General features: G+C 41.0%; 41 protein-coding genes and 1 pseudogene. 19 read left to right on the top strand and 23 right to left on the bottom strand.

Features of this window, described 5'->3' with window-relative positions; genetic code table 11:
- Nucleotides 1-129: 129 nt before the first annotated feature.
- Together H5200_RS16720 and H5200_RS16715 are read right to left on the bottom strand one after the other, a co-directional pair.
- Nucleotides 130-249 (bottom strand): annotated as a pseudogene (locus tag H5200_RS16720) (DNA-binding response regulator); the annotation flags it as partial.
- Complete coding sequence (locus H5200_RS16715; protein ID WP_182739697.1) at nt 249-1,349, bottom strand: sensor histidine kinase; 1,101 nt, start codon at nt 1,347-1,349, stop codon at nt 249-251. The pseudogene H5200_RS16720 and the gene H5200_RS16715, both read right to left, overlap by 1 nt.
- A 310-nt stretch (nt 1,350-1,659) precedes the next feature.
- On the opposite strand from H5200_RS16715, the gene H5200_RS16710 reads away from it, so the two are divergent.
- The 4 genes from H5200_RS16710 to queG all read left to right on the top strand — a co-directional run bounded on the left by H5200_RS16710 (nt 1,660) and on the right by queG (nt 5,738).
- The gene (locus tag H5200_RS16710) at nt 1,660-2,526 is read left to right on the top strand and encodes a DMT family transporter (protein WP_149980630.1); all 867 of its coding nucleotides are present in this window, start codon (nt 1,660-1,662) and stop codon (nt 2,524-2,526) included.
- On the top strand, nt 2,523-3,221 hold the full coding sequence (locus H5200_RS16705) for a glycerophosphodiester phosphodiesterase family protein (RefSeq protein WP_145236954.1): 699 nt from the start codon (nt 2,523-2,525) through the stop codon (nt 3,219-3,221). Before H5200_RS16710 ends, H5200_RS16705 begins: the two co-directional genes overlap by 4 nt.
- 95 nt (nt 3,222-3,316) lie before the next feature.
- The gene (locus H5200_RS16700) at nt 3,317-4,534 is read left to right on the top strand and encodes a methyl-accepting chemotaxis protein (RefSeq protein ID WP_149980629.1); all 1,218 of its coding nucleotides are present in this window, start codon (nt 3,317-3,319) and stop codon (nt 4,532-4,534) included.
- 70 nt (nt 4,535-4,604) lie between these two features.
- Nucleotides 4,605-5,738 (top strand): tRNA epoxyqueuosine(34) reductase QueG, encoded by a 1,134-nt coding sequence (gene queG / locus H5200_RS16695; RefSeq protein WP_182718059.1) that lies wholly within the window; start codon nt 4,605-4,607, stop codon nt 5,736-5,738.
- Between the two features lie 25 nt (nt 5,739-5,763).
- Here the strand turns inward: queG and H5200_RS16690 are convergent, their stop codons facing one another.
- The 3 genes from H5200_RS16690 to H5200_RS16680 form a co-directional block, all read right to left on the bottom strand.
- The gene (locus H5200_RS16690; protein ID WP_145236944.1) at nt 5,764-6,894 is read right to left on the bottom strand and encodes a PleD family two-component system response regulator; all 1,131 of its coding nucleotides are present in this window, start codon (nt 6,892-6,894) and stop codon (nt 5,764-5,766) included.
- A gap of 65 nt (nt 6,895-6,959) precedes the next feature.
- Entirely contained in the window at nt 6,960-8,954 is a 1,995-nt protein-coding gene (locus H5200_RS16685; RefSeq protein WP_145236941.1) for an ATP-binding protein, read from the bottom strand.
- Nucleotides 8,955-9,029: 75 nt separating this feature from the next.
- Complete coding sequence (locus tag H5200_RS16680; RefSeq protein WP_149980625.1) at nt 9,030-9,518, bottom strand: GNAT family N-acetyltransferase; 489 nt, start codon at nt 9,516-9,518, stop codon at nt 9,030-9,032.
- 124 nt (nt 9,519-9,642) lie between these two features.
- On the opposite strand from H5200_RS16680, the gene H5200_RS16675 reads away from it, so the two are divergent.
- The 6 genes from H5200_RS16675 to H5200_RS16650 all read left to right on the top strand — a co-directional run bounded on the left by H5200_RS16675 (nt 9,643) and on the right by H5200_RS16650 (nt 15,020).
- Nucleotides 9,643-10,215: a glutathione peroxidase gene (locus tag H5200_RS16675; protein ID WP_145236935.1), complete on the top strand. Its 573-nt coding sequence runs from the start codon at nt 9,643-9,645 to the stop codon at nt 10,213-10,215.
- 85 nt (nt 10,216-10,300) lie between these two features.
- Entirely contained in the window at nt 10,301-10,582 is a 282-nt protein-coding gene (locus tag H5200_RS16670) for a peptidylprolyl isomerase (protein WP_145236931.1), read from the top strand.
- Between the two features lie 68 nt (nt 10,583-10,650).
- Complete coding sequence (locus H5200_RS16665; protein WP_182718058.1) at nt 10,651-11,229, top strand: glutathione S-transferase family protein; 579 nt, start codon at nt 10,651-10,653, stop codon at nt 11,227-11,229.
- A gap of 17 nt (nt 11,230-11,246) precedes the next feature.
- Entirely contained in the window at nt 11,247-11,597 is a 351-nt protein-coding gene (locus H5200_RS16660; protein ID WP_145236925.1) for a DUF2750 domain-containing protein, read from the top strand.
- 77 nt (nt 11,598-11,674) lie between these two features.
- On the top strand, nt 11,675-12,355 hold the full coding sequence (locus H5200_RS16655; protein ID WP_182761899.1) for a hypothetical protein: 681 nt from the start codon (nt 11,675-11,677) through the stop codon (nt 12,353-12,355).
- Between the two features lie 94 nt (nt 12,356-12,449).
- A complete protein-coding gene (locus H5200_RS16650) occupies nt 12,450-15,020 on the top strand; it encodes a M1 family metallopeptidase (RefSeq protein ID WP_182761897.1) in 2,571 nt (856 codons plus the stop codon).
- Between the two features lie 47 nt (nt 15,021-15,067).
- Here H5200_RS16650 and H5200_RS16645 read toward each other — a convergent pair whose 3' ends face one another.
- Both H5200_RS16645 and H5200_RS16640 read right to left on the bottom strand, forming a co-directional pair.
- Complete coding sequence (locus H5200_RS16645; RefSeq protein WP_145236916.1) at nt 15,068-15,433, bottom strand: hypothetical protein; 366 nt, start codon at nt 15,431-15,433, stop codon at nt 15,068-15,070.
- Between the two features lie 77 nt (nt 15,434-15,510).
- Nucleotides 15,511-16,380: a hypothetical protein gene (locus H5200_RS16640; protein ID WP_182739693.1), complete on the bottom strand. Its 870-nt coding sequence runs from the start codon at nt 16,378-16,380 to the stop codon at nt 15,511-15,513.
- 137 nt (nt 16,381-16,517) lie between these two features.
- Between H5200_RS16640 and H5200_RS16635 the strand changes: the two genes are divergently transcribed.
- From H5200_RS16635 to yjjG, 3 genes are all read left to right on the top strand, one after another.
- Nucleotides 16,518-17,417, top strand: coding sequence for a phosphoribulokinase (locus H5200_RS16635; protein WP_145236910.1), 900 nt, complete (start codon nt 16,518-16,520; stop codon nt 17,415-17,417).
- Nucleotides 17,418-17,484: 67 nt separating this feature from the next.
- Nucleotides 17,485-18,030, top strand: coding sequence for an inosine/xanthosine triphosphatase (gene yjjX / locus H5200_RS16630; RefSeq protein WP_182761895.1), 546 nt, complete (start codon nt 17,485-17,487; stop codon nt 18,028-18,030).
- Nucleotides 18,030-18,704 carry a pyrimidine 5'-nucleotidase gene (yjjG, locus tag H5200_RS16625; protein ID WP_145236903.1) on the top strand — a complete coding sequence of 225 codons (675 nt, stop codon included), beginning with the start codon at nt 18,030-18,032 and terminating at the stop codon, nt 18,702-18,704. The genes yjjX and yjjG overlap by 1 nt, the downstream gene beginning before the upstream one ends.
- 246 nt (nt 18,705-18,950) lie before the next feature.
- On the opposite strand, the gene lpxC is transcribed toward yjjG, so the two are convergent.
- The 16 genes from lpxC to mraZ form a co-directional block, all read right to left on the bottom strand.
- A complete protein-coding gene (gene lpxC, locus H5200_RS16620; protein ID WP_149980618.1) occupies nt 18,951-19,862 on the bottom strand; it encodes a UDP-3-O-acyl-N-acetylglucosamine deacetylase in 912 nt (303 codons plus the stop codon).
- A 103-nt stretch (nt 19,863-19,965) separates the two neighbouring features.
- On the bottom strand, nt 19,966-21,210 hold the full coding sequence (gene ftsZ / locus H5200_RS16615; protein WP_149980617.1) for a cell division protein FtsZ: 1,245 nt from the start codon (nt 21,208-21,210) through the stop codon (nt 19,966-19,968).
- 21 nt (nt 21,211-21,231) lie between these two features.
- Nucleotides 21,232-22,464 carry a cell division protein FtsA gene (ftsA, locus tag H5200_RS16610; RefSeq protein WP_145236894.1) on the bottom strand — a complete coding sequence of 411 codons (1,233 nt, stop codon included), beginning with the start codon at nt 22,462-22,464 and terminating at the stop codon, nt 21,232-21,234.
- Complete coding sequence (locus H5200_RS16605; protein WP_145236891.1) at nt 22,461-23,240, bottom strand: cell division protein FtsQ/DivIB; 780 nt, start codon at nt 23,238-23,240, stop codon at nt 22,461-22,463. The genes ftsA and H5200_RS16605 overlap by 4 nt, the downstream gene beginning before the upstream one ends.
- A 1-nt stretch (nt 23,241) precedes the next feature.
- A complete protein-coding gene (locus tag H5200_RS16600) occupies nt 23,242-24,162 on the bottom strand; it encodes a D-alanine--D-alanine ligase (RefSeq protein WP_145236888.1) in 921 nt (306 codons plus the stop codon).
- Nucleotides 24,159-25,598, bottom strand: coding sequence for a UDP-N-acetylmuramate--L-alanine ligase (gene murC / locus H5200_RS16595; protein ID WP_259398481.1), 1,440 nt, complete (start codon nt 25,596-25,598; stop codon nt 24,159-24,161). Before murC ends, H5200_RS16600 begins: the two co-directional genes overlap by 4 nt.
- Nucleotides 25,599-25,607: 9 nt before the next feature.
- On the bottom strand, nt 25,608-26,717 hold the full coding sequence (gene murG, locus H5200_RS16590) for an undecaprenyldiphospho-muramoylpentapeptide beta-N-acetylglucosaminyltransferase (protein WP_182718051.1): 1,110 nt from the start codon (nt 26,715-26,717) through the stop codon (nt 25,608-25,610).
- Complete coding sequence (ftsW, locus tag H5200_RS16585) at nt 26,714-27,889, bottom strand: cell division protein FtsW (RefSeq protein ID WP_145236878.1); 1,176 nt, start codon at nt 27,887-27,889, stop codon at nt 26,714-26,716. The genes murG and ftsW overlap by 4 nt, the downstream gene beginning before the upstream one ends.
- A complete protein-coding gene (murD, locus tag H5200_RS16580; RefSeq protein ID WP_182739690.1) occupies nt 27,886-29,211 on the bottom strand; it encodes a UDP-N-acetylmuramoyl-L-alanine--D-glutamate ligase in 1,326 nt (441 codons plus the stop codon). The genes ftsW and murD overlap by 4 nt, the downstream gene beginning before the upstream one ends.
- Nucleotides 29,212-30,294 (bottom strand): phospho-N-acetylmuramoyl-pentapeptide-transferase, encoded by a 1,083-nt coding sequence (mraY, locus tag H5200_RS16575; RefSeq protein ID WP_145236872.1) that lies wholly within the window; start codon nt 30,292-30,294, stop codon nt 29,212-29,214. It abuts the gene before it with no gap.
- The gene (gene murF, locus H5200_RS16570) at nt 30,288-31,676 is read right to left on the bottom strand and encodes a UDP-N-acetylmuramoyl-tripeptide--D-alanyl-D-alanine ligase (RefSeq protein WP_182761893.1); all 1,389 of its coding nucleotides are present in this window, start codon (nt 31,674-31,676) and stop codon (nt 30,288-30,290) included. Before murF ends, mraY begins: the two co-directional genes overlap by 7 nt.
- On the bottom strand, nt 31,673-33,178 hold the full coding sequence (gene murE, locus H5200_RS16565; protein ID WP_182761904.1) for a UDP-N-acetylmuramoyl-L-alanyl-D-glutamate--2,6-diaminopimelate ligase: 1,506 nt from the start codon (nt 33,176-33,178) through the stop codon (nt 31,673-31,675). Before murE ends, murF begins: the two co-directional genes overlap by 4 nt.
- Nucleotides 33,171-34,988: a penicillin-binding transpeptidase domain-containing protein gene (locus H5200_RS16560; RefSeq protein ID WP_149980613.1), complete on the bottom strand. Its 1,818-nt coding sequence runs from the start codon at nt 34,986-34,988 to the stop codon at nt 33,171-33,173. Before H5200_RS16560 ends, murE begins: the two co-directional genes overlap by 8 nt.
- Nucleotides 34,985-35,311 (bottom strand): cell division protein FtsL, encoded by a 327-nt coding sequence (gene ftsL / locus H5200_RS16555; RefSeq protein ID WP_145236863.1) that lies wholly within the window; start codon nt 35,309-35,311, stop codon nt 34,985-34,987. The genes H5200_RS16560 and ftsL overlap by 4 nt, the downstream gene beginning before the upstream one ends.
- Nucleotides 35,308-36,246 carry a 16S rRNA (cytosine(1402)-N(4))-methyltransferase RsmH gene (gene rsmH, locus H5200_RS16550; RefSeq protein ID WP_145236860.1) on the bottom strand — a complete coding sequence of 313 codons (939 nt, stop codon included), beginning with the start codon at nt 36,244-36,246 and terminating at the stop codon, nt 35,308-35,310. The genes ftsL and rsmH overlap by 4 nt, the downstream gene beginning before the upstream one ends.
- A gap of 29 nt (nt 36,247-36,275) precedes the next feature.
- Entirely contained in the window at nt 36,276-36,734 is a 459-nt protein-coding gene (gene mraZ / locus H5200_RS16545; protein WP_145236856.1) for a division/cell wall cluster transcriptional repressor MraZ, read from the bottom strand.
- 505 nt (nt 36,735-37,239) lie between these two features.
- On the opposite strand from mraZ, the gene H5200_RS16540 reads away from it, so the two are divergent.
- The 6 genes from H5200_RS16540 to H5200_RS16515 all read left to right on the top strand — a co-directional run bounded on the left by H5200_RS16540 (nt 37,240) and on the right by H5200_RS16515 (nt 42,940).
- The gene (locus H5200_RS16540) at nt 37,240-37,584 is read left to right on the top strand and encodes a DUF883 domain-containing protein (protein ID WP_182718047.1); all 345 of its coding nucleotides are present in this window, start codon (nt 37,240-37,242) and stop codon (nt 37,582-37,584) included.
- Nucleotides 37,585-37,590: 6 nt separating this feature from the next.
- A complete protein-coding gene (locus H5200_RS16535; protein WP_145236851.1) occupies nt 37,591-38,040 on the top strand; it encodes a hypothetical protein in 450 nt (149 codons plus the stop codon).
- Nucleotides 38,040-38,297, top strand: coding sequence for a hypothetical protein (locus H5200_RS16530; RefSeq protein WP_182718046.1), 258 nt, complete (start codon nt 38,040-38,042; stop codon nt 38,295-38,297). Before H5200_RS16535 ends, H5200_RS16530 begins: the two co-directional genes overlap by 1 nt.
- A 131-nt stretch (nt 38,298-38,428) precedes the next feature.
- A complete protein-coding gene (locus tag H5200_RS16525; RefSeq protein ID WP_259399225.1) occupies nt 38,429-41,542 on the top strand; it encodes an EAL domain-containing protein in 3,114 nt (1,037 codons plus the stop codon).
- Between the two features lie 120 nt (nt 41,543-41,662).
- Nucleotides 41,663-42,331, top strand: coding sequence for a YoaK family protein (locus H5200_RS16520; RefSeq protein WP_182718045.1), 669 nt, complete (start codon nt 41,663-41,665; stop codon nt 42,329-42,331).
- 303 nt (nt 42,332-42,634) lie between these two features.
- Nucleotides 42,635-42,940 (top strand): AAA family ATPase, encoded by a 306-nt coding sequence (locus H5200_RS16515; protein ID WP_182761891.1) that lies wholly within the window; start codon nt 42,635-42,637, stop codon nt 42,938-42,940.
- Nucleotides 42,941-43,046: the final 106 nt, after the last annotated feature.

Raw genomic sequence — 43,046 nt, 5'->3', positions numbered from 1 at the left:
GCGACGGCGAGATTATTTGGAAGGACTAGCCTATTTCGTACAGGTAGTAGTGCAAATCGATTGGAAAAATATGGATGTGAGTGATGTAATTGAAACTTAATAATTATTTTTGGGGATCCCTTAGGCTGTTAATGCATCTTGCCCGTTACTTGCTTGACCAATTACCTCAATATTAAAATCTAGACTTAATAATGCTGCGATTGCGTCGCGCACAAGCCCCTGATCTTCTACTAAATACACCTTGATCATTAGAACCCCTTCGCTGTTAAAGGCAGCATTACATTTAAACTAAAGTTATCCTCACAGGTAAATGTAGCCTTACCATCTAGCTGCTCTGCTCGTTCTTTAATGCCATTTAAGCCATTTCCAGGTTTTATTGAGCTACATGGTGCATGATCAATCACATTGATTATTAACTGCTGCTGATTTTGCGCTATGCTAACGATGCATTTCTTGGTGCTGCTATGGCGTAGTAAGTTAGTAACAGCTTCCTTAATAATAAGACTTGCGATACCTTCTACTTTTGCAGGTAACACATTTAACTTGACGTTAAAATCCGCCTCAAAACCTTGTTCGGTTAGCCTTTGTTTCAATTGGGAAATTTGACTCGCAAGATTGAGCTGTTTTAAATCACTGACAGCACTTCTCACATCACTCAATAGCTGCCTTGCAAGCTCTGCAACTTGGGCAATTTCAGTATTTGCTTGTGTGTAACGCTCACCTTGATTTAATTTATTAGCAAGCTCTGCTTTTAAAGCAATTGATGAAAGAGAGTGACCTAAAATATCATGTAAATCGCGAGCAATACGCTCGCGTTCAGCAATTGCTGCTAATTGCTCTAATTGCGTGGCGTTTTCTTGCTCGCGGATTTTATATTGCTGCTCTCTTTTTGCAGCTATACCGTAGCTAAATAAGGCCGCACATAAAATTAAAGATATAGCGAGAAAGTATTCTACTTTTGCAATATCGCCAATATATGCACTTAATAGAACAGTTAAAATGACCACTAACGCTGAAAAAATTCGTTGCAGTTTACTATATGCATAACCGACAATATAGGCAACGAAACCAAATAATGTCGGTGTGCCTGAGGTATAAAAAGTAGCACTAAAACAAACTAACAACATAGCAATAACTAACTTAGTAGTATCGGTATCTTGGCAATTTATTGCTTTTACATAGAGCATAATAAAAGCAATATATAAAGCTAAGGACATAAAAATGTTGTTTGCGGTTAAATTTGCAAAGTTAATCATAATTGGCAACAAATAAAAGCCAGTAAAAATTAAATGTCCATACTTCCAAAACCCTTTATCGATTTGCTCAGCAACCGTGTCAAGTGAACTCATACTAATACCCCAAGTGTATCGTTTTATTTATAATTTTGTTTTTACTAAATAACACAAAAACACATAACAGCATAAAGTAACCGGCGTAAGTAATACTAAAACTATATATTTCAAAAAAATCGCTGATATATAAACTGATTAAAATTAAAGCATTCATAATTACCTCCAGTTGAATGTGATAACTATGCCAGCCGCTAAAAAAAATAAGAGTGTAAAATGTCATCAACTTTGCTGACATTTGTCATGTTTTAAAAATTTCACCTTATTATGAGCAGTGATAAGATAGTAAAAAATAGCAGAGCGAATTTACATGCAACCCCAACAACAAAGTTTAATTTATTTACATATTGCGGTATTACTTTTTGGTGGCACAGCACTATTTGCCAAATTAATAAATCTCAACGCATTAGATATCACCGTGTACCGCGCAGCCATCGCGGGTCTGGCTATTATGATATTGCTGTTATGGCAAAAAAAAGCAATTAAACTCAGCGGTGCTAAAGATTACTTAATTGCTTTGTTGTTAGGGGCTGCTGTAGGTATACATTGGGTCACCTACTTTGCTGGTATGCAAATGGCTGGGATTGCGGTTGGCATGATTGCATTTTTTACTTACCCTGTGATCACCGTATTTATTGAACCATTCTTTAATGGTAGTAAGCCCAAAGTAAACGATTTGCTCAGCGCAAGTGTAGTAATAACAGGGATCTATTTACTGACACCAAATGCAGATATGGGTAATGATGTCACCTTAGGCGTGGTAACCGGTGTTATTTCAGCATTTTTTTTCGCGTTTAGAAATATTGTTCATAAGCGATACTTTAGCCACTACGGTGGGCCACAAACTATGTTTTATCAAACATTAGTGGCTAGCTTGTTATTATGTGCTTTTATTGAAGTACCAGTGATTAATATATCGAACCAAGATCTAGGGTTATTGCTCGTCGCTGGCGTAATTTTTACTGCAACTCCGCACTCTTTATTTGCGGCAAGTTTACAGTATTTATCAGCATCAACAGCGGGACTTATTTCTTGTTTACAGCCTTTATATGGCACATTTTTAGCTTTTTTGCTGTTGCATGAACAACCTTCACTACAGACCCTGCTTGGCGGTGCTTTAGTGATTAGTGCAGCATTTTACGAAACATGGTCAGTTACTCGGAAACACACATTATGATAAAAGTTTTTGCTCATCGGGGCGCCAGTGGCACTTATCCAGAAAATACCCAGAGTGCGATAACCGCAGCAGTCGAAATTGAAGTCGATGGTATTGAAGTCGATGTACAAAGCTGTTTGGATGATTACATGATCATCCATGATACTTGGCTAGATCGCACCACCAGCGGCCGCGGCAAAATAAATAAACTTACCCGAGAGCAAATTCAATGTTTTGATGCCGGCAATGGCGAATTTGTCCCAACCCTACAGCAAACTATTGATTGGACAGCCAATAAAGTGCTCTTAAACCTTGAGTTAAAACACACTTTCTCGTTGGATAAATTTGTTGAGCTGATTGAGTTAAATATCGTTAATAACAAACTATCTCAGGATATGCTGTTAGTCTCTTCATTTGATCATCATCAATTAATGTGGCTTAAACAGAAACTACCTTGGCTAAAAATTGGCGCGTTAACGGGCTCCATTCCTATCAACTATGCCGAATTTGCCCAGCGCTTACAGGCGTTTAGTATTCATGTTGATAAAAACTTTATTAACCATGAGTTTGTCGCGGATGCCAAACAACGCGGCTTACAAGTTTATGCGTACACGGTTGATAAACAAGAAGATATTGAGTTAATGCTGAGTTTTGGTGTCGACGGAATTTTTACTAATTATCCATGCAACACGAAAATGATTTTAAACTCACTGTAGTTATCAAAAATAGCTGCCGTTCATCCTATATTCTTGAATTAAAGTGAATTTGAACGATACTGAGTAAAACAATACAACAGCCGAGCGGGCAATTGATGAGTGGGTATATGCGTATTTATAATTTTATAGAACAAAGCTTCTTTTTTACTTTAACCCGAAAGATTGTTGGCAACCTTAGCTTTGTATTTATTTTCCAAGCTATTACTTTGATTTGGTTATATAAAAGTCTAACTACGCAAGACGCAGACACTAGCCTATTTTGGTTACTCACGGTGATTATTATTGCCGGCTTTGCCTTTACACTCTTTTACATGCGCTTTCTGATCGTGCGCCCAGTTACGGCAATGCGCGATACATTAATAAAAATTAACCGCCAAGATGCAAACTTAGCAGCTAAACTCCCCCACTTTACCTATGATGAATTTCGTGAGATCAGCCAACAGTACAATACCTTTACTGATCATCTAAGCCAATTGCTCGCTACCACTTACCAAAGTTCGCAGGCCAGCGCACAAAGTAATAATCAAGTGACTGAGTCAATGCAACATACGGCGCAGCTAAGCGAACAACAAATTGATTTTAGCCAAACAATAACCGCAGCCAGTAATCAAATAACTGATAGTCTGCAAAGTATCGTTACCAATACCGATGATGTTCATCAAGTAAACGCCGAGCATTTAAACTTTGTGACACACTCAGCACAAGAACTCACAAAACTAGTCACTCAAGTTAAATCGATTAGTCATGTATTGAGCAGTTTTTCAGAAACGATTTCTGGCTTAAAACAAAACAGCGAGAATATTCGTAGCATCCTGAAAATGGTTGAAGAGTTTTCAGATCAAACTAATTTGTTGGCGCTCAATGCTGCAATAGAAGCCGCTCGTGCGGGTGAAGCAGGTCGTGGTTTTGCGGTTGTAGCAGATGAAGTAAGAACTTTATCGGTTAAAGTAAGTGATGCAACTCGCCAGATCAGCGATTTCATCAACCAAATGGATTCTTTAGTAAATCAAACAAATAAAGAATCTGAGCAACTTGTCAGTTATTCGCATAATGCAGAAACAACTATTAGTAATACATCCCATGGATTTACCGATCGGCTTGTTGAATTTGAACACAATCAACAACAATTACAGCAAATTGTAAGCGCTGTGCACTTACTCGAACAGACACAAAATCAAACTCATCAATCAGTTGAACAAATCGTTGCGTTAGGCAGCCAAGCAAAAGCACAAATTGATGTAGCGCTAGGTGATTGTCAATTATCACAACAACTAAGTGAGCAAACTCTGCAGCAGTTAAAGCGTTTTGTCTAAGCGCAAGCGTTTTAACTGTGCTGTAAATATGTTAAATTGCGTCGTTATTTTTTCTTAATGATGTACCCATGTGAGTAGCTCAATATCCGATCACACGCAGTTAGCCCTTGATATAAAACAGTGGGGTAAAGAACTTGGCTTTGCTGAAGTTGGCATCACTGACATTGATCTAAGCAAACACGAAGCACAATTACAGCGCTGGCTTGATTTAGGCTATCACGGCGATATGGAATATATGGCCGCTCATGGTATGAAACGCGCTCGCCCTGCGGAGCTAGTCCCAGGTACTGTGCGGGTTATATCTGTAAAAATGAATTACCTGCCCCCTGATGCAAGCTTTGCTAAAACCCTCAAAAATACCGATAAAGCGTATATTAGTCGTTATGCGTTAGGGCGTGATTATCATAAACTGATGCGTAATCGATTAAAAAAATTAGGTCAAAAAATTGAGCTGCAAATCGCTCAATTAGGTTATCGGCCATTTGTTGATTCAGCACCAGTATTAGAACGTCAACTTGCTGAAAAAGCAGGTTTAGGCTGGCGTGGAAAACACAGCTTGCTAATCAATAAAGAAGCCGGTTCTTGGTTCTTTTTGGGTGAGTTATTTGTTGATATCCCTTTACCAATTGATAAGCCCAATGAGTTTGAGGGATGTGGAAAGTGCGTTGCCTGCATTACTTTATGCCCTACCGGCGCAATTGTAGAGCCTTACGTGGTGGATGCACGCAAGTGTATTTCTTATCTTACTATTGAGCTGCAAGGACCAATCCCTGAGCAATATCGCTCACTATTAGGTAATCGCGTTTACGGCTGTGATGATTGCCAATTAGTTTGCCCATGGAACCGCTACGGGCAAATTACCGATGAAGCCGACTTTCACCCACGAACACAACTAAAAGATAAAGATTTACTTGATTTATTTAGTTGGGATGAAGCCACCTTTTTAAAAAATACCGAAGGCAGTCCGATCCGTCGAATTGGTCATCAGCGCTGGCTACGAAATATTGCTGTAGGTTTAGGTAATGCGCAATTTAGCCAATCGATCGTTGACGCGCTCAGTGCCAGCTATGATCAATCAACCGAGTTGGTAAAAGAACATATAGAGTGGGCGCTTAAGCAACAACACTCAAAACAAGATAAGTTGCTAAGAAAAACCGCCCGTTTGATACGTATCGTAGAAAAGGGCTTACCAAGAGATGCGTAGCTTCACACCCCTTGATTATTTACTGTTACTTTTTCAATAAGATAGACAGGTCTTGCTCAATTTCATGAAAAGCTGCTTTCACCCCCTGTACAGACTCTTCACGGGCAACTGATTTTTGAATTGCTTGATCTACCTTCTGATAAATAAACACTTCTTGATCTTCGTCTAGCCCCATTGATGGGATCCGCTCTTCTAACTCTTCTTGTAAACGCTTGAACACCGCTTCATTACTCTGACGGTTTTCATTTAACAGCTCAATTAAGCCATGAAACTTGCTATTAACCATAGTAATTGCATCATTTAGCTTTGTTTGCTGCGACTGTAAAGCTTCACGGGTCATGATTGCGCGTAGCTGTTGCTCCGTGACACTGACAATAAAGCACACATGATCTCGGATCCGGCCATGCTTATCAGGATCGTGATCTGGCATATTTAAAATCAATAAACTAATTAATTCATAATTAACTAAGATACGATGGGAAAATTCATGTAGCCGCCCCTTATTTTTGAGCATATCAAACAATTCAATTACAATCGGCGAACACGTTCCATTTAGGGCAAAGTGGTCAGGAGCATCAATATTAGCTCTAAACTCAACATTACTTTGTAAATCAAACGATCTTAAACAATGAACTAAGGCTTCACCCAGCGCTTTAGTATTGTTAATCATACCAATGCTCTCAATATAATTAACTATTTGCCCCATTTCACTACTGTTAGCCATGGCATTAAATGCAGTGGATGTGGCTTCTTCAACTTGCTGTTCTAACGATTCTTTTTCAATCAGTACTTGGTTAAGAATTTTCAGTTTCGATTTAAGTTCGTCCTGTCCAAATGGCTTAACAATATAATCTTCTGCACCGACTGCATACCCTTCCATCCGCTCTTCGACAGTGCCTCTGGCTGATACGAACATCACGATAATATTTGCAGTTCTGGGATTGGCCTTTAGTTTTCTACATACTTCATAACCATTCATTTGTGGCATACTCACGTCGAGTAAGATTACTTGCGGCGCAAACTCTTCCACTGTGCTGAGGCACTCAGGACCACTGCTAACCATCTTTAATTCAAAATCAAGATCCAACAATATCTCTTCTATAATTTCTAAATTAAAAGGCTCGTCATCAACAGCTAATATTCTCGTTAAAGGCATAATTATCATCCATTTCATAATTCATATTAATAGTTTAGTCATAAAAAAAACTCTTACCAGTCAAGCTAAGTAATTTCTTCTTGAGTAGCAGAAATTTTTATTTCTAATGGCAGAGCTATACGAATCGTCGTGCCTCCTGAGCTGTTGTTATGAGCAGAAATAACACCTTTATGTAATGATACAAATTCACGACACAGAGCTAAGCCAAGCCCCGTTCCGCCAGCACCATTATTGGTTTTACTACTTTGTACAAATTTTGAGAACACATGTTCAAGCTCATCATCGGGGATCCCTATACCACTATCAATCACTTCAATAATTGCCTGCTCTTGCTGCTTAATTAAAACGACTTCAATACAGCTATGCGGATCACTAAACTTCAACGCATTGCCGAGGATATTGCGTAATAATTGATTTACTTGCTCTTCATCACAGTCAATTATAAGAGGCGGTTTTTGTGGTAAGTACTTCACTTCAATATCTTTTTCCATAGCAGTACCTGACACATCATCAATACTGGTTTTAATAATATTATTAAGATTGTGTGGGCGAGGATTAAAAGGGAATTTACCAACATCGAGTTTAGATAAGTCGAGTAAATTATTAAGTAATGAGAGCAGCCGCTCGCCACTACACTCAATACGAGATAAATATTTCTGTAGCTTTTCAACTGAAATATCACCTCTGCCGAGTTTATCTAAACCAAAGCGGGCAAAACTTAATATTGAATGCATTGGAGTGCGTAATTCATGGGACATGTTAGCAAGAAACTCTGATTTACTGTGATTTGCTGCCTCAGCGATATTTTTAGCGTCTTCAAGCTGTGATGTTCGGGCACGTACTTGCTCTTCAAGCATATCTTTTGCTTCGAGTAATAGCTCCTCTTTGAGCTTAAGGTGAGTAACGTTTTTAAAAATAACCGCAAGTGCAATATCACCATGATGATCTATCTCATTGAATGAACCAACTAATGGAATGGCATCTTCGCCCTCCATTGGCAGATACACGTCACAACTAAATTGACGATTTTTATTTAACGTCGCTATTTTTTCTTTGATTTGCTCAACAGACGTTGCATCCAATAAAGTAAATACTGAGCTGCTTTTCAGTGCTTTTGCCGATAATCGAAATAGTTTAGAGCAAGCATCGTTTGCTTCAATCACTTCACCATTGCGCTCAAATAACATAATCGCATCAGGTGTGTGCTTATAAATGACACGTAACAAGCTATCTTTTTCAATAAGTGCATCAACGGTATCTTGTAGGCGTTCAACTAACTCCGTGTTATGACGTTTTAATAACTCCGTTTGCCAAAGTTTATGCACCGATTGCAGTAACATATTTTCATTAATTGGTTTAACTAGTACGTCTTCCACCCCTTGGCGAATAGCTTCAATCATCGACACTTGATTTGGTTTTGAGGTAAATAGTAAACAACGACATTGCGGATATAATACTTTGAGGGCGGCAAATACTTCTAAACCAGATCCATCAGGCAAGCTAAAATCGCTCAATAGCAGATCAATTTCATGTCCTTGTGTTTGGCTAATCGCAGAGCTAATGCTATTAGCTGTAATCGTTTTAATATGAGCACCTAATAGACTATTTGCTATTTTTTCAAGCCGCTGCGGAATATGGTCAACCAACAATACCGTTGGTAATACTAAAACACTATCGGAGCCAAGCTCTAACACACTCTCTAATAAGGTGCTGATCTCTTTATTCGCGAAGAAGGGATAAATCACCAGAGCATTTGGCGCCAGTCGATTAAGCTCACTAAATAAAGATAGTTGTTCGCTGTTTTCAACTTTAGGTGCAAGCAGTAAAAAGCGCTCTTGACTGACCTGTGTTACTAAAAAACTTGCGGTAGCCACTGGAACACCATGTGCAATAGTCACTAAATCATAAGAACTAAACGCAGTACATTCCTGTAGCATTGAAAAGTGGATCAATTCAACTTCACAGCCAATCAATTCAAGCAATACTTTTATCCGCATCGCTAAAATACTATTGCTATCAACGATCAATATTTTCCGCACAGCTTTGACTCCGCTTTTCATCAACTTAACATGATAAAAGCGTAGTCTAAGTTTTCTGCATTAACACCATCTAAAGGATTATTTTTAGTCGTATATCTACCCTAAATGCTTACCTAAGATAGTTAAGCTGTAGTGATTGTCGTCCATAATAGCCACATTAGGTAACTTTCCCCATTGTTGATAACCAAAGCGCTCGAACAATTTAATACTCGGTATATTATGACTAAATATAAATGCTAGTAGCACTTTAATATTTAATGGCTTAGCTTGCTCTTGGGCAAAAGTAAGTAAGCGTTTGCCAAGCCCTTGGCCTTGTGCAAATGCGGTAATATAGATACTGATTTCTACCGTTCCATCATAGGCTGGACGACCATAAAAAGATTTATAACTAAGCCAAGCTATCACCTTCGAGTCTTGCTCATAAACGTAAATAGGGCGCTGCTCGGTATGGCTATTAAACCAACTTTGCTTGTCTGCTATGCTTACTTGTTCAGTGTCGGCTGTAACCATTCTACTTGCTATTGTTTCATTATAAATTGCAACTATGGCGGCTAAATCATTACTATTTGCTAATCGTATTGTCATTTTGTTTTTAGCGGTTGTTGATCACTTCATTGCATAGTAACGTATGAGTTAAAGTCACACTACTGCAAAATAAACGGTAGACTGCCATCCAGGGTGATCAGCCACAACAAGTTAAGGAATCGGTATGTTTAAAAAATTATTATTATGCTGCGCAATACTCAGTTGTAGTGTTTATGCACAGCCAGAGCAAACAAGCCAACAGCAGGTTGAGGATACGTCATGTGATGATTTCACTAATGTTACTATGCGCAAACTTCGCTCCAAAGAGAGTATTAATTTATGTCAATTCAAGAATAAACCCTTATTGATCGTCAACACGGCAAGCAACTGCGGTTTTACGCCACAGTTTGAAGGTCTTGAAGCGCTATATCAAAAATACCAAGATCAAGGTTTAGTGATACTGGGATTTCCTTCTGATGATTTTTTCCAAGAAGAAGATGACGAAAAAGCCACCGCTAAAGTCTGTTTTGTAAATTACGGTGTGACCTTCCCGATGTTTGCCACCAGCGAAGTCAGAGGTAGTGATGCCAATGCTATATTTAAGCATTTAAATGCCCAAACGAGTTCGCCAAATTGGAACTTTTATAAATACCTTGTATCTGCAGATCGCAAACAGGTTGAACGTTTTAATAGCAAAACCAAGCCAGATTCAGACAAGTTAGTTAAAGCAATAGAACAAGCAATTTCAGATATTTAATTTTATACTGGTACAAGTAGTTATTATTGAACTAGAATAACGTAAGATTTGATTGAAAAAACACCACCTTGAAACGGGAGATTTTATGACAGTGGCAAGTGCAAGACACATATTAGTAGACAGCGAAGCGCAGTGCTTAGATTTAAAAACCAAGATTGAACAAGGCGAAGATTTTGCTGAGTTAGCTAAGGCACATTCAAACTGCCCTTCAGGTCAGGATGGCGGTGCATTAGGTGAGTTTGGTCCTGGTATGATGGTTCCTGAATTTGATAAAGTGGTTTTTTCAGCACCGATTAATCAAGTACAAGGTCCTGTGCAAACTCAGTTTGGCTACCACTTACTTGAAGTGACTAGTCGTACAGAATAACGTTGGTTTTATTACTAACCTAAAAGAAAGCCGCCTCTGCGGCTTTCTTTTTATCCTAAGGAAAGCACATGCAACTATTAGGCTCAACAACTTCGCCATTTGTACGCCGCATTCGTATTTGGGCACTGTTAAATCAATGCAGTCTTGAGTTTATCAACTTAGATATTTTTTCAGACACTGATCGTCAGCTAATGATACAAAATAATCCAGCCCGAAAAATTCCAGTACTAATCACTAAGCAGCAAACCTTGGCTGATTCAAATAACATCATCCGCTTTTTGCTCGAACAACACAGTCAAACTCGTCTGAATTGGCAACAAGAGCACCTACTAACAATCATTAATGCATGCAATGATTCGCTGGTTGAGCTATTACTTTGTCAGCGTTCAGGATTCGATACGCAAGATGATAAATTATTTTTTAATCTACAAAATGAACGCATTGCTGAAACATTAAGCTATTTAAATAACCATTTTGCAGATGCAGGATTTAAAAGCTGTGAATACCTGTGCATCAGTTTATACTGCTTACTTGATTGGATTTGCTTCCGCGAGTTAACGGATCTAACGGCACATACCGAGTTAATGAAGTTCTATTATTCATTTGCTCAGCAACAGGCAGTGCAGCAAACCGATCCACGTAATTAACATTTAAGGGTAAACACATGAGTGATATCGAAATTGAATCAGAACTAGTTAGTTTTGTTGAAAAAGTACGTCAAAGTGAACAAATCTGGGCGCTAGGTGCTGAAGATGGCGGTTTTGTGGTTTGTGACTCTAACCAATTTGAAAACACCGATGTACTACTATTGTGGGAAAGTGAAGCAACAGCAAAAGCCCAGTGTAAAGAAGAATGGGCCGATTACAGCCCACTGCAAATCACCTTGGATGAATTTTTAGATGACTGGGTTGAAGATCTAAAAGAAGATGACGCACTGGTTGGCCTAAACTGGAATGACGACCAAGTATGTGTTGAAATCGAGCCGGTTGGATTAGCACGCGCACTAAGCGAATAAGCATTATTTAACATTGCTTTACTGCGCTGGTTTATTTGCTATAAACTAGCGCAAATCTTTACTTTCAGGGTATTACGTTGAAGTCCCATCTTGGTCGCCGCCCTTTTTCCGCTATGGAATTACATACGCTTTACCATGGCTATATATATGGTGATCAACGCTTACCTCGCGAACAGCCGAAACACTGGCATTTTTGGCTCCCTTTAATCGCTTATTACAGTGGAGCTTACAGTGATGAAATTGGCCATTTACAACTGTGCGATATTGTTGAACATCAACAGATCCTTTGTTTTCATTTCCATACCCACGGTAAAATAAAAGCCCGTATTGTGCCTATCCATCAAGCACTTTTTGATGCTGGCTTAAACGAGTATATCGCAGCAGTTAAACAACAAGGACACAGTCGCCTATTGTTTGACTTACCATCTAAATCAGGTCGCTATAGCGAGAAAGTTCGCATTTGGTTCTCTGGTGAAGGAGAGCGTGCCGGCTACTTACAAAAGTGTGATATTCCCAATATCGATCAACTTGGTATGAAAACCGCTGTCAGCAGTCTCAGGCTCAATTTTGAGCAGCAAATCCGCATTTATGCAATTCAAGCAGGCAATAAAGATGCTTTTAATTATCTGCTTGGCTTTAATGAATATGAATTGACTGAATTTAGCGATGTAACCACCCTTAATCAGATCTGCCAACAAATACGCGTGATCAACCAGCACATTGATTGGCACCGCTTTAATCAGCGCCACACCATTTGACAAACTTTGTTACCAACTAGCTCATTACTCACTGCTTAAAAACTGTTAGGATAACTGTGCACAAAACTCTAACAAGAAAATATCAGGGATATCTATGTTTATTAAAAGCCTACTCACACTCAGTGTGGCCGTTGCAGTAAGTTCAGCTCATGCTAATGAGTTTGTCCTAGAAAAGCTCGCAAAACCAAGTTCTCAACACGTATCTTTAACGCTTGATCCAGCTCAAGAAACCTTTAGCGGCATGACCGAAATCGCCCTTGAAGTACTTAAGCCAACTAACTATATCGAGCTTAATGGTGTTGCTTACGCAACGCAAATGGCCAAACTGCTTGGGGCAGAAAACTGTGACTTAAGTGCTGAAATGCTAAAAACAGGTAAAGTAAAATTTAGCTGCGATGAGCAAATTCAACCAGGTAAATACACGCTTAAAGTCGACTTCACTGCCCCCTATAATCGCCAAAGTGTTGGCCTGTATAAAACCTTAGATCAGGGTGTGCCGTATTTATTTACCCAATTTGAAATGAGCGATGCCCGCCGCGCATTCCCTGTATTTGATGAACCAAGTTATAAAATTCCATTCCAATTAACGATTACAGCACCTAGCTCTCAAAAAGTGTATGCCAATACACCTGAGTTAAAAACGACCGTTAATGGCGATATGACCACTCACTTTTTTGATAAAACACCGCCAATTCCTTCATACTTAGTGGCTATGGCTGTCGGTCCATTTGAGGAGCGTGAAGTCAAAGGCATGCCAATTCCAGGCCGTGTGATCACGCCACAAGGTAAAATTCACTTAGGTGAATATGCCGAGCAAGCAATGCCAAAAGTATTGGCCGCGCTTGAAGGCTACTTTGGTATTCCTTATGTTTATAAAAAACTAGATTCAGTCGCTGTTCCTGAGTTTCCATTCGGTGCCATGGAAAACGCAGGCTTAGTTACCTACCGTGAAGATATTTTGCTGCTTGATTTGGCTACAGCGACTCGCAATAAAAAACAACGTAATGTATCTATCATCGCTCATGAACTTGCTCACCAGTGGTACGGTAACTTAGTAACCATGAAATGGTGGAATGACTTATGGCTAAATGAAGCGTTTGCAAGCTGGATGGCTGCTAAAATCACAGCCCAGCTTAACCCTGAATTTGAATCACATTTAGACCTGCCGCAAAATAACGTTATGGCGTTAGATGCTCGTTTAAGTACTAAGCCAATTCGTAAACCAATCAAAACCGAAGCCGATATTATGGACGGCCTAGGCTTAGCTTATAGCAAAGGCAGCTCGGTATTAGCTATGGTTGAAAACTGGATTGGCGAAGAGGCTTTCCAGCAGGGTATTCGCGCTTATTTAAAAGAGTTCTCGTATAAAAACGCCGAAGCAGCCGACTTATGGCAAGCCCTTGGTAAAGCATCAAATAAAGATGTGGCAGCGGTTTTAAAATCGTTTATCGAACAATCTTCATTCCCACTGATCAAAGTAACTCAGCAAGGTAAAACGATTACCATTAATCAAAGCCGCTTTACTAACGCGGGCGTTGATGCTCCTGCACAACTTTGGAATGTGCCAGTTGCAATAAAATACGGTGCTGGCGATAAAGTTAAAACTGCCAATGTATTACTAACTAAAGCCAATCAAACTGTTGAACTTGAATTTGAACCTGAGTGGATTTATCCAGATCAAGGCGCTTTAGGTTATTACCGCTGGGTGATGGATGACAAACAATTTGCTGCATTGATTGATAACGCCGCACAGTCATTGACAGTACGAGAACGTTTAGCGTTATTATCTGCCGCTGATGCATTACTAGATGCTGGTGTTATTTCTGCTGCACATTTAATGCAAACACTAGAAGTTTTTGTAAGCGACAAACACCCACGCGTTGCTAATACCGCTTTGGGTTATTTAGCCGCACAAAAGCGTACCTTTGAAGATGAAAGCAACCAAGACCTGTGGCCTGAATTTATTCGTAAAAGCATCATGCCTGCAGCTAAACAGTATGGTTTAACTGCAAAAGTAAATGAAGATGCTGCAATCTCGCAATTACGTACTCAAGTAGTTGCACGTTTAGGTTTTGATGGTGAAGATCAAAGTGTGATCAATACCGCCAAGGCACAAGCCCGTGTTTACTTAAATAACCCAGAAAAAGTTGATCCGTACCTTGCGTCAATCTACTTAAACTTAGCTGCATTCCATGGTGATAAAAACCTACTCGATGCGTATATAAATACCTTTAAAACTACCAAAGATCCGCAAGTGCGTACAAAAATGCTAGCGGCTATGAGTTACTTTGGCACGCCAGAGCTACAAACTAAGGTATTAAATTACAGCTTAACTGACGATGTCACTGCATCTGACATGCGTACGATTATGTCAGGACAGGCTTACACGAAAGTCCGTGAAGCTTTGTTTATTGAATGGATATACGCGAATTACGATAAGGTAGTTGCAAACTTGCCACCTTTCTTCGTACCTAACCTGCCTAACTTTACCACCTCAGGTTGTAGCGCCAGCAGCTTAGCAAAAACGCAAACTTTCTTTATGAGCAAAATTGCTGATGAGCCAGGTTATGCCCGTACCTTAAGCAAGCTTGAAGAAAGCGTAAATAATTGTATTGCACTCAAAGAACGTGAACTAGCTTCAGTTAATAGTTTCTTAAAACGTTAATTTGTACGGCAAGCCATTGGCTTGCCGTTTTTTATCAACAGCGTTATTTATCCATTGATAATTTTTACTAGCTGAGAAATAAACTCTTTTGCTCCTTCAACGCTGGTCATTTTAAAACCAATTCCATAATGGATTGGATTCGTGCTTTTAAAAATACGCGTTGGAAACCGTGTCATTTCACTACTATGAAAAAAACCGCTAATGCGGTTAACGCCTGCTATTTTATTAAAATCATCACTAAAGACTTCCAGTGCAGGACGAAGCACAAGCTTAGCTTGGCCACCTTCTATATGCAGATAAATTGCTTCTTTGGACTTAGGTAACATATATTCAGTGATATTCTTAATTCTAAAATTACTACGGCACTCTAATGCAATAAGTTGCTCGTTGATTTGCTCTGGACTAGCTGACATGGATATCCTTGATTTTCATTAAGCTCTTAGCTGTAAACTACAGCACAGCCAAGAACCTGCAAAGTTTTATATTATAGTTATTTAACGCATACAAAAGCGAGTTGATCATTTAAGTAGCTAATACGGGTAATATTGGTGTCACAGAAAGGCGTTAAATCAAGCCATAGAGAGACCTGTTCAGGGCTATTTAGCTGGCGCTGGTAAACACGATTATCGACCGCATAAATGACCGTATTAGCGTCTTTAAATGCGTAATCTTGTACCGTCTGCGGTAAACGAAAGAGGTCAGTGACGGTATTTTCTTGCGGATCATAACTTGCTAACCAGTGCTGCTGCGCTTTGCTATAACTAAATGTATAGGCAGCTAATGCATGGTTAAATGTCAACGTACGGCCAATATGCTCAGCAACCACTTTTGGCTTCGCTGCAGCAACCTGAGTATATTGTAAAGTATGTGGTTCGCCTAAAATAAACATCACCATATCATCTTTGGCGCCCCAGGCATGATAACCAACTGGCTCTATCCACTCAAAAATACGACTTGGTTTAACATTATCGTCAAACGGATATTGCCATAACTTTTGCTTACCATCCGCCTCGACTACGATAGCTGACAGTGCCTTACCATTAGGTGTTAAAGTCGGCGAGTATTCACTCACAGCAGTATTTGTTAAATTAGTTACTTGCTTATTGGTAAAATCATAAAAAGCTAGATCTGTTTGACTTTGCCCTTCACTTTGCACTTCTTGGGTAAAATAAATACCACCTTTGGTAAGTAAAGGCTGATTATTATAAACATCATTATTAGTGATACGGCTTACTTGTAACCCATATTCTGTGTTAAGTTTAGCAAGTAAAATTTCGCTTTTTGGCATCGCAGCTAAAACGCTATTAGGGGTAACTGCAAGGGTGGCAACAAAACTTAGCCAAGGTAAAGTCAATTTCATATCATTCTCTAATTATTTTTATCGCCCTTATAATAGCGCTATTTTATAGTTATTCCCAAGTCTGTTATTGATATGTCACTTGACCTACCCCCTTACTACGCCTTATAACTACAGAGCTACTTAAAACGAGAAAAATTATGTCAGCTAAACATCCTATTATTGCGATCACTGGTTCATCTGGTGCGGGTACTACCACCACGACAAGTGCTATTAAGCATATATTTCGTAGTCTTAATATTGAGGCCGCATTTATAGAGGGCGACAGTTTTCATCGCTATACTCGTCCTGAGATGGATAAAAAAGTTCGCGAAGCGCAGCAAGAAGGTAAACACATTAGTTACTTTGGTCGTGAAGCTAATGACTTTGCAGCCCTAGAAGGTTTGTTCAGCACCTATGGCGATACTGGAGCAGGTAAATTACGTCGTTATTTGCATACCTTTGACGAAGCCGTGCCATACAATCAACTACCAGGTACCTTTACTCCGTGGCAAGAACTGGAAAGTAGCACCGATATTTTATTCTACGAAGGACTGCATGGCGGTGTTGTCGATGAAGATCATGATGTAGCTAAGCATGTTGATTTACTAATTGGTATGGTGCCTATCATTAACCTTGAGTGGATCCAAAAGTTAATCCGCGACACCTCTGAACGTGGTCACTCTCGCGAAGCTGTTATGGGCTCAATTGTCCGCAGTATGGATGATTACATTAATCACATTACGCCACAGTTCTCACGTACTCACATAAACTTTCAGCGCGTGCCAACCGTTGACACCTCAAACCCATTTAGCGCAAAAGATATTCCGTCCCTTGATGAAAGCTTTGTAGTTATTCGTTTTCGTGGCATAGATGACGTCGATTTTCCGTATTACCTACGTATGATAGAAGGCAGCTTTATGTCGAGGATCAACACCTTAGTGGTCCCTGGTGGAAAAATGGGACTCGCTATGGAGTTAGTATTAACCCCACTTATCAAAGATATTATCCTTAAAAAGCGTGCGCTTGCCGAATTAGCCCCCGTTGATTTGCCTATTTAAGAAATACGCTTGCTGAAATATATAGCTTATGTAAACTGCTGACTTCATCATAAAAGGAGATATCAGCATGACAGAGCCATTACGCATTCTCGTCGGTTCCAAAAATCCGGTAAAAATAAATGCTGCCCGCAGTATTTTCTCTCTCTATTACCCTAATATGACGATTGATTGTCAAGGAGCTGATGCACCTTCACAAGTACCTGATCAGCCAATAGGTGAAGATGAAACACGAATAGGCGCACAAAATCGTGTCTTGTATTGCCAACAGCATTACCAAGCTGATTTTTATGTTGCAATGGAAGGTGGTGCTGAGCAATTTAGCTACGGCCCCGCTACCTTTGCATTTGTAGTCGTTGCTGATAACCAACAACGTGCTATCGGTCGTAGTAGTAACCTTCCTTTACCCCCAAGCCTGTATAATGCGTTATTGCAAGGCAAAGAACTTGGCGATGTAATGGATAACGCATTTAATACTACCAATATCAAACAGCAAGGCGGTGCTATTGGTTTATTAACTAATCATCATGCCACCCGAGAAAGTACCTATACGCAAGCGCTGACACTCGCTATGGCGCCTTTTCTTCATCCCGCGCTTTACTCTAAGGAAGTTTAATGAAGTACACCCATGTTTTATTTGATGCCGACGAAACCTTATTTAGCTTTAATGCCTATGCAGGCTTAAAAAGAATGTTTGCAGTTTATGGCGTAGATTTTAATGACGCTGATTACAGTCATTATCAAGCAACAAATAAACCGTTGTGGCTTGAGTATCAAAACAATACTATTTCCGCTACTCACCTACAAGTCACTCGATTTAGTGAGTGGGCTAATAAGCTCAATGTTCCAGCTCAACAGCTTAATGATGATTTTTTAACTGCCATGGCTGAGATCTGCGAACCATTACCTGGCGCTATTGAACTGCTAAATAAACTAAAACCGCATGCTAAATTAGGCATTATCACTAATGGTTTTACCCAGCTACAAGCACGTCGCTTAGAGCATACCGGATTAAAAGAGATGTTTGATTGTTTAGTTATCTCTGAGCAAGTGGGAATTGCAAAACCAGCCGCAGAAATTTTTTATCACACTTTTGAACTGTTAGGTAATCCACCAAAAGAACAGATCTTGATGGTCGGTGATACCGCAAGCAGTGATATCTTAGGTGGCCAAAATGCCGGGATTGATACCTGCTGGCTACAGCACCCCAACACAGTTCTGCCAGAAGGCATTGAACCAACATACCAAGTGACTGAGCTGGTACAGTTACAACAGTTGTTAGGATTGTAAAAAGGTTTAATACCAATCGACTTAAATATTTAACCATTCTAGCGAGCTAAATAAAGCGCTAACTGCGTTATAATTTTTAAGTAGAACAAAAATTTACGCCTTGTTATCACTCCATTTATCTGTCGCTATAAATGGTCAGTAACTTAACACGATTGGTATAACATTAAAAAACTAAACCGCAATATTTAAACAAAAAAAATGACGCTAGATAGCGTCATTTTTTATAACTGTTTTAAGCGTTTGCGATTAAGCTGTGGCTACTTCTAAACCTGGTGCTGGCATGTATACTGGGGTATCAAATGTTGCCCATTCCCATGCTGACTCAGTCGCCATAATTTTACGAAGTAACTTATTGTTCAGGTCATGGCCTGATTTATAAGCTGTAATTTTTCCTAAAATGTTGTGGCCTGTCATAAACATGTCACCAACACAGTCTAGAATCTTATGCTTAACAAACTCATCGCTATAACGCAGACCGTTAGGATTAAGTACTTTAAACTCATCCAATACCACGGCGTTATCCATGCTGCCACCTAAAGCTAGGTTATTAGCATGCATATATTCAATGTCTTTCATAAAGCCAAAAGTACGTGCACGGCTGATTTCTTCTGTAAAGCTTTGCGTAGTAATATCTAAACCGATACGTTGGCGGCTTTCATTGATTGCCGGATGATCGAAAGCAATTTCAAAGTCGATATGAAAACCATCATATGGTTCAATCTCGGCCCATTTATCACCTTCTTCAATACGTACTTTTTCTTTAATACGAATAAAGCGCTTAGCCGCATTCTGCTCTGCAATGCCGCCTTTTTGTAACAAATAAATGAATGGTAATGCACTACCATCCATTATTGGTACTTCTGAGCTATCTAATTCAACGATCAAATTATCGATACCCATTGCCGCTACCGCAGCAATAAGGTGCTCAGTCGTAGATAAGCGAACGCCATCTTTGTTAGTTAAACAGGTACATAATTGCGTATCGCCAACGGCTTCAGGTGTTGTTTCAAAATCAACAACCGGATCAAGGTCGACACGACGAAATACTATCCCAGTATTTGCGCTCGCAGGTCGGAGAGTAATAGTGACCTTCTCACCTTTGTGAAGTCCAATTCCTATGGCTTTGACTATCTCTGCAATGGTACGCTGTTTAATCATAGCTTCGCTCACTTATAGTTACAGTTAGACCGCCGATTATATCACATATACGACCAGCTGCCAAATTCGTTCGCTTTTTAAACAAAAACAATTACCTTTTTGCTTAATCTGCTTGTTTTCTTAAAAATGCAGGGATGTCGAAATAATCGCCACCTTCTGATTTATCAGACTTTTTACCGCTATCATTAGTTTTAGATAAACCACTATTGCTTTGCGTTGTCTTGCTCGATTCATGCTTTTCAATCGCTGGAGCAGCAGTCATTTCATCGCCACTACCTTGGCTTGCAAAGCTTGGTACATACATACTGCTAGTTTGGTTTGTTGAACTGCTAACATCAGAACCTGACGCTTTTTTAAAGCCGTTATCGACAATACCAAACTGTGGACGACGATCGCCGCCTAAACCTGTAGCGACTACAGTTACACGTAGTTCATCAGTCATTTCAGGGTCAATAACCGCACCAACCACCACAGTCGCATTTTCAGATGCTAATGCTTTAACGTGATTACCAACAATTTCAAACTCTTCAATTGCGATATCCATACCTGCAGTGATGTTAACTAGGATGCCTTTCGCGCCAGTTAAATCAACGTCTTCAAGTAGTGGGCTTGAGATTGCAGCCTCTGCAGCTTCTTGCGCACGATCAGGACCCGATGCAGACGCTGTGCCCATCATCGCAGTACCCATGGCTGACATTACTGTACGTACGTCGGCGAAATCCACGTTAATCAAACCAGAACGAGTAATTAGTTCCGCAATACCTTGCACGGCACCAAATAATACATCATTTGCTTTAGCGAATGCGTCTAACAGTGTAGTCCCTTTACCTAAAACTTTAAGCAATTTATTGTTAGGAATTGTAATAAGTGAATCTACAATTTCTGACAATTCGTTAATACCTTGTTCAGCCGCTGCTGCGCGCTTTTTACCTTCAAAGTCAAACGGACGTGTCACTACAGCAACCGTTAAAATACCTAACTCTTTAGCAATTTTGGCAACCACAGGCGCAGCACCTGTGCCAGTACCACCGCCCATACCCGCTGCGATAAATACCATATCAGCACCTTCAAGGCTGGCACGAATAGTATCGGCGTCTTCTTCTGCTGATTTACGACCTACATCAGGGTTTGCACCCGCACCTAGCCCAGACGTGATCTGAGTACCTAGTTGCACAGTAATATCTGCTGATGAGTTACGTAATGCCTGAGCATCCGTATTAGCGGCAATAAAACGCACGCCTTCAATTTGTTGCTTAACCATGTGCTCAACAGCGTTACCGCCGCCGCCGCCCACGCCTATTACTTTTATAACAGCTTCTTCGCTGTGTTGTTCCATTATATCAAACATGTTTACTCTCCGACTTGAGTATTAAAACTCGCCTTGAAACCACTTCGTTATGCGGTTCCACCAATTATTATCGCCTTCAGGTTTCGATTTTTGTGCATTCATCGATTGCATTGTGCGGCCATATTGTAATAAGCCAACCGCCGTTGCATATGAAGGGTCATCTACATAATCTGTCAAACCAACTATCCCTATAGGTTTGCCTATTCTCACTGGCATCTGGAAAATGTCTTCAGCCACTTCCATCGCGCCAGCCATTTTAGCACTACCGCCAGTAATGACGAGTCCTGCTGCAATTTGGTCTGCTAATCCTGAACGATGTATTTCTTCCATCGCTAATTCAAATAATTCTCTAAAACGTGGCTCAACCACCTCAGATAAGGTATGACGCGACATTAACCGCGCTGGTCGCCCGCCGACACTAGGCACTTCAATAGTTTCTTCGCTGCTGGCCATTTGGCTACTTGCACAGGCATATTGTACCTTGAGTGATTCAGCATGGGATATCGGTGTACGAAATATTTTTGCAATATCGCCAGTAACTTGGTTGCCCGCTACAGGAATAACTGCAGAGTGGCGCAACGCACCATTGATATAAATAGTGATATCCATCGTACCGCCACCGATATCAAGTACCGCAACACCGAGCTCTTTTTCGTCATCGGTTAATACCGAATAACACGACGCTAATGCGGTGAAAATCAGTTGGTCAACTTCAAGACCACAACGCTCAACACATTTTTCAATATTTTTCGCCATATCGTTTGAGCAAGTTATGATGTGAGCACGGGCTTCCATTCGTACACCACTCATACCACGCGGGTTTTTAATCCCTTCTTGCATATCGATACTATATTCTTGCGGCAGTGCATGCAGCATTTTACGTTCGGCTGAAATAGGCACAGAGCGCGCAATATGAATAACATTTTCAATGTCTTCATCAGTCACTTCAGTATTATTAATTGCCACAACACCACTTTCGTTTTGGCACTGAATATGTTTACCTGAGATCCCCAAATACACGGAGCTAATACGGCAATCAGCCATAAGTTCAGCTTCATCGATTGCACGACGAATAGACTCCGACACCAAGTTAAGGTCGTTTACGCCGCCTTTATCCATACCATGGGACACTTGGCTGCCAACCCCAACAATGCTGAGTTTGTTATCTGCGGTGATTTCACCAACCGTGGCCACCACTTTTGAGGTGCCAACGTCTAATCCAATCACTAGGTTTCTTTCTGCTGACTTAGTCATGCCTTACTCTTATTTTGTAATTGCGCTTCTTCCAGGAGCTTCCAGCTCACCGCAAGGCCGGTATCATACCGTAAATCCACTACATCTACTTGTGCATCTGCACGTTTTTCCATCCGCGGGTAAACATCTATAAACCGTTGTACCCGTTTAGCTTTTTCTTTACGCCCTAATTTAAGGCGAATACCGTTATCGAGCCATAACTGCCATGAAAATCGCTCTGACAATGCCAGGCTGGTTAACTTTAAATTATTAACCTTAAGCATTTCATCAAACTGCTTGAAAGCTCCCCATGCTTCAAATTCACTGCCCTCAGGGCCATAAAGTTGTGGCAGCTCGTCACTGAGCTTCGCACTGCTAGCTTGAAACACTTCACCGCTTTGGTTAAGTAATAAATCACTGTTCCACACTGCGACAGCCTGATGCTCTACCACATACACTTGTAATGTATCTGGCCACTGCTTACGTACCGATGCAGTAGCCACCCAAGGTAAGTCTTGCACTAAACGTTGTATGTTTTTCACGTCTAAATCAAAAAAACTCGATAAGTCGGCTTTTTTAATCGCGCTAATAATCGCTTTTTCATCTGTGTATTGAGGTTTCCCCAACACCGCTAAATGCTTTATTTGCGCATCTTTATTTTCTACCAACCACTGTCTAACGCCGCTGGTGATTTGCACCAAACTGAAAACCACGATTAAAAAAAAGCTCACACCTAAAATTAGCGACCAATTTAGTTGCTGTTTTAATTGTTGCGCTTTTTCCAAAAAGGGATGCATATTAAAGCGTTTGCTCCAAAATGCGAACAACTAATTGCTCAAAGCTTGCACCATTTGCTTTAGCAGCCATTGGCACTAACGATTTTTCAGTCATTCCTGGTACTGTGTTTACTTCTAACAAATAAAAGTTACCGTCTGCATCTTGCATTGCATCAACACGGCCCCAACCACTGGCACCCACTAGCTCAAATGCCGCTAAAGCCATTGCTTGTAAATGCGTGGTATCGCTAGCTGATAAGTCTGCTGGGCAATGATATTGCGTGGTATTTGACTGATACTTTGCTTGGTAATCATAAAAACCATTTGGGGTGGTCATTTCAATTACTGGCTGTACCTCATCGCCTAGTACAGTGATTGTAAATTCGCGCCCTGTTATCCACTGCTCAACCAGTACTTGGCTGTCAAACTTAAACGCTTCGGCTAAAGCAGCTTCAAGCTCTTGCGCATTATTTGCTTGCGCCATACCAATGCTAGAACCTTCGTGCGACGGTTTTACCATCACTTTTTTCAGTTCATTCATTATCGCTGTCGCATCAAAACCACGTTTGCTATCCACCACCGCATAAGGCGCAGTGCTCAAGCCCGCAGATTTAAATAAATGCTTACAACGTATTTTATCCATCGCCAATGCTGAGCCTAATACGTTACTGCCAGTGTATGGCAACCCCATAAACTCAAGTGCACCTTGAATAGTACCGTCTTCACCACCGCGACCATGCAGGGCGATAAATACTCGTTCAATGCCGAGTTCTTTTAATTGCCATAACGGTTGCTCTTTTGGATCAAAGCCAATGGCATCAACGCCCGCATTTTGTAATGCGTTCAATACCGCTTGGCCTGATTTTAGTGATACTTCGCGCTCAGCTGAGTGTCCACCAAACAACACTGCCACTTTGCCAAACTGTGTGTTTAATTGCGTCATACCTTTACCTGCTTAAGTTGCTCAATCGACAGCGATGTCGCCGCGAGTGTTTTTACTAATTGACCAATATTACCAGCACCTTGGGTTATAACTAAATCATTATCTTGTAACGTATCAGCTAATACTCCAGCTAGTTCAGAGCTACTTGCAACATGCAGTGGTTCTTTACCGCGTTGACGTAAGCTGCGACATAAACTTTTACTGTCTGCGCCAATAATTGGCTCTTCACCAGCGCCGTATACATCAAGCAATAATAACTGATCAACATCGGCTAACACTTTTACAAAGTCTTCATATAAATCACGAGTACGAGTAAAGCGATGTGGTTGATAAATCATTACTAAGCGTTTATCAGGCCAGCCTTGGCGAATTGCCGCTATAGTCGCTGCAACTTCTGAAGGGTGATGACCATAATCATCCACCAGCATTACTTTGCCACGTTCGTTTTCAAAATCGCCATAATGCTGAAAACGACGTCCGATACCTTCAAACTGTTGCAATGCTTCTAAAATCGCGTGATCAGCTATTTGTTGATCTTTTGCAACAGCAATCGCTGCAGTGGCGTTCAATGCATTATGTTTACCTGGCATATTTAAATGCACAGTTAATTCATCACCTTGCTTAGTGCGCACTTTAAACTGACTGGTATTTGCCGTTTGGCTAAAATCAGTCATGCGGTAATCGGCGTCGCTTGATTCACCATAAGTGATCACAGGACGGCCAAATCGCGGAATAAGCTCAGCTGCCACTTCTGAATCGATACACACCACAGCAAGGCCATAAAAAGGCAGGTTATGAATGAAGTCCACATAAGTATCTTTCATTTTTTCTAAGCTACCGCCGTAGGTATCCATGTGATCTTCTTCAATATTAGTGATCACCGATACCATAGGTTGCAAATGCAAGAATGACGCATCACTCTCATCAGCTTCAGCAATTAAAAAATCACTTTTACCGACTTTTGCGTTACTACCCGCACTATTAAGTAAACCACCAATAATAAAGGTTGGATCCAGCCCAGCTTGAGCATAAATACTCGCGATCAAACTAGTGGTGGTGGTTTTACCATGAGTACCAGCGATAGCAATACCGTGGCGAAAGCGCATTAGCTCGGCCAACATTTCTGCACGGCGCACAACCGGAATACGTGCCGCCTTAGCAGCAATAATCTCAGGATTAGCTTCATCAATTGCACTTGAAACCACCACTACATTGGCATCTTTAACATTACTTTGATGATGGCCAATAAACACTTCAGCGCCAGCTTGGATCAAACGTTCGGTCATTGCACTATGGGCAATATCAGAGCCAGTAATACGATATCCTTCAAATGCGAGTACTTCGGCAATACCGCCCATTCCTGCGCCACCAATACCAATAAAGTGGATAGTGCTAATTCGGCGCATTGCCGGGCGAGTGCTCTTGTGTGTTGACATTTGTTTCACTTAATTATCTCTTTTTTCTGTTACTTGCAGCGCTGACAAGGGGACACCTGCGGCATCCATACAATGCCATGCGACATTGGCAGTAGCTTCTAGTGTCGCCAATTGCTTAGCATTGCTTGCAAGTTCACTGATTAATGCTGGTTTGGCTAAATACGGGCGTAATAGTTCAACAATACTGTGTTGATTGAACTGCCCCTGTGGCATTAATAATGCCGCATTGCCATCAACTAAAAATTTTGCATTCGCAGTTTGATGATCGTCAACCGCATGCGGAAACGGCACAAACACGGCCATTTTTCCTGCAGCAGCAATCTCACTTACGGTTAACGCCCCCGCGCGGCAAATTACAATATCTGCCCAGCTATAAGCGGTATCCATATCATCAATAAACTCAGCCACCTTAGCTTGTTCAGCACTAAAACCTTGCTGCTGATATGCCTGTGTTACTGAGCCTAAATGACCTTTACCGGTTTGATGCCATGTATTGATCTGAAACTCTTCACTGAGCTGTTTAAATGCTGCTGGCAAAGTTTGGTTTAGCACCTGCGCACCTAACGAGCCACCAACGACCAACACGTTAACCGGACTTGATACTTCCCGCATTGCCACATTTGCTACGCTGGCTCGTACCGGATTACCAACCACGTCACTGTATCCAGAGGCAAATGCTTGCGGAAATGCAGCCAACACTTTATTGGCAAACTTGGCTAGGTACTTATTACTCATACCGGCAACCGCATTTTGCTCATGGATCACCAGTGGTATACCTAAGCTTTTTGCGGCAATGCCAGTCGGCCCAGTAACATAGCCGCCCATTGCTAACACAACATCAGGTTGTTGTTTTTTCAATACTTTGCGTGCTTGTAATATGGCATTAATCACCATAAAAGGGGCTTTTACTAAACGTGCAAGGCCATTGCCACGTACACCTTTAACATTAATAAAATCAATCTCAATATTATGCTTTGGTACAACCTGCGCTTCCATTCGATCAGCAGTGCCAATCCAACTCACTTGCCAACCTTGTTGCCTTAAGTGATCAGCCACAGCTATGCCGGGAAAAATATGCCCGCCAGTACCACCAGCAACAACGACTAATTTTTTATTCATCGCTTGCCTCCACCGGATGTTGCTTGTTTAGTGGCCATTTTGGTTTCAAAATCCACGCGTAATAAAATACCTGCCGCAATAGTCATGATAAGTAAACTTGAGCCACCATAAGATACAAACGGCAAGGTTAAACCTTTGGTTGGCAAAATACCGGCACTCGCCCCCACATTAACCATGGTTTGAAATGCAAACCAAATACCTATTGCGAATGCAAAGTAACCTTCATATTCTTTGCCACATTTAAGTGCTTGCTGACCAATTAACAGTGCTCTAAACACCAAAGTACCAAACACCATTAAAATACTGACGATACCGATAAAACCTAACTCTTCGCCAATCACCGCAAAAATAAAGTCATTATGGGCTTCAGGTAAATATTGCAATTTTTGCACACTATTACCTAAACCTTGGCCAAACCAACCACCTTGGCTATATGCCATCAGCGATTGTACTAACTGGTAGCCTTTACCAAATGGGTCATCCCATGGCTCTAGAAAACCGACCACCCGCGCCATCCGATATGGCTCAACAATAATGAGCAATACGACTAAGCCTACGCCTGTTAATATCAAGGCAAAAAACTGCCATAACTTAGCCCCAGCTAAGAACAATAAGCCTACGGTAGTTACAAACATCACCACCACAGTGCCTAAATCGGGCTGTAATAAAATCAACAATGCGTAAACTGCAAACACTGCGATTGGCTTAGCAAAGCCTTTGATGTTTTCTTGAACTTCCTCGCGTTTACGCACTAAGTAACCGGCGATATAACTGAAAAAGAATAATTTAGCCGCTTCAGCAACCTGAAAGCCCACTGGACCTACTGGGATCCAACGTTTTGCGCCATTCACTTCACGTCCAACGATTAACACCACTATCAGTAGCGCCATGCCAAACAGTAATAAGTAAGGATTCGAGCGTTTCCACCAGGTCATTGGTACACAGCAGGTGATCCAAAACAGCACAAAGCCCATCGCCAAAAACATGCTGTGGCGAATAATAATATGATAGGGATTGTTAAATAAGCGATCAGCGGTCGGCATCGACGCACTCGTCACCATCACAAACCCCAAGCCAATTAGCATGATCACACAATATAACAGTGGCACATCGTATAACTGCGCCGATGGCTTAGGAGTTAAAGAGTCGCGGATATCAGCAAATGCGATCATACTGCCTCCGCTAAAACACATTGGCTAAAGTGATCGCCACGTTGCATATAATTGTTATACATATCGATACTGGCACATGCAGGTGCAAGCAACACAATATCGCCCGCAGTGGCAAGTTGCTTGGCAAGCATCACCGCTTGCTGCATATTTTCTGTTAAGTGGCCTTTGTCAGTCAACGCAACCAGAGCTTTGCCATCTTTACCAAAACAAATAAGCGCTTTAACTTGCTGTTGTAAATACGGCTTTAAGCTATCGAGATCAGCGCCTTTGGCATCGCCTCCGGCAATCACCACTAGTTGCTTGGCCTGATCGGCTAAACTTTCTATCGCCGCAATGGTGGCCCCGACATTCGTAGCTTTAGAGTCATTAAAATATTTAACCCCCGCTTGCTCGGCAACAAACTGACAACGATGCGCCAAGCCAGTAAATTGGCTAAAAGCTTGTGCAAACTGACTAGCACTGATATCAAATGGGCTCAATAATGCCATAACCGCTAACGCATTTAGCTGATTATGACGACCAACTACGGCCAAGCTACTAACAGGCAATAGAGCTTTGCCTTGATAACTAAAGTAACTGTCACCTTGATACGTCATTAAACAATAATCCGCATTTTCTAAGCCAAAGCTTAATTGCGGCATTGTTTGTGTATACGTTGCTGGGTCAGTCTTATTTACTACAGCCAGCGCGGCATTAGCATAAATCGTTTGTTTTGAATCAATATAGGCTTGGTAGCTCGGGTAACGATCTAAATGATCTTCCGACACATTAAGTACCGTAGCGCTAACCGGCTTTAAGCTGTGCATCGTATCGAGCTGAAAACTCGATAGCTCTAATACGTAAACATCAAAATCATCAGCTAATAAATCCAGTGCGGCAGTACCAATATTTCCGCCAAGTCCGACCTTATAACCAGCCATTTTCAATACTTCATAAGCCAACGTAACGACAGTCGATTTACCGTTAGAGCCTGTTACAGCCACCACCGGCTTGTCTGTTAAACGGGCAAATAACTCAATATCACCAATCACTTCAACACCCGCTTGCATTGCTTGTGCAACTGCTGGAAGTGTTAAACTTAAACCAGGGCTGATGATGATCATATCGGCGCTTTCAAGCTGTGCAGTTGCTAAATCACCAAACTGCGTCGTTAAATTTGGCGCATGTTGTTGCAACCAATCACAACCGGGCGGTGATTGGCGACTATCAACTACATTAGGCGTTAAACCTTGAGATAATAAAAAACGCACAATGCCCAGACCGGTTACACCGAGTCCGAGCACTGTAATATGTTTGTTTTTCATCTCGTTTAAATACGTCATTTACCTGATCTTTAATGTTACTAGGCCAGCTAACACTAGCACGATAGAAATTATCCAAAAACGCACGATAACTCGTGGCTCAGGCCAGCCTTTTAACTCGTAATGATGGTGGATTGGTGCCATTCTAAAAATCCGTTGGCCACGTAATTTATAAGAGCCAACTTGCAAGATAACCGACAGTGCTTCCATCACAAATACACCGCCCATAATGATTAAAATTAACTCTTGGCGAACTAATACAGCAATAATACCCAATGCTCCACCAAGCGCTAATGAACCAACATCACCCATAAATACTTGTGCTGGGTAAGTGTTAAACCATAAAAAGCCTAATCCGGCACCAACAATGGCGGTACATACTACAACCAACTCACTGGCCAATGGTAAATGTGGAATATGCAAGTAAGCAGAGAAATTCACGTTACCTGTTAAGTAAGCAATAATAGCCAGTGCTGCTGCCACTAAAATAGTCGGTACAATGGCCAAACCATCCAAGCCATCGGTCAGATTCACAGCATTTGACGTCCCCACCACGACAAAGTAAGTCATAACTATGTAAAACAAACCTAGCTGCGGTAATACATCTTTAAAAAACGGCACTACTAATGATGTTTCGTTGGCATGATTAGCAGTAAAAAATAATGCGCAGGCAACCACTAAGGCAATCACTGACTGCCAAAAATACTTCCATTTCGCAATCAACCCTTTTGGATCTTTGCGGATCACTTTACGGTAATCATCAACAAAGCCCACAATTCCCAATGAGCCGATCACAAACAAGGTAGCCCATACATATTTATTCGCTAAATCAGCCCACAGCAAAGTACTGGTAAAAATAGACGCTAAAATTAACAAGCCTCCCATGGTTGGGGTGCCTTTTTTCGATAAATGCGACTCCGGGCCATCGTTACGAACCACTTGACCAATTTGCATTCTTTGCAATGCTCGGATCAACTTAGGGCCAAAATATAAAGAAATTAATAGTGCCGTTAAAATACCAAATACAGCGCGAACGGTTAAATACGAGAACACATTAAATGCACTGTAATATTGTGTTAAATACTCGGCCAGCCAAACTAACATTGAGATACTCCATTGCGGCCAGTTTGCTGGCTGTTAACTAAATCTTGTACTAATAATTCCATGCGAGAACTGCGCGATCCCTTCACGACTATGGTGGTTTTTTGTGCTGAGTCAGTTAACTGTGCTTGTAATTGTTGCAACAGTTCCTCGCGGCTTGAAAAATGCCGCTGTGGTTTAGCAAATTCATCACTGGCGTATTGACTCAGTACACCTAAGCTATACAACTCATCAATACCTTGTTGTTTGGCATAGGCGCCAACTTGTTGGTGATAAAGCGCGGCTTCTTCACCAAGTTCTCCCATATCACCTAACGCTAAAATACGCTGACCTTGGAGGTCGCGTAATAAATCAATTGCAGCCTTAACCGATTGCACATTGGCATTATAAGTGTCATCAATCACGGTTAGTGTTTCATTGACTTGAATAATGTTTACTCGGCCTTTTACTTCAGCCATGGTTGCGAGTGCCGTTGCCACAGCCTCAAGACTAACGCCAAATTCACAGGTTAATGCAGCTGCTATAAGGGCGTTTGTAACATTGTGACGACCTGGCAATGCAAGCTTAACGGGTACTCGATGCTGCTTGGTACAAATATAAAAAGACGCCTGAGCTTGCTCATCGAGGCTGACTTCTTCTGCCCATATATCTAGTTTATCAGTGCTTGAAAAACGTTTGACACTGCGCCCTTGTAACTTAGTAAGCCAACCATCACTGAATTCGCTGTCACAGTTAACTAGCGCAATGCCATGCTCTTTCAAACCATCGTAAATTTCACTTTTAGCCGTTGCCACACCCGCAAGAGAGCCAAAACCCTCAATATGCGCAGCTGCCACATTACAAACAACGGCAACATCGGGCTTAGTCATCGCCGTGGTATAGGCAATTTCACCAATATGGTTAGCGCCAAGCTCAATCACCGCATATTTGTGCTGCGGTTCTAGGCGTAACAAGGTTAATGGGACGCCAATATCATTATTAAAATTACCTTTGGTCGACAGTACTTCACCGTGAGGAGCTAAAATAGCTGCGCACATTTCTTTTACTGTGGTTTTACCGACACTGCCTGTAATTGCGATAGTTTTTGGTGCCACACTGGCCATTACCGCAGCACCAATTTCGCCTAGCGCAATACGCGTATCCGTAACTAAAAACTGTGGAATATCAACGGCAACTTTTTGACTAACAATAGCGGCTATTGCGCCTTTGTCTTTCGCTTGTTGTAAAAACTGATGGCCATCAAAATTAGGGCCTTGTAGGGCTAAAAATACTTCTCCTTCGCATACGGTGCGAGTATCTGTATTAATATTTTTTACTGTTTGATTATCACCTTGATAATCAGTTGCTAGCACATTTGCTAGCCAATCAAAATCCATTGGGATCATAACTGCGATCCTCTTATTTGTTGTTCTTGTGGGTCTAGCTTTTGCTTTTGTTGTAAGTGCTGCTGGACAAATTTACGATCGCAAAAATCTATCCGTTGCGTACCAATTATTTGATAATCTTCATGGCCTTTACCTGCAATAAGCACTACGTCATTGGCATTTGCGTTATCTATTGCAAAGGCAATAGCATGAGCACGGTCAGCTTCTAAGTGCGCACGGTCAGGCTGGCTTAAACCAGCAGCAACATCTTTAATGATCTGCCATGGATCTTCGCTACGCGGGTTATCACTGGTAATAATTACTTTATCAGCATTTTGCTCAGCCGCTTGGGCCATCATTGGTCGCTTGCCTTTATCACGGTCTCCACCGCAACCAAATACACAACTTACGCCACCGGGCACATGTTGTTGCAATGCTTGCAATGCTAAAGCTAACGCATCTGGCGTGTGAGCATAATCAACAATACAGGTTGGTTGGTTTGGCGCGCTAAATGCTTGCATGCGTCCAGCAACTGGTTGCAAGCTTGCACAACCCGCTGCCAGTTGATCTAATGGGTAACCTAAACCAAGTAAAGTTGCGATTGCAGCCGCTAAATTATATAAATTAAATTCGCCAAACAGCGGACAGGTAATAGCAATATCACCCCAACTTGTCGTAAACTGTGCCGATATACCGGTTTTATGGTAAGAAACATCAGTGAAGTACACAAACTTAGCACCTTTTGGCTGCAAGTTTTTATGGCCATAACACACTAAGTTATTAAAATCGTATTGTTCTAACCATTGCTCTACTTGGTTATCATCTTGATTTAGTACCACCAGCTGCGCGTCAAAATCTCGCATTAGCATTAACTTTGCATCTGCATAACTGGCCATATCACCGTGGTAATCTAAATGATCGCGCGATAAATTGGTAAACACAGCAGCTTTAAAGTGCGTTTTCGCAACACGCTGCTGTACCAAACCATGTGATGACACTTCCATCGCCACCAGTTTGTTATTGTCAGTGGCAAGTTGCGCTAATATTCTTTGTAAATCAACACAAGACGGTGTGGTATTAATTAACTCAGTTAAACTTTCTGGTTGCCCATACCCAAGCGTACCGATAATCGCTGATTGGGTGTCGCAAAACTTAGCTAAATGAGCAATCATCGCAGTGGTAGTTGATTTACCATTGGTGCCAGTAACACCCACCACATCTAATTGTTTACTTGGTTGCTGATAAAAATGACTCGCTAATGCGGGCAATTTCTTATTCAAATCGGAAATTAAATAAAGCGGTTCAAAATCACATTCAAACTCACATAAACGATCAGCAATTACTGCAACTGCACCATTTGCAATCGCTTTATCAATAAATTGTCCGCCATCTAATTGATGACCTTTAATTGCTACAAAGACATCCCCAGGGGTGACATCTCGACTATCCAAACGCAAGTGCTTTACTAGTAAGCTTGTTGCTGCTACTTCTATTTGTTGTAAAATTATTTTTAAATCACGCATCATCATCTATGCCCTTCACGTAGGCAACCGAGCCTTTGTCTGGTGCCACGTTTAAAATTCTTAACGCATTGGAGATTATTTCTGCAAACACTGGTCCTGCAGTTGCACCGCCATAATAAACATCTCCACCGGGCTCATTGATCATTACAACAACAGCTAAACGTGGATTACTCGCAGGTGCTATACCAGTAAAGTAACCAACATACTCATCACCATAACCACCTGCAGCGGCTTTTTTAGAGGTACCCGTTTTACCCGCAGCACGATAACCATCAACTTTTATGCGGCTCGCTGTTCCACCTTCTTCAAAAACGCTTTCCATCATATGCACAACCGCTTCAACATCTTTTTGTTGAAAAATACGCTCGCCTTCAGGGATTGAATCTTGCTTGAGGATGGTCAACGGTCTATTGATCCCACCGGCACCTAACATGGCATAAAAACGCGCCATTTGTGCGGTGCTTACAGCAACGTTATAACCAAAAGAAAGTGCTGCAATTTCATGGTCAGACCAACGTCGATTCGGATAAAACAAGCCACTACTTTCACCAACCATGCCGGTGCCTGTATCAGAACCAAAGCCAACTTTTTGGAACAAGCCAACAAAGTAATCCTTCGGTACATCTTGCGTTATTTTTGTCACACCCATGTTACTGGAGTACTTTAAAATCTCACGTAAGGTCATTTCACCATGGTTACGCGAGTCTGTAACTAACGTACCACCGATGCGCATCCAGCCTGGGTAAGTATCAATTTTATCATCCGGTTGGATTGAGCCGTAGTCTAACCCAGCTAATATGGCTAGAGGCTTAACGGTTGAACCTGGTTCGAACAAATCCGTGATCGCTCGGTTACGGCGTTTATGCGGCGCTGCATCATTTAAATTATTTGGATTAAAAGACGGGCTGTTAACCATCGCTAACACTTCACCAGTTCTCACATCGACCACCATCGCAGAGCCAGACGTTGCTTTGTAGGTCAGCACGGCTGATTTAACCGCTTTATAGGCTATCGCTTGAATACGCTGATCAATACTAAGCTGGATGTTTTCGGGTTCAATCCGTTCACGTTCATCAAGCACTTCAACTTCACGCCCCTGTGCATCTTTACGAATTGTGCGACGACCTTCAACGCCAGTTAATGCGTTTTCGTAAAGCTTCTCTATGCCTTCGATACCTTTACCATCAATATTGGTAAAACCAAGCACATGTGCGGTGACTTCTCCGGCAGGGTAATAGCGTTTTGATTCATCTAATAAATGAATACCAGGCAGACGTAAATCGCCAATATAATTGGCAACGGCAGGGGTTACTTGGCGTTTTAGATAAACAAAGCGGCGACTGGCATCATCCCGCAAGCGACCATTAATTTTTTTCGGTTCAATACGCAGTACATCGGCAAGCTCACGCCAACGTAAATCATTTTTGTAGTACAGCGCAATACGTTGTTCAAGTAGCGCGGTATTTTCTGCAAGGGCATTCTCATCTTCGCCATTTTTGCGCGCCTGTTTGAGCACTTTAGCACGCAGTGATTTATGTAATGCTTTAGGATCCGCATATACACTTACAACGGGCACACTAACAGCAAGTTCTTTGCCATTACGGTCAAAAATCATCCCGCGTTGCACATGCAACTTTTCCACGCGCACGGTACGTTTATTACTTTCTGAACGAGCTTTATCAGGCTCGATAACTTGCAAATAAGCAGCACGAGATACTAAAGTCACAAAAACCAGCAGCACCACAGAGCACACCAGCATAAAACGCCATGTGATCAAACTATTTACTGGTTTTTTTCCTCTACTTCTCATGGCAGTACTATCACCTGTTCGTCTTGGCTTGTGGACCGTTTCATTTGCAGTTGCTCAATAGCAATTTCTTCAATGCGCGCATGTTGCGAATAAAACTCTTCTTCAACTAATAGATAACGCCATTCTAAATCGAGTTCATCTCGCTGTTGTAACAGCTGATCTTGTTCAATCAGCTCTTGGCGAGCAAAGTGAGTGACCTGCACCACACTCAAACTAGATGCGAATATCACAACCAGTAAGGCCGAGGTTAACTTGTTTGCTCCTAGGCCTTTGATTATTTCTAAAAATAAATTGGGTTGTCGATGATTCGCTTTTGGCTTCATCCCAATCTCTGTGCCACCCTAAGTACTGAACTGCGTGAACGTGGGTTACGGTCAACTTCAGCTTGGCTTGGCTTAATAGCTTTACCCACTGCTTTTAACGTCAGATTTTGATTTATTTGTGCATCAGTTAAAGGCAGACCTCTGGGTAACGCCGCTCCCTTACTCTGTTTTTTAATAAACTGTTTAACAATACGGTCTTCTAGTGAATGAAACGAAATCACCACTAATCGGCCACCGGGCTTTAATACACCCAACGCAGCTTGTAATGCCGTTTGAATCTCTTCCAATTCACTGTTGATATAAATACGAATAGCTTGGAAAGTACGCGTCGCAGGGTGTTTGAACTTATCCTTTACTGGCACTGCTTCGTCAACTAAATCAGCAAGTTGCTTAGTTGTTGTAATCGGCGTATGAGCGCGCACTTCAAGTACTTTATGTGCAATACGACGACCAAACTTTTCTTCACCATAAGTTTTGATCACATGAACAATGTCTTCCAGCTCAGCTTCGGCTAACCACTGCGCAGCACTGCGGCCGCTGGTAGGATCCATGCGCATATCAAGCGGGCCATCTTTCATAAAGCTAAAACCACGCTCGGCATCGTCTAGTTGTGGTGATGACACACCGATATCTAATAAAATACCATCTACTTTTCCTAATAGATCGTTTTGCTCTGCTACTTCGTATAGGTTAGAAAAGCGAGTATGGGCAATGGCAAAACGGCTATCGTCGGCAAACTTTTCGGCAGACTTGATCGCTTGTGGATCTTGATCAATGGCCTGTAATCGGCCATGTTCACCAAGGCGCGCCAAGATTTGTCCAGAATGTCCGCCACGGCCAAATGTACCATCCATATAAATACCGTCTGGCTTAATTGCTAGACCTTCGATGGTTTCGTCCATTAGTACGGAAATATGTTCAAATTGCGCTGTCATTAGCTATTGTTTGCCTTTTTATTGTGTGATCAGAGCGAAAAATTATCTAAGTCTGGGGTTGATTCAAACTCACCGAGTCGTTCAATTTCGGTATCTTGGCGCATTTGTTCATGCCAACGTTCTTCATCCCAGATCTCAAATTTATTCATCAAACCGACCAACATGATTTTTTTGCCTAAATCAGCATGAGACCGTAACGACGGTGCCAGCAATATTCGGCCATTTTTATCTAATTGGTATTCTGTTGCATTACCTAACAACATCCGTTGCATGCGTCGAGCGCGTGGATTCATATTGGAAATTTTAGCTAAGCGATCTTCTATATCCTGCCATTGCGCCAGTGGATACAACCACAAGCAAGGCTCGTTCAGTGCGACAGTACAGATCACCGTCCCCTGATCTTCAGACAACAGCGAGTCTCGGTACTTAGTCGGTACCGCAAATCGTCCTTTGTCATCCAAACTCAGTGAACTCGCACCACGGAACATAAAAAGCCTACTTTAAAAGTTTGTAATTAATCTGTTTTGATTAATTTGATCCAATTTGATCCACTAAATACCACTTTTTACCACAGTGCTCCAGTTTAGGGCTTGACAAGCTATTTTGTCAAGTCAGCAGAAACCTATAATGGTGTGTTAAAGCCAGAAAAAATAAGGCCTAGCGCGAAGCTACTGAATTACGTGGGAAAAAGTGGATAACATCAAAAAAAATATTTTATTCTGAGATAAAACAAAATAAATAGACTTAAATGATTAATGAATAATCAATGAACAGTTACAAAATATTAGTAGCGAATTGCTGCTTAATAGATCTTGTAAAATTTACGCGATCTTTTTGCAATAGTTACTTTAAACGCTGTTATTTCAAACAAAGCGATTCACAAGATAAAAAACAAACCATTGATTTTTAAGAATTTAAATAAGATCGTAGAAGTGGTACGAAGGCTGCAACAAGTATTACACAATCTAGTTTTATATTTAAGGAACGATTACTATGACTACTTCAACATCAAGTTCAAATTCAGCTGCAAAAACCAGTAAAAAAGTTGATGATATTGCTGCTCACACTGAATCACCATTAACAGACAAAGCAACCTCAGCGGCTCATCTTGCTGTTGATTCGCTGTCTTCAAAGGCTGCAACAGCAGAACAAAGTATTCGTCATGGTGCTTCAAGTTCAGCTGAAACACTCACTGAAAAGCAAAAAATTGCGCGTGAAAAACTGTCTGAATACAGTGGTAAAACTCGTCAATTAGCCTCTGAAAACCCGCTTGCTACAGCTGGTCTTGCGTTTGCTGCTGGTATGCTAGTGACAGCACTATTTCGCCGTAGCAAGTAAGCAATTATGCAACCACATACCGATCCTAAAGATAAACAGCATCAAGCCGCTGATCCTGCACCGCAAAGTGCTGATCAGTGGCAAGATCATCTTGCTAAATTATCTCAATATGGTGAGCAACTTTATCAAGACTATCGCCAACAGGCTGGTATTTGCAAAGAATTAGCGAGTGCCGAGTGGCGACTATCAACTCGCTCTTTGGCATTGACTATTATTTTGCTGGTAAGTTTTGCCGGTGGTTTAGTATTGTTGTGGGCCGGTTTGCTGATCACACTTGGCTTTGCGGTTTTTGCCTTTAGTCAATCAATATGGCTCAGTGCTGTATGTCTAATTGGCTTACAATTGCTTTGTTTAATGTGGCTGTGGAAAAACATTGGTTATATCAGCAGCAAAATTGGCTTTGATAAAACTGCGCACAGCATTAAACAATTACTCAATATAAATAGGGGTGAATAATGCTAATTGATTATTTTATTAAGAAACCAAATCATAAAGTTCGTCACTTAAGTCAAAAAATGAATAGCATCAATGCGTTAAAACAGCAACATCATCAAGCTTTCAACTACCGACTTAAACGCTTTGCAGTATCGAATGTCGGTATTGCCAGTGCCTTTACGGCAGGTGCAGGCTATCAAGCGCTAAATGGTCATAGCCAAAATTCAGCCAATAAAATAAAGCTAAGTCAATTTAGCTGGTTGTTACGTTTGCTATAAATCCTCATAGATACTGAGCTTTGCTCAGCACAATCTTACTCTTCAGAGCTATTACTTTGGTCTTTATTAGATAAACCGCAATTAACCTTATATTATATATGGTTATTTTCAACTTAATTGGCTACAATTTTATGCCAAAGCCCAGTATGAAGAGTATTGTTATTTTTTCCTCATCGTTACAACATCGACTTTATCGGTTATTTATCTTACTGAGCTTACCCGGCATTTTGGTGATCTTATTTAGCCTTTGGCATGCCAAAGAAACCGCACGCCAAGAAAGTCGGCTGCAGGCTTTAACGGTTGCCGAACAGCTTGTTGAGCAGCAAACTGAGCTACTCAAAAAAATAAAAACATTTACCACTCAACTTGCTGACTTAAAAGATTTTGCCGCACCATTACAAACCGGCTGCCCTTATTACTTAGCTAAAATACAAAAACTTCAACCTGAAATTGCAAATATTGGTATCGTCAACATGCAAGGCGATGCGGTGTGTTTATCGCAAGGACGCAAAGAAAATATTAATATTGCCGATCGTGAATACTTTAAAAATGCTGTGGCAACTAAAAGCTTTGCCATTGGCTATTTTCAAAAAGATCGCAGTATCAATTCCCTCAGTTTCAATTTTGCTTATCCACTTATTGATCAGCAGCAACAAGTATATGGGGCAGTAGTAACGGTTGTCACATTAGATTGGTGGAGCCAGATACTTGCCAACTCTCACTTACCCGAAGATGCCATTGCTGTTATAACCGACAACAACGGTCGCATTATTGCAAATTACCCTAACGATCCATCGCTGTTTGGCGAAAATATTAACGCCTATGGATTTAGCTCTGAACTACCTATGCTCAATAGCACAATTGAATTGCAAGGTATTAATCACATTTTACACAGTAAAACCATGTATACCGATGAAACTAAAAATAGCCTAAATGTCTATGTTGTCATGCCATTTAATAACGCAATTCAAGCTGCCAACCAACTATTTTTTATCACATTAGCTGCATTTACATTGATGATTATTGGCCTGTCTATATTTGCTCATAGCCAATTAAAGCGCAACGTATTAACGCCCATAGCACAACTCACTCTGACGATTAAAGAGCTTGCGCAAGGGTTATTACCAAAACAGTTTTCTTTAAATAGTCCAGAGCTGAATACTCTCTATCAACATTTTAAAGCGATGGCGCAAACACGTCTGACGGCAGAAGCGAGTGTCAAACGCCAACATGACGAATTGAGTAGTTTATTAAACGCTTTGCCTGATACCTACATTCGGATCAATGTTCACGGTGATGTACTGAACTTAGGTGGGCAAATTTCACAGTTAAATTTACCTGTGTATACACGTTCAAAGTTACACCTTCGCGAGCTACTTGGTGAAGAAAAAAGTAAACAGTTACTTCAGCATTTGCCCTGCAAAAATAAAACTAGCCAATTTGAATTAACAATCAATAACAGCGAAGTCGAGCAAGTATTTGAAGCGCGGATCAGTGCCAAGCATAATAGCAACGAGTACACTATTGTATTGCAAGATATCAGCCAGCGAAAGAACGCTGAAAAAGCATCTCATCTGGCCTCATTGGTCTACTCAAATAGCAGTGAAGGAATGGCAATTACCGATCCAAACGGCATTATCTTAGATGTTAACCCGGCTTTTTGTGAAGTAACTCAATACAGTAAAAATGAAATCCTGGGCAATACCACCGCTATCTTAGCTTCAGGCAAGCACAGCAAAGCGTTTTATCAAGAAATGTGGCTGCAATTACAAGAGACTGGCCGTTGGCAAGGTGAAATAATTAACCGTCGTAAAGATGGCGAGTTATTCACAGAGTGGCTTACTATCGATACTGTATACAATGAACATTCTGAAGCGCAGCGCAGAGTCGCGATTTTTACCGATATTACCGCTAAAAAAGCAGCCGAAGATCTGATATGGCATCAAACTCACTTTGATCATTTAACCAATCTACCTAATCGAATTGAGCTTAAAGAGCGCTTAAATCAGCGCCTCAACAACGCCTTAAATCCTAATGAGCCACTGGTGATCATGCTACTTGATCTTGATCATTTCAAAGACATAAATGACACCTTAGGCCATTTTTATGGTGACGAATTACTTAAGTTGATCGCAATTCGTTTGCAACAAGAAATTGTTGATATTGAGTTTATTGCACGTATTGGTGGCGACGAATTTGTCATTGTGCATGCCAAGCTAGTCACTGAAGAACACATTAAAAAAGTAGCCAACGATATCCTCAATGCCATGACAAAAGCATTTATACTCGAAGGCGAAGAACTACACATAGCAACCAGCATCGGCATAGCTATTGCACCAATCGATGGCGATAGCTCAGAGCTGTTATTAAAAGCCGCCGACCAAGCCATGTATAAAGCTAAACAAAGTGGTCGTAACTGCTTTGAGTTTTTCAATCACAACTTACGCGAGCAAGCACAAGCGCGTATGGATTTACTCAAAAATATGCGCTATGGCATTGAACAAAAACAATTTGATCTTTATTACCAAGCAATCGTTAACCTAGATTCTGGGCACATTCATAAAGCAGAAGCACTATTGCGCTGGCGCCACCCGACACGCGGCGTAATTAGTCCCGCAGAGTTTATACCTTTAGCCGAAGAGTCTAGATATATCAACCCATTAGGACAATTTGTATTTACTCGCGCATTACAAACGCTAACGGTTTTACGAGCCCAGGTTGATGCCAACTTTCAACTTAGTATTAATGTCTCGCCAGTGCAATTTAGTTGCCTTGATAGCGGTATTGATCAGTGGCCAGCCTTGCTAAAAGCCGCCAATTTACCACCGAGTGCAATTGTTAGCGAGATCACCGAAGGGTTAATGATCGCACCAGAGCAACTCACTCAACAACGCCTGAAAGCGCTGGTAAAATCCGGTATGGAACTCGCTTTAGATGACTTTGGCACCGGTTATTCATCGCTTGCCTACTTGCAACAAATGGACGCAGATTATTTAAAAATTGATAAATGTTTTGTTGATAACATTCAAGCCGACAATCAAGATCTGGCGTTATGCAAAGCAATTATCACTATGGCACATCAATTTGGTTTAAAAGTGATTGCCGAAGGCATTGAAACACCAGAGCAGCAGCAATTATTACTTGGTATAGGGTGTGATTATGGCCAAGGCTATTTGTTTGCAAAGCCATTACCCGAACAGGAATTTTTAGCGCTAGTAAGCAATCAATCCACAACAACGACCTAAATACGAAAGACTAAATACAGATCCAGCACAAACTATGCACTGAAAACTTAGCTAGCTATTGTTTAATAAATAACGAACTGATACGTTACCAAACAGATTTTATTAAATTAACTGTTAGCCGTGATTTCAAAATTACCTCGTTGGGTAGAATATGGATCGTTTTTACTTGCGCTTGTTGCTGGGCTTGTTAATTCGATAGGGTTACTAGGGTTCAAACATCAATCAATTTCACATCTATCAGGCACTGCAACACTCCTTGGCACAAGCCTTGTTACCTCCCCCGTTACTGATGTATTACACCTAGCTCTTATCCTACTGAGTTTTTTGGCTGGTGCGGCGATCTCCGGCGCTTTTTTGCAAAGTGGTGCATTAAAACTCGGCCATAACTACAGCAGCTTGCTGTTATTTGAAGCCATGCTGTTAGCAAGCTCAGTGTATTTTTTATCGAATGACTCTGTAAACGGGCACTATTTAGCATCCGCAGCCTGCGGCTTACAAAACGCGTTAGCCACCACTTACAGCGGCGCAGTTATTCGCACCACCCATGTTACCGGTATCTTTACTGATCTAGGGCTAATGCTTGGCGCTAAATTAAGAGGCGAACCCTTTGATAAACGCAAAGCACTGTTGTTTTTACTGATAATCTCAGGATTCATTTGCGGTGGCACATTAGGTGCTTATGCATTCCAGTTTTATAAATTTAATGCCCTCTTTATCCCTGCAACCATCTGCCTAGTATTAGCCGTTAGCTACTCAGTGTTTAAAGCGATTAATAGTAAAAAGACTTAGGCCTACGCAGAAAATCAACTAACGTTAATATGTATTAACGTTAGTTGGTTAGCTTAGGATTTCATTGTATTACATACTACGATATATGAATTGATTAATGATTTAAAAAGCAAATAAGCTAAAGGCGCTAGCATTTAACCCTATATTTTTAGTGGGCTAAAAATATTACTAGCACAAGACATGCTACAACTAGTTTTTATTTTCTCATAAAGCAGACTGTTAAAAGTTGCAAACATCTTTAGAATGCTTAATCTTAGTTTCTATTCATATAAAGATTTACAAATCGATGTAAGGTAACCATTAATGGAATTAAAAATTAGTACAGTCAGGATAAGTGGCTTTCGAGGGATAGAAAACGCTGAGGTGAATCTTACGGATAACACTATACTTACAGGAACAAATAACTCAGGCAAAACTTCATTCCTAAAAGCTTTACAATTAAGTTTTGGGAATCGCAACTTCCTATCTCCTGATGACTTTAATATAAAAGATAAGATTGCAAAAGATAAAATTATTATTGATGTTCTTATCAAGCCTAGGGATGGAGATGCCTTTAGCGAGGACTGGGAAATACTTTTCACTACTGACAGGCCCCCTGTGTCAGGATAGTTGTCGCCTCTAACTTTTAATAGAGGCAGATAAAAATGAGACGTCGATTTACACAAGAATTTAAAGTTCAAGCGGTTGAAAAAGCATTATCTCAATGTGATGATGT

This window comes from Pseudoalteromonas sp. SG43-7 (genome assembly GCF_014164295.1).
GTDB lineage: Bacteria > Pseudomonadota > Gammaproteobacteria > Enterobacterales > Alteromonadaceae > Pseudoalteromonas > Pseudoalteromonas rhizosphaerae.
This window is presented reverse-complemented; position numbering and strand designations above follow the sequence as displayed.

Coding starts and splice junctions, on each gene's coding strand:
- H5200_RS16635 (WP_145236910.1), top strand. CDS start 16,518: ATGTCAGCTAAACATCCTATTATTGCGATCACTGGTTCATCTGGTGCG.
- ftsW (WP_145236878.1), bottom strand. CDS start 27,889: ATGATCGCATTTGCTGATATCCGCGACTCTTTAACTCCTAAGCCATCG.
- H5200_RS16665 (WP_182718058.1), top strand. CDS start 10,651: ATGCAACTATTAGGCTCAACAACTTCGCCATTTGTACGCCGCATTCGT.
- H5200_RS16600 (WP_145236888.1), bottom strand. CDS start 24,162: ATGACGCAATTAAACACACAGTTTGGCAAAGTGGCAGTGTTGTTTGGT.
- rsmH (WP_145236860.1), bottom strand. CDS start 36,246: ATGACAGCGCAATTTGAACATATTTCCGTACTAATGGACGAAACCATC.
- H5200_RS16670 (WP_145236931.1), top strand. CDS start 10,301: ATGACAGTGGCAAGTGCAAGACACATATTAGTAGACAGCGAAGCGCAG.
- murF (WP_182761893.1), bottom strand. CDS start 31,676: ATGATCCCAATGGATTTTGATTGGCTAGCAAATGTGCTAGCAACTGAT.
- murD (WP_182739690.1), bottom strand. CDS start 29,211: ATGACGTATTTAAACGAGATGAAAAACAAACATATTACAGTGCTCGGA.
- yjjX (WP_182761895.1), top strand. CDS start 17,485: ATGACAGAGCCATTACGCATTCTCGTCGGTTCCAAAAATCCGGTAAAA.
- murC (WP_259398481.1), bottom strand. CDS start 25,598: ATGTCAACACACAAGAGCACTCGCCCGGCAATGCGCCGAATTAGCACT.
- murG (WP_182718051.1), bottom strand. CDS start 26,717: ATGAATAAAAAATTAGTCGTTGTTGCTGGTGGTACTGGCGGGCATATT.
- H5200_RS16710 (WP_149980630.1), top strand. CDS start 1,660: ATGCAACCCCAACAACAAAGTTTAATTTATTTACATATTGCGGTATTA.
- H5200_RS16700 (WP_149980629.1), top strand. CDS start 3,317: ATGAGTGGGTATATGCGTATTTATAATTTTATAGAACAAAGCTTCTTT.
- H5200_RS16650 (WP_182761897.1), top strand. CDS start 12,450: ATGTTTATTAAAAGCCTACTCACACTCAGTGTGGCCGTTGCAGTAAGT.
- yjjG (WP_145236903.1), top strand. CDS start 18,030: ATGAAGTACACCCATGTTTTATTTGATGCCGACGAAACCTTATTTAGC.
- mraY (WP_145236872.1), bottom strand. CDS start 30,294: ATGTTAGTTTGGCTGGCCGAGTATTTAACACAATATTACAGTGCATTT.
- H5200_RS16560 (WP_149980613.1), bottom strand. CDS start 34,988: ATGAGAAGTAGAGGAAAAAAACCAGTAAATAGTTTGATCACATGGCGT.
- H5200_RS16660 (WP_145236925.1), top strand. CDS start 11,247: ATGAGTGATATCGAAATTGAATCAGAACTAGTTAGTTTTGTTGAAAAA.
- mraZ (WP_145236856.1), bottom strand. CDS start 36,734: ATGTTCCGTGGTGCGAGTTCACTGAGTTTGGATGACAAAGGACGATTT.
- H5200_RS16675 (WP_145236935.1), top strand. CDS start 9,643: ATGTTTAAAAAATTATTATTATGCTGCGCAATACTCAGTTGTAGTGTT.
- H5200_RS16605 (WP_145236891.1), bottom strand. CDS start 23,240: ATGCATCCCTTTTTGGAAAAAGCGCAACAATTAAAACAGCAACTAAAT.
- H5200_RS16525 (WP_259399225.1), top strand. CDS start 38,429: ATGCCAAAGCCCAGTATGAAGAGTATTGTTATTTTTTCCTCATCGTTA.
- H5200_RS16515 (WP_182761891.1), top strand. CDS start 42,635: ATGGAATTAAAAATTAGTACAGTCAGGATAAGTGGCTTTCGAGGGATA.
- lpxC (WP_149980618.1), bottom strand. CDS start 19,862: ATGATTAAACAGCGTACCATTGCAGAGATAGTCAAAGCCATAGGAATT.
- H5200_RS16715 (WP_182739697.1), bottom strand. CDS start 1,349: ATGAGTTCACTTGACACGGTTGCTGAGCAAATCGATAAAGGGTTTTGG.
- H5200_RS16640 (WP_182739693.1), bottom strand. CDS start 16,380: ATGAAATTGACTTTACCTTGGCTAAGTTTTGTTGCCACCCTTGCAGTT.
- H5200_RS16705 (WP_145236954.1), top strand. CDS start 2,523: ATGATAAAAGTTTTTGCTCATCGGGGCGCCAGTGGCACTTATCCAGAA.
- H5200_RS16535 (WP_145236851.1), top strand. CDS start 37,591: ATGCAACCACATACCGATCCTAAAGATAAACAGCATCAAGCCGCTGAT.
- H5200_RS16680 (WP_149980625.1), bottom strand. CDS start 9,518: ATGACAATACGATTAGCAAATAGTAATGATTTAGCCGCCATAGTTGCA.
- H5200_RS16645 (WP_145236916.1), bottom strand. CDS start 15,433: ATGTCAGCTAGTCCAGAGCAAATCAACGAGCAACTTATTGCATTAGAG.
- H5200_RS16540 (WP_182718047.1), top strand. CDS start 37,240: ATGACTACTTCAACATCAAGTTCAAATTCAGCTGCAAAAACCAGTAAA.
- murE (WP_182761904.1), bottom strand. CDS start 33,178: ATGCGTGATTTAAAAATAATTTTACAACAAATAGAAGTAGCAGCAACA.
- H5200_RS16690 (WP_145236944.1), bottom strand. CDS start 6,894: ATGCCTTTAACGAGAATATTAGCTGTTGATGACGAGCCTTTTAATTTA.
- ftsZ (WP_149980617.1), bottom strand. CDS start 21,210: ATGTTTGATATAATGGAACAACACAGCGAAGAAGCTGTTATAAAAGTA.
- H5200_RS16685 (WP_145236941.1), bottom strand. CDS start 8,954: ATGAAAAGCGGAGTCAAAGCTGTGCGGAAAATATTGATCGTTGATAGC.
- ftsL (WP_145236863.1), bottom strand. CDS start 35,311: ATGAAGCCAAAAGCGAATCATCGACAACCCAATTTATTTTTAGAAATA.
- H5200_RS16530 (WP_182718046.1), top strand. CDS start 38,040: ATGCTAATTGATTATTTTATTAAGAAACCAAATCATAAAGTTCGTCAC.
- ftsA (WP_145236894.1), bottom strand. CDS start 22,464: ATGACTAAGTCAGCAGAAAGAAACCTAGTGATTGGATTAGACGTTGGC.